The sequence below is a fragment of the Streptomyces netropsis genome (assembly GCF_014203545.1).
Lineage (GTDB): Bacteria > Actinomycetota > Actinomycetes > Streptomycetales > Streptomycetaceae > Streptomyces > Streptomyces netropsis.
This window is the reverse complement of the sequence record NZ_JACHJG010000015.1, coordinates 1-57,015: the sequence shown is the minus strand read 5'-3', so window position 1 is coordinate 57,015 and position 57,015 is coordinate 1. Positions and strand designations below refer to the sequence as shown.

54 protein-coding genes and 1 pseudogene (1 of these 55 only partly in view) are annotated in these 57,015 nt (G+C 69.9%); 44 read left to right on the top strand and 11 right to left on the bottom strand.

Annotated elements, in window-relative coordinates; all coding sequences use genetic code 11:
• From FHS38_RS28920 to FHS38_RS28905, 4 genes are all read left to right on the top strand, one after another.
• Positions 1-2,535: the 3' portion of an ATP-binding protein gene (locus FHS38_RS28920; protein ID WP_184738517.1), read on the top strand. It extends 18 nt beyond the left edge of the window; 2,535 of the gene's 2,553 nt are visible here — the last part of the coding sequence; its start codon lies beyond the left edge, outside the window; it ends in the stop codon at positions 2,533-2,535.
• A gap of 151 nt (positions 2,536-2,686) precedes the next feature.
• Positions 2,687-3,376, top strand: a complete 690-nt coding sequence (locus FHS38_RS28915; RefSeq protein ID WP_130881757.1) for a response regulator — start codon at positions 2,687-2,689, stop codon at positions 3,374-3,376.
• Positions 3,377-3,482: 106 nt separating this feature from the next.
• Positions 3,483-3,881, top strand: a complete 399-nt coding sequence (locus FHS38_RS28910) for an OB-fold nucleic acid binding domain-containing protein (RefSeq protein WP_165451691.1) — start codon at positions 3,483-3,485, stop codon at positions 3,879-3,881.
• Positions 3,882-3,884: 3 nt separating this feature from the next.
• Positions 3,885-4,688 (top strand): DUF3159 domain-containing protein, encoded by an 804-nt coding sequence (locus tag FHS38_RS28905; protein WP_184738515.1) that lies wholly within the window; start codon positions 3,885-3,887, stop codon positions 4,686-4,688.
• Positions 4,689-4,787: 99 nt separating this feature from the next.
• Here the strand turns inward: FHS38_RS28905 and FHS38_RS28900 are convergent, their stop codons facing one another.
• Both FHS38_RS28900 and FHS38_RS28895 read right to left on the bottom strand, forming a co-directional pair.
• On the bottom strand, positions 4,788-5,465 hold the full coding sequence (locus FHS38_RS28900; RefSeq protein WP_184738513.1) for a potassium channel family protein: 678 nt from the start codon (positions 5,463-5,465) through the stop codon (positions 4,788-4,790).
• Positions 5,465-6,133, bottom strand: a complete 669-nt coding sequence (locus tag FHS38_RS28895; protein WP_184738511.1) for a potassium channel family protein — start codon at positions 6,131-6,133, stop codon at positions 5,465-5,467. The genes FHS38_RS28900 and FHS38_RS28895 overlap by 1 nt, the downstream gene beginning before the upstream one ends.
• A gap of 550 nt (positions 6,134-6,683) precedes the next feature.
• Between FHS38_RS28895 and FHS38_RS28890 the strand changes: the two genes are divergently transcribed.
• The 11 genes and pseudogenes from FHS38_RS28890 to FHS38_RS28840 all read left to right on the top strand — a co-directional run bounded on the left by FHS38_RS28890 (position 6,684) and on the right by FHS38_RS28840 (position 20,772).
• Complete coding sequence (locus tag FHS38_RS28890; protein ID WP_184738509.1) at positions 6,684-8,672, top strand: FAD/NAD(P)-binding protein; 1,989 nt, start codon at positions 6,684-6,686, stop codon at positions 8,670-8,672.
• A 304-nt stretch (positions 8,673-8,976) separates the two neighbouring features.
• Positions 8,977-10,404: an ATP-binding protein gene (locus FHS38_RS28885; protein WP_184738507.1), complete on the top strand. Its 1,428-nt coding sequence runs from the start codon at positions 8,977-8,979 to the stop codon at positions 10,402-10,404.
• 8 nt (positions 10,405-10,412) lie between these two features.
• The gene (locus FHS38_RS28880) at positions 10,413-10,835 is read left to right on the top strand and encodes a roadblock/LC7 domain-containing protein (protein ID WP_184738712.1); all 423 of its coding nucleotides are present in this window, start codon (positions 10,413-10,415) and stop codon (positions 10,833-10,835) included.
• Positions 10,832-11,194, top strand: a complete 363-nt coding sequence (locus tag FHS38_RS28875) for a DUF742 domain-containing protein (protein WP_130881749.1) — start codon at positions 10,832-10,834, stop codon at positions 11,192-11,194. The genes FHS38_RS28880 and FHS38_RS28875 overlap by 4 nt, the downstream gene beginning before the upstream one ends.
• Positions 11,172-11,804 carry a GTP-binding protein gene (locus FHS38_RS28870; RefSeq protein WP_184738505.1) on the top strand — a complete coding sequence of 211 codons (633 nt, stop codon included), beginning with the start codon at positions 11,172-11,174 and terminating at the stop codon, positions 11,802-11,804. Before FHS38_RS28875 ends, FHS38_RS28870 begins: the two co-directional genes overlap by 23 nt.
• Positions 11,801-13,267: a cytochrome P450 gene (locus FHS38_RS28865; RefSeq protein WP_229822793.1), complete on the top strand. Its 1,467-nt coding sequence runs from the start codon at positions 11,801-11,803 to the stop codon at positions 13,265-13,267. The genes FHS38_RS28870 and FHS38_RS28865 overlap by 4 nt, the downstream gene beginning before the upstream one ends.
• Entirely contained in the window at positions 13,249-14,379 is a 1,131-nt protein-coding gene (locus FHS38_RS28860; protein WP_373301856.1) for a cytochrome P450 family protein, read from the top strand. The genes FHS38_RS28865 and FHS38_RS28860 overlap by 19 nt, the downstream gene beginning before the upstream one ends.
• Positions 14,380-14,505: 126 nt before the next feature.
• A complete protein-coding gene (locus tag FHS38_RS28855; RefSeq protein WP_184738502.1) occupies positions 14,506-16,557 on the top strand; it encodes an APC family permease in 2,052 nt (683 codons plus the stop codon).
• A 102-nt stretch (positions 16,558-16,659) separates the two neighbouring features.
• On the top strand, positions 16,660-17,988 hold the full coding sequence (locus tag FHS38_RS28850) for a class I SAM-dependent RNA methyltransferase (protein WP_184738500.1): 1,329 nt from the start codon (positions 16,660-16,662) through the stop codon (positions 17,986-17,988).
• Positions 17,989-18,706: 718 nt separating this feature from the next.
• Positions 18,707-18,946, top strand: a pseudogene (locus FHS38_RS36565) (transposase); the annotation flags it as partial.
• A gap of 1,079 nt (positions 18,947-20,025) precedes the next feature.
• Positions 20,026-20,772 carry a PDDEXK family nuclease gene (locus FHS38_RS28840; RefSeq protein ID WP_184738498.1) on the top strand — a complete coding sequence of 249 codons (747 nt, stop codon included), beginning with the start codon at positions 20,026-20,028 and terminating at the stop codon, positions 20,770-20,772.
• On the opposite strand, the gene FHS38_RS28835 is transcribed toward FHS38_RS28840, so the two are convergent.
• Positions 20,730-21,968, bottom strand: a complete 1,239-nt coding sequence (locus FHS38_RS28835; RefSeq protein ID WP_229822792.1) for a DNA cytosine methyltransferase — start codon at positions 21,966-21,968, stop codon at positions 20,730-20,732. The two genes, FHS38_RS28840 and FHS38_RS28835, sit on opposite strands and share 43 nt — an antisense overlap.
• 1,544 nt (positions 21,969-23,512) lie before the next feature.
• On the opposite strand from FHS38_RS28835, the gene FHS38_RS28830 reads away from it, so the two are divergent.
• The 4 genes from FHS38_RS28830 to FHS38_RS28815 all read left to right on the top strand — a co-directional run bounded on the left by FHS38_RS28830 (position 23,513) and on the right by FHS38_RS28815 (position 26,138).
• On the top strand, positions 23,513-23,920 hold the full coding sequence (locus FHS38_RS28830; RefSeq protein ID WP_130881744.1) for a cell division protein SepF: 408 nt from the start codon (positions 23,513-23,515) through the stop codon (positions 23,918-23,920).
• Positions 23,921-23,944: 24 nt separating this feature from the next.
• Entirely contained in the window at positions 23,945-25,192 is a 1,248-nt protein-coding gene (locus FHS38_RS28825; RefSeq protein WP_184738497.1) for an AAA family ATPase, read from the top strand.
• Positions 25,189-25,560 carry a nucleotide pyrophosphohydrolase gene (locus tag FHS38_RS28820; protein ID WP_184738495.1) on the top strand — a complete coding sequence of 124 codons (372 nt, stop codon included), beginning with the start codon at positions 25,189-25,191 and terminating at the stop codon, positions 25,558-25,560. Before FHS38_RS28825 ends, FHS38_RS28820 begins: the two co-directional genes overlap by 4 nt.
• 119 nt (positions 25,561-25,679) lie before the next feature.
• Positions 25,680-26,138, top strand: coding sequence for a DUF6099 family protein (locus tag FHS38_RS28815; protein WP_184738493.1), 459 nt, complete (start codon positions 25,680-25,682; stop codon positions 26,136-26,138).
• A gap of 116 nt (positions 26,139-26,254) precedes the next feature.
• Here the strand turns inward: FHS38_RS28815 and FHS38_RS28810 are convergent, their stop codons facing one another.
• Positions 26,255-26,560 (bottom strand): hypothetical protein, encoded by a 306-nt coding sequence (locus FHS38_RS28810; RefSeq protein WP_184738725.1) that lies wholly within the window; start codon positions 26,558-26,560, stop codon positions 26,255-26,257.
• 247 nt (positions 26,561-26,807) lie between these two features.
• On the opposite strand from FHS38_RS28810, the gene FHS38_RS28805 reads away from it, so the two are divergent.
• From FHS38_RS28805 to FHS38_RS28770, 8 genes are all read left to right on the top strand, one after another.
• The gene (locus FHS38_RS28805) at positions 26,808-27,731 is read left to right on the top strand and encodes an LLM class F420-dependent oxidoreductase (RefSeq protein ID WP_184738491.1); all 924 of its coding nucleotides are present in this window, start codon (positions 26,808-26,810) and stop codon (positions 27,729-27,731) included.
• 81 nt (positions 27,732-27,812) lie between these two features.
• A complete protein-coding gene (gene mmuM, locus FHS38_RS28800) occupies positions 27,813-28,805 on the top strand; it encodes a homocysteine S-methyltransferase (protein WP_184738489.1) in 993 nt (330 codons plus the stop codon).
• A 34-nt stretch (positions 28,806-28,839) separates the two neighbouring features.
• The gene (locus FHS38_RS28795) at positions 28,840-30,315 is read left to right on the top strand and encodes a 3' terminal RNA ribose 2'-O-methyltransferase Hen1 (protein ID WP_184738487.1); all 1,476 of its coding nucleotides are present in this window, start codon (positions 28,840-28,842) and stop codon (positions 30,313-30,315) included.
• Positions 30,312-33,053, top strand: coding sequence for a polynucleotide kinase-phosphatase (locus FHS38_RS28790; RefSeq protein ID WP_373301853.1), 2,742 nt, complete (start codon positions 30,312-30,314; stop codon positions 33,051-33,053). The genes FHS38_RS28795 and FHS38_RS28790 overlap by 4 nt, the downstream gene beginning before the upstream one ends.
• A 137-nt stretch (positions 33,054-33,190) precedes the next feature.
• Positions 33,191-34,420: an arginine deiminase gene (locus tag FHS38_RS28785; protein WP_184738485.1), complete on the top strand. Its 1,230-nt coding sequence runs from the start codon at positions 33,191-33,193 to the stop codon at positions 34,418-34,420.
• A 115-nt stretch (positions 34,421-34,535) separates the two neighbouring features.
• A complete protein-coding gene (gene argF / locus FHS38_RS28780; RefSeq protein WP_184738483.1) occupies positions 34,536-35,537 on the top strand; it encodes an ornithine carbamoyltransferase in 1,002 nt (333 codons plus the stop codon).
• A 168-nt stretch (positions 35,538-35,705) separates the two neighbouring features.
• Positions 35,706-36,533, top strand: a complete 828-nt coding sequence (locus tag FHS38_RS28775; protein WP_184738481.1) for an enoyl-CoA hydratase family protein — start codon at positions 35,706-35,708, stop codon at positions 36,531-36,533.
• A gap of 1 nt (position 36,534) precedes the next feature.
• Positions 36,535-38,775: a bifunctional salicylyl-CoA 5-hydroxylase/oxidoreductase gene (locus FHS38_RS28770; protein WP_184738479.1), complete on the top strand. Its 2,241-nt coding sequence runs from the start codon at positions 36,535-36,537 to the stop codon at positions 38,773-38,775.
• Between the two features lie 21 nt (positions 38,776-38,796).
• On the opposite strand, the gene FHS38_RS28765 is transcribed toward FHS38_RS28770, so the two are convergent.
• Together FHS38_RS28765 and FHS38_RS28760 are read right to left on the bottom strand one after the other, a co-directional pair.
• Positions 38,797-39,657, bottom strand: a complete 861-nt coding sequence (locus FHS38_RS28765) for a PaaX family transcriptional regulator (protein WP_184738477.1) — start codon at positions 39,655-39,657, stop codon at positions 38,797-38,799.
• Positions 39,650-41,290 carry an AMP-binding protein gene (locus FHS38_RS28760; RefSeq protein WP_184738475.1) on the bottom strand — a complete coding sequence of 547 codons (1,641 nt, stop codon included), beginning with the start codon at positions 41,288-41,290 and terminating at the stop codon, positions 39,650-39,652. Before FHS38_RS28760 ends, FHS38_RS28765 begins: the two co-directional genes overlap by 8 nt.
• 137 nt (positions 41,291-41,427) lie before the next feature.
• On the opposite strand from FHS38_RS28760, the gene FHS38_RS28755 reads away from it, so the two are divergent.
• Positions 41,428-42,603: an acyl-CoA dehydrogenase family protein gene (locus FHS38_RS28755; RefSeq protein ID WP_229822791.1), complete on the top strand. Its 1,176-nt coding sequence runs from the start codon at positions 41,428-41,430 to the stop codon at positions 42,601-42,603.
• The gene (locus tag FHS38_RS28750; protein WP_184738473.1) at positions 42,600-43,001 is read left to right on the top strand and encodes a RidA family protein; all 402 of its coding nucleotides are present in this window, start codon (positions 42,600-42,602) and stop codon (positions 42,999-43,001) included. Before FHS38_RS28755 ends, FHS38_RS28750 begins: the two co-directional genes overlap by 4 nt.
• Before the next feature lie 18 nt (positions 43,002-43,019).
• On the opposite strand, the gene FHS38_RS28745 is transcribed toward FHS38_RS28750, so the two are convergent.
• Together FHS38_RS28745 and FHS38_RS28740 are read right to left on the bottom strand one after the other, a co-directional pair.
• Complete coding sequence (locus FHS38_RS28745) at positions 43,020-43,196, bottom strand: Rmf/CrpP fold protein (protein WP_184738471.1); 177 nt, start codon at positions 43,194-43,196, stop codon at positions 43,020-43,022.
• An 810-nt stretch (positions 43,197-44,006) separates the two neighbouring features.
• Positions 44,007-45,308, bottom strand: a complete 1,302-nt coding sequence (locus tag FHS38_RS28740) for a restriction endonuclease (protein WP_229822790.1) — start codon at positions 45,306-45,308, stop codon at positions 44,007-44,009.
• A gap of 439 nt (positions 45,309-45,747) precedes the next feature.
• Between FHS38_RS28740 and FHS38_RS28735 the strand changes: the two genes are divergently transcribed.
• The 5 genes from FHS38_RS28735 to FHS38_RS28720 all read left to right on the top strand — a co-directional run bounded on the left by FHS38_RS28735 (position 45,748) and on the right by FHS38_RS28720 (position 49,735).
• Positions 45,748-47,208, top strand: a complete 1,461-nt coding sequence (locus FHS38_RS28735) for a DUF8370 family protein (RefSeq protein ID WP_184738469.1) — start codon at positions 45,748-45,750, stop codon at positions 47,206-47,208.
• Positions 47,209-47,676: 468 nt separating this feature from the next.
• Positions 47,677-47,901 carry a GntR family transcriptional regulator gene (locus FHS38_RS36205; RefSeq protein WP_308433587.1) on the top strand — a complete coding sequence of 75 codons (225 nt, stop codon included), beginning with the start codon at positions 47,677-47,679 and terminating at the stop codon, positions 47,899-47,901.
• A 22-nt stretch (positions 47,902-47,923) separates the two neighbouring features.
• Complete coding sequence (locus tag FHS38_RS36200; protein ID WP_308433586.1) at positions 47,924-48,124, top strand: GntR family transcriptional regulator; 201 nt, start codon at positions 47,924-47,926, stop codon at positions 48,122-48,124.
• On the top strand, positions 48,105-48,731 hold the full coding sequence (locus FHS38_RS28725; RefSeq protein WP_184738701.1) for an HD domain-containing protein: 627 nt from the start codon (positions 48,105-48,107) through the stop codon (positions 48,729-48,731). The genes FHS38_RS36200 and FHS38_RS28725 overlap by 20 nt, the downstream gene beginning before the upstream one ends.
• Positions 48,732-48,931: 200 nt before the next feature.
• Positions 48,932-49,735 (top strand): NUDIX domain-containing protein, encoded by an 804-nt coding sequence (locus FHS38_RS28720; protein WP_184738467.1) that lies wholly within the window; start codon positions 48,932-48,934, stop codon positions 49,733-49,735.
• A gap of 143 nt (positions 49,736-49,878) precedes the next feature.
• Here the strand turns inward: FHS38_RS28720 and FHS38_RS28715 are convergent, their stop codons facing one another.
• From FHS38_RS28715 to FHS38_RS28705, 3 genes are all read right to left on the bottom strand, one after another.
• Positions 49,879-50,589, bottom strand: coding sequence for a creatininase family protein (locus FHS38_RS28715; RefSeq protein WP_229822789.1), 711 nt, complete (start codon positions 50,587-50,589; stop codon positions 49,879-49,881).
• 19 nt (positions 50,590-50,608) lie between these two features.
• Entirely contained in the window at positions 50,609-51,742 is a 1,134-nt protein-coding gene (locus FHS38_RS28710) for an NsdA family TPR-like regulatory protein (RefSeq protein ID WP_184738465.1), read from the bottom strand.
• Between the two features lie 186 nt (positions 51,743-51,928).
• The gene (locus FHS38_RS28705; protein ID WP_184738463.1) at positions 51,929-52,297 is read right to left on the bottom strand and encodes a GntR family transcriptional regulator; all 369 of its coding nucleotides are present in this window, start codon (positions 52,295-52,297) and stop codon (positions 51,929-51,931) included.
• Positions 52,298-52,868: 571 nt separating this feature from the next.
• Between FHS38_RS28705 and FHS38_RS28700 the strand changes: the two genes are divergently transcribed.
• The 10 genes from FHS38_RS28700 to FHS38_RS34925 form a co-directional block, all read left to right on the top strand.
• On the top strand, positions 52,869-53,165 hold the full coding sequence (locus FHS38_RS28700; protein WP_184738461.1) for a hypothetical protein: 297 nt from the start codon (positions 52,869-52,871) through the stop codon (positions 53,163-53,165).
• Complete coding sequence (locus FHS38_RS28695) at positions 53,165-53,815, top strand: GGDEF domain-containing protein (protein ID WP_184738459.1); 651 nt, start codon at positions 53,165-53,167, stop codon at positions 53,813-53,815. Before FHS38_RS28700 ends, FHS38_RS28695 begins: the two co-directional genes overlap by 1 nt.
• Positions 53,812-54,018 (top strand): hypothetical protein, encoded by a 207-nt coding sequence (locus FHS38_RS28690; protein ID WP_184738457.1) that lies wholly within the window; start codon positions 53,812-53,814, stop codon positions 54,016-54,018. Before FHS38_RS28695 ends, FHS38_RS28690 begins: the two co-directional genes overlap by 4 nt.
• The gene (locus FHS38_RS28685; RefSeq protein WP_184738455.1) at positions 54,015-54,353 is read left to right on the top strand and encodes a hypothetical protein; all 339 of its coding nucleotides are present in this window, start codon (positions 54,015-54,017) and stop codon (positions 54,351-54,353) included. The genes FHS38_RS28690 and FHS38_RS28685 overlap by 4 nt, the downstream gene beginning before the upstream one ends.
• On the top strand, positions 54,350-55,360 hold the full coding sequence (locus FHS38_RS28680; protein WP_184738453.1) for a DUF2637 domain-containing protein: 1,011 nt from the start codon (positions 54,350-54,352) through the stop codon (positions 55,358-55,360). The genes FHS38_RS28685 and FHS38_RS28680 overlap by 4 nt, the downstream gene beginning before the upstream one ends.
• Positions 55,357-55,596, top strand: a complete 240-nt coding sequence (locus tag FHS38_RS28675; protein WP_184738451.1) for a hypothetical protein — start codon at positions 55,357-55,359, stop codon at positions 55,594-55,596. The genes FHS38_RS28680 and FHS38_RS28675 overlap by 4 nt, the downstream gene beginning before the upstream one ends.
• Entirely contained in the window at positions 55,596-55,979 is a 384-nt protein-coding gene (locus tag FHS38_RS28670; protein WP_184738449.1) for an RRQRL motif-containing zinc-binding protein, read from the top strand. Before FHS38_RS28675 ends, FHS38_RS28670 begins: the two co-directional genes overlap by 1 nt.
• A gap of 24 nt (positions 55,980-56,003) precedes the next feature.
• On the top strand, positions 56,004-56,246 hold the full coding sequence (locus tag FHS38_RS28665; protein WP_221495477.1) for a hypothetical protein: 243 nt from the start codon (positions 56,004-56,006) through the stop codon (positions 56,244-56,246).
• A gap of 11 nt (positions 56,247-56,257) precedes the next feature.
• Complete coding sequence (locus FHS38_RS28660) at positions 56,258-56,575, top strand: hypothetical protein (RefSeq protein ID WP_184738447.1); 318 nt, start codon at positions 56,258-56,260, stop codon at positions 56,573-56,575.
• Between the two features lie 220 nt (positions 56,576-56,795).
• A partial coding sequence (locus tag FHS38_RS34925; protein WP_221495476.1) for a hypothetical protein occupies positions 56,796-57,015 on the top strand: 220 nt, incomplete at its 3' end.

Here is a 57,015-nt window from a genome sequence, read left to right as displayed (position 1 = left end):
CGTATCTACCTCGGCGCGGCACCGGGCGTCGGCAAGACGTACGCGATGCTCTCCGAGGCCCACCGCCGGGTCGAGCGCGGTACCGACGCCGTCGTGGGCTTCGTGGAGCACCACGGACGCCCCCGGACCGAGGTCATGCTGCACGGCCTGGAGGAGGTGCCCCGCCGTGAGCTCACCTATCGAGACTCCGTCTTCACCGAAATGGACGTGGACGCGCTCCTCGCCCGCCGCCCGGCCGTCGCCCTCGTGGACGAGCTGGCCCACACCAATGTTCCCGGCTCCCGCAACACCAAGCGCTGGCAGGACGTCGAGGAGCTGCTGCAAGCCGGCATCGACGTCGTGTCCACCGTCAACATCCAGCACCTCGAATCGCTGGGTGACGTCGTGGAGTCGATAACGGGCGTCCGGCAGCGCGAGACCGTGCCCGACGAGGTCGTGCGGCGCGCCGACCAGATAGAGCTGGTCGACATGTCGCCGCAGGCGCTGCGGCGCCGCATGGCGCACGGCAACATCTACAAGCCGGACAAGGTCGACGCCGCCCTCTCCAACTACTTCCGGCCTGGCAACCTGACCGCGCTGCGCGAGCTCGCCCTGCTGTGGACCGCCGACCGCGTCGACGAGTACCTGCGGCAGTACCGCACCGACCACAGCGTCTCGACCATCTGGTCGGCCCGCGAGCGGATCGTCGTCGGCCTCACCGGCGGCCCCGAGGGCCGCACCCTCATCCGCCGTGCCTCACGGATGGCCGCCAAGGGCTCCGGCAGCGAGATCCTCGCGGTCTACATCGCCCGCAGCGACGGCCTGACCTCGGCCTCGCCCAAGGAGCTGGCCGTCCAGCGGACGCTGGTCGAGGACCTCGGCGGCACCTTCCACCATGTGATCGGGGACGACGTGCCCGCTTCGCTGCTGGAGTTCGCGCGCGGTGTCAACGCCACCCAGATCGTGCTCGGCTCCAGCCGTCGCAAGAACTGGCAGTACATCTTCGGCCCCGGCGTCGGCCAGACCGTCGCCCGGGACTCCGGACCCGACCTCGACGTCCACATCGTCACCCACGAGGAGGTCGCCAAGGGCCGGGGCCTGCCCGTCGCCCGCGGCGCCCGCCTCGGCCGGGGCCGCATCCTGGCCGGCTGGCTCGTCGGTCTGGCCGGGCCCGTCCTGCTCAGCCTGGTCCTCACGAACTTCGGCCCGGACCTGGGCCTCGCCAACGACATGCTGCTGTTCCTGTGCATGACGGTGGCGGCCGCGCTGCTCGGCGGACTCCTGCCGTCCCTCGCCTCGGCGGCCTTCGGATCCCTGCTGCTGAACTACTTCTTCGTCCAGCCGGTCCACCGGCTCACGATCACCGACCCGAAGAACATCGTCGCCATAGCGATCTTCGTCTTCGTCGCGGTCTCCGTGGCCTCCGTCGTGGACGTGGCCGCCCGCCGCACCCACCAGGCCTCCCGGCTGCGCGCCGAGTCCGAGATCCTCTCCTTCCTCGCCGGCAGCGTCCTGCGTGGCGACACCAGCCTGGAGGCGCTCCTGGAGCGGGTCCGGGAGACCTTCGCCATGGAGTCCGTCGCGCTGCTGGAGCGGGCCAGCGAAGTGGACCCCTGGACCTGCGCGAGCAGCGTCGTGACCAGCACGGGCAAGCCGCTGCTGCGCCCCGAGGACGCGGACGTGGACATGCCCGTCGGCGACAATATGGCGCTCGCGCTCGCCGGCCGGGTGCTGCCCGCCGAGGACCGCCGCGTGCTGGCCGCCTTCGCCGCCCAGGCCGCGGTCTTCCTCGACCGCCAGCGGCTCGTCGGCGAGGCCGAGCGGGCCCAGCAACTGGCCGAGGGCAACCGCATCCGCACCGCCCTGCTGGCCGCCGTCAGCCACGACCTGCGCACCCCCCTCGCCGGGATCAAGGCGGCCGTCACCTCACTGCGCTCCGACGACGTCGCCTGGTCCGAGGAGGACGAGGCCGAGCTGCTGGCCGGCATCGAGGACGGCGCCGACCGCCTGGACCACCTGGTCGGCAACCTCCTCGACATGTCCCGCCTCCAGACCGGTACCGTCACCCCGCTGATCAGGGAGATCGACCTCGACGAGGTGGTCCCGATGGCGCTCGGCGGCGTCCCCGAGGGCAGCGTCACCCTGGACATCCCCGAAACGCTCCCGATGGTCGCCGTCGACCCCGGGCTGCTGGAGCGCAGCGTCGCCAACATCGTCGAGAACGCCGTGAAGTACAGCCCCGACGGCACGCACGTCCTCGTCGCCGCCAGCGCCCTCGGCGACCGCGTGGAGGTACGCGTCGCCGACCGCGGCCCCGGTGTGCCCGACAGCGCCAAGGACCGGATCTTCGAGCCCTTCCAGCGGTACGGGGACGCGCCGCGCGGCGCGGGCGTCGGTCTCGGCCTCGCGGTCGCCCGGGGCTTCGCCGAGGCCATGGGCGGCACGCTCGCCGCGGAGGACACCCCCGGCGGCGGCATGACCATGGTCCTCACCCTGCGGGCCGCCGCCGGCCGCCCGCCCGTACGCCCGGACCTCCCGGCCCAGGCCACCTCATGAACCCGGCCGCCGGCCCACGCCGGCACCGCCGTGACCACTGCGCGGAGCCGGCCGCAGGCCGCCGCCCCGCACCGGGGGACCACCCCCGGACGCCCAGCCGATACCCCGGGCCCCGTGGCGGGGCCCGCACGAACAGCAGAGGTGGTTCCGCATGAACCGGGTGCTCGTGGTGGATGACGAGCCGCAGATCGTCCGCGCGCTCGTGATCAACCTCAAGGCGCGGAAGTACGAGGTCGACGCCGCGCCCGACGGTGCCACCGCCCTTCAGCTCGCCGCCGCCCGCCACCCCGACGTGGTCATCCTCGACCTCGGCCTGCCCGACATGGACGGGGTCGAGGTGATCAAGGGGCTGCGCGGCTGGACCCGGGTGCCGATCCTGGTGCTGTCCGCCCGCCAGACCTCGGACGAGAAGGTGGAGGCGCTCGACGCGGGCGCCGACGACTACGTCACCAAGCCCTTCGGCATGGACGAGCTGCTCGCCCGGCTGCGGGCCGCCGTGCGGCGCGCGGAGCCCACCGGCGCGGCGGCCGCGGGGGACGACGCGATCGTCGAGACCGAGGTCTTCACCGTCGACCTCGCCGCGAAGAAGGTCAACCGCGGCGGGCGGGACGTACGCCTCACCCCGACCGAGTGGCATCTCCTCGAAGTGCTCGTACGCAATACGGGCCGTCTTGTCAGCCAGAAGCAGCTGCTCCAGGAGGTATGGGGGCCGTCGTACGGCACCGAGACCAATTACCTGCGGGTCTACATGGCCCAGCTGCGGCGCAAGCTGGAGCTGGACCCGTCGCATCCGAAGCACTTCATCACGGAGCCGGGGATGGGATACCGCTTCGAGGTGTGAACGAGTCCTCAATCGCCGGACGGGCTGGATTTTCCAGCCCGTCCGGCGATTGAGGACCGCCCGCTGAGTGTGCTCCCGCCAGGATGGCCCCCGGTACGCTGGTTTCATGAGCGCCGTACCCCGTTCCGAGAAGCCGACCGGCCGTTTCCGCCGGATGCTGGACCGGCTGTCCACCTCCCAGGAGGAGCTGCACTCCGCAGAGCTGCAACAGGACGCGGAAGCCGTGGGCTGCACGAAGATATGCGACTGCGGCGACCGACAGATAGTGAAGGTCACCGGCACGCTGCGCACGGTCACGCTCCGGCCGCGCGCCGGTGTGCCCGCGCTGGAGGCCGAGCTGTTCGACGGCTCGGCCGCGCTCGACGTGGTGTGGCTGGGACGCCGCTCCATAGTCGGCATAGAGCCCGGCCGTAAGCTGATCGCCTCCGGCCGGATCTCCATGAGCCGCGGCCGGCGCGTGCTGTTCAATCCCAAATATGAACTCCGACCGCTCGGACAGGAGTAGCGGGTGACGTCTCTCGACAAGCCGAACGACCAGCAGGGAGAGGGCGCCGACGCACGGTCGGCGACCGAAGCCGCCCTTTTCGAGGCGTTCGGCGGTGTGCGGGGCATGGTGGAGACCACCCTGCCCGGCCTGGTCTTCGTCGCGCTCTACACGGTCAAGCGGGACATCCATCTCGCGGCGATCGCCGCACTGAGCCTGTCCGTGCTGCTCGTGGCCGTCCGGCTGCTGCGCAAGGACACCCTCAAGCACGCCTTCAGCGGTGTGTTCGGGGTCGCCGTCGGCGCGGTCTTCGCGATGATGTCCGGCGACGCCAAGAACTTCCATCTGCCCGGCATGATCTACACCTTCGGGCTGTCCCTGGGCTACATCGTCTCGGCGATCGCCGGATATCCGCTGATCGGCCTGATCCTCGGCCCGGTCTTCAAGGAGAACCTCTCCTGGCGCACCCGCAACCCCGGCCGCAAGGTCGCCTACATCAAGGCCAGCTGGGCCTGGGGTCTGATCCTGCTCGCCAAGTCGGCGGTGCTCTTCCCGCTGTACTGGTGGGGTGACGCCACCCAGCTGGGCTGGGTCAGGATGGCCCTCGGCATTCCCCCGATGCTGCTCTCGGTGTATCTGACCTGGATCTTCCTCTCCAAGGCTCCGCCGCCGATCGACGTGTTCGCGGAGATGGAGGCGGAGGAGGCCGCCGAGCGGGCGGCGAAGGCCCAGGGCTCCGGGGGCGCCGTCGTCGGCGCGCACACGGACGGTCCCCTCGGGGGGATCGTGACCGGCGAGCGGTCCCACGACTCCACGCCGCCGCGCTGAGCCGCACCGCCCACCCGCTCCACCACCGCTCCATGCCGAAGGGCCCCGGGAATCGCTCCCGGGGCCCTTCGGTCATGTACGGACAACCGTGTCCACCGCTCAGCCGGTGGCGTCCTCGCGGCGCACCGACAGCAGGTCCTCCAGCTGCTCCTCACGCGCGGGGGCCGCGACGAAGAGGAGCTCGTCGCCCGCCTCCAGCGCGTCCTCCTTGTTCGGGGTGAGCACGCGGGTGCCGCGGATGATGGTGACCAGCGCGGTGTCCTCCGGCCAGTCCACGTCCCCGACCCGGGTGCCGGCCAGCGCCGCCTCCGGCGGCAGCGTCAGCTCCACCAGGTTGGCGTCGCCCTGGCTGAAGCGCATCAGCCGCACCAGGTCGCCGACGCTCACGGCCTCCTCGACCAGCGCCGACATCAGACGCGGGGTGGAGACGGCGACGTCCACGCCCCAGGACTCGTTGAAGAGCCACTCGTTCTTCGGGTTGTTCACCCGGGCCACGACCCGGGGGACCCCGTACTCGGTCTTGGCGAGCAGCGAGACGACGAGGTTGACCTTGTCGTCACCGGTCGCCGCGATCACGACGTTGCAGCGCTGGAGCGCCGCCTCGTCGAGCGAGGTGATCTCGCAGGCGTCGGCCAGCAGCCACTCCGCCAGCGGCACCCGCTCCACCGAGATGGCCGAGGGGGCCTTGTCGATGAGCAGCACCTCGTGCCCGTTCTCCAGCAGCTCGCCCGCGATGGACCGGCCGACCGCCCCGGCTCCGGCAATAGCAACCCTCATCAGTGCGCCGCCTCCTCGGGACCGGCGGAGAACGCCGCTTCGACCTTCTCGACCTCGTCGGTGCGCATCATCACGTGCACCAGGTCGCCTTCCTGCAGGACCGTCGAGGACGTCGGCAGCACGGCCTCGCCCAGCCGGGTGAGGAACGCCACCCGTACGCCCGTCTCATCCTGGAGCTTGCTGATCCGGTGGCCGACCCAGGCCTCCGAGGCAGGGACCTCGGCGAGCTGGACGCCGCCGGTGGGGTCGCGCCACAGCGGCTCCGCCCCGGACGGCAGCAGCCGGCGGAGCATCTGGTCCGCCGTCCACCGCACGGTGGCCACGGTCGGGATGCCGAGCCGCTGGTAGACCTCGGCGCGGCGCGGGTCGTAGATCCGGGCCGCCACGTTCTCGACGCCGAACATCTCGCGGGCCACCCGGGCCGCGATGATGTTGGAGTTGTCGCCGCTGCTCACCGCGGCGAAGGCGCCGGCCTCCTCGATGCCCGCCTCCCGCAGGGTGTCCTGGTCGAAGCCGACGCCGGTCACCCGCCGACCGCTGAACCCGGAGCCCAGACGCCGGAACGCCGTCGGGTCCTGGTCGATCACGGCGACCGTGTGTCCCTGCTGCTCAAGGGTCTGGGCGAGGGCCGAACCCACTCGCCCGCAACCCATGATCACGATGTGCACGACGACGCCCCCGTGCTCCGGACTACCGCGTTGACCTGCACCAACACCCTGCTCACATCTTCCCTTTTTGTTCACGTTCAGCTCACGGGCCCACGAGACCACAGCTCGCGGTCTCCACGTGCCGCGCCGACCGGCACTTTCGGCCATGCCGACGCATGACACCACCGTATCCGCAAGACCCCGCGCGTCGAGCGCCGCTGTGCCGACTCGCTCCGCGAGCAGCCCCCGTCCGGTGCGCTCGCACAGGAGCGGCAGACACGAACGGTAGGCGGGATTCCACCTCGGGTCGCGCCCGGGTCGTGTCACGCCGCGGGCATAGTCGGCTGGAAATTGACAGATCCGCTCATCCGTCGTTAATCCGCCAATCAGAACCGATCAGATTGTGCCGCGAACGGAAGCTGCCCCTCTTCCGCCCGGCAGCCGCGCCAGGCTCTCGCCCAGTCACGGCCCATCGCCGCGCCGTGCGCCGGAACATGCCCCTTTCTCAGAACGCGCCCCAGAGAACTCCCAGAACGCTTCCCAGAACGCTTCCCAGAACAGGAGTGCCCGCATGAGGAGCAGTCGTGTCGAGATCTGCGTGGTCGGTGCCGGGCCGCGAGGGCTCTCCGTGCTGGAGCGGCTCTGCGCGAACGAGCGCGCCGCGCCGTCGCACTCCGCCGTCACCGTGCACGTCGTCGACCCCGCAGGCCCCGGCGCCGGCGCCGTCTGGCGCACCGACCAGCCCCGTCACCTGCTGATGAACACCGTCGCCTCGCAGATCACCGTCTACACGGACGACAGCACGCGGATAGCGGGCCCCATCGAGCACGGCCCGAGCCTGTACACGTGGGCGCGCCGCCTCGTGGCCGTCGGCCGGGCCGACGACCACGACGACGAGACCCTCGCCGAAGCCCGTGACCTCGGCCCGGACTCCTACCCCACCCGCGCGTTCTACGGCCGCTACCTCCGCGACAGTTTCCGGTACGTCGTGGCCCGCGCCCCCGGGCACGTCACCGTCGTGGTCCACCGCTCGCGCGCGGTCGCCCTGGCCGACACCGAGGGCGTCCCGGACGGCCCGCAGGGCGTCCGCCTGGCGGACGGCACCCGGCTGAGCCGGCTGGACGCGGTCGTCATGGCGCTCGGCCACGTCCCCGCGCACCTCGCGCCCCGCGAGGCGGAGACGGCGGCCCTGGCCCGGCGCCACCGGCTGCGGTACGTCACCCCCGCCAACCCCGCCGACCTCGACCTGAGCGGGGTCGGGGCCGGTGAGCCCGTCCTGCTGCGCGGACTCGGGCTGAACTTCTTCGACCACATGGCGTTGTTCACCGCCGGGCGCGGCGGCACCTTCGCCCGCGAGGGCCGTCGCCTGGTCTACCGGCCTTCGGGCGACGAGCCGCGCCTGTACGCCTTCTCCCGACGCGGCGTTCCCTACCACGCACGCGGGCGGAACGAGAAGGGAGCCGCCGGCCGCCACTTACCCCGGCTGCTCACCGCCGAGCACATCGCCGGTCTGCGGGAGCGCGCCCGGCGCGGGAGCCCGGTGCGCTTCGGCAGGGACCTGTGGCCGCTGATCGCCCGCGAGGTCGAGAGCGTCTACTACGGCACGCTGCTGGGCGCCCGGGGCCGCGAGAGGGAACGGGAGACGTTCGTCGACCGCTATCTGGCCCTGCCGCCCGGCGCGGACCCGGCCGCGCTGCTGACGTCCTTCGGCATCGCCGACGGCGACCGCTGGGACTGGGAACGGCTGTCCAGGCCGTACGGCGACCGCGCGTTCGCCTGCCGCGCCGAGTTCCGCCGCTGGCTGCTCGGGCATCTGGCCGAGGACGTGAGGGCGGCCGGTGCCGGCAACGTCAGCGGCCCGCTCAAGGCGGCCCTGGACGTCCTGCGCGACCTGCGCAACGAGATCAGGCTCGCCGTCGACCACGGCGGCCTGGACGGCGACTCGCACCGCGACGACCTGGACGGCTGGTACACCCCGCTCAACGCCTTCCTCTCCATCGGCCCGCCCGCCTCCCGCATTGAGGAGATGACCGCCCTCATCGAGGCGGGGATCCTGGAGGTCACCGGGCCGGGCACGCGGGTACGGATCGACGCCGCAGGCCCCGGCGGCCCCGCCTTCGTCGCCGAGTCCGCCGTCGTCCCCGGTGACGCGATCCGCTCCGGCGTGCTCATCGAGGCCCGGCTGCCCGAGCCCGATCTGCGCCGCACCGCCGACCCCTTGCTGCGGCACCTGATCGACACCGGTCAGATCACCACCTTCCGCGTCGACGCGGCCACCGGCGCCGGCCACGAGACCGGCGGAATGGCCGTCACCGAGCGCCCGTACCGCGTGATCGACGCCCGGGGACACGCTCACCCGCGCCGGTTCGCCTACGGCGTCCCGACCGAGTCGGTGCACTGGGTCACCGCCGCCGGCATCCGGCCCGGCGTGGACTCGGTGACCCTCGGCGACTCCGACGCCATCGCCCGCGCGGTCCTCGGCCTGCCGCCCGTCGCCCACGCGCCCTCCGCGCCGCGACAGGCCCCCGCCGGCACCGATCTCACGGGCGCGACGGTCTGAGGGTGCCGCACGCGGCCGGACGCCTGGAAGGCCTCATTCCGTTCCCGCGGCGTGGCTCGATTCCTGCCTCTTGCCCGTCTTGCCGCTGCCGTCACCGCGCCCATAACCGCACGTCCGCCCCTTGAGCGCGTGAGGAAGAGTGGACAAGGGGCGGACGCCTGTTCGTATTTCGTGATGAAGTTCGGACACACGGTCACCGTCGTGGTTAGGATGATCGGCGTATTCCGCTTCCGGACGGGACGTCAGGACGCCGACCTGTCCGGCCGACCACATGCCCCTTACGTCCATCGCCCACGAGGAATTGATGTCACATCACATACCGGAGGCGGTGATCTGGTGCCTGGCCGTCGCGTTGACCGCCGTCCTGATCCTGCTGGTCCGCCAGCGCGGGATCACCGCCGGAGTGCGCAGGCGCGTCGCCCAGCTGGAAGAGAGCCTGCAGGCGCGTGACGAGGAGGTACGGCACCTGGTCGGGGTCCGGCTGCCCGCCGTGGCGGAGACCATGAACCAGCCCGTACCGCTGCCCGGCCCGCTCGACGAACGGCTCGCCGGCACCGTGTTCGCGCAGAGCCTGCAGTCGGCCCTGGAGCTGTTCACCCAGGCCGTCGACAAGGCGCAGGCCCGCGCGGACCAGTCCGCCAAGGCCGCCCTCAAGGCCTCCATGCGCGCCCTCCAGGGACTCGCGCACGAACAGCAGCTGGCCATCTCCGACATGCAGGACCGGCACGACAATCCCGACGTGCTGCGCGACCTGCTGGAGATCGACCACGCCAACTCCCAGTTCGGGCGCCGCGCCCAGGCCATCGCCGTCCTGTGCGGCTCCTGGCCCGGCCGCCAGCGCGTCGCCTCCCAGCTGACCGACGTCGTCCGGGGCGCCACCTCCCGCATCCGCGACTACCGCCGCGTCCGGGTGCACAGCCAGGCCGACATCGCCGTCGTCAGCCGGGTCGTGGAGCCCGTGGTGCTCGCCGTCGCCGAACTCCTCGACAACGCCGCCCGCCACTCGCAGCCCAACACCACCGTCGAGGTCAGCCTCCAGCCCGTGCACAACGGCGCCGTCGTCATCATCGACGACGCGGGCGTGGGCATGGACGGCCAGGAGGTGCAGCACGCGGTCGCACTGCTCTCCGGGCAGCGGGTCGTGGACGTCTCCCGGCTCGGCGACCCCCCGCAGTTCGGCTTCCCGGTCATCGGCGTGCTCGCCGCGCGCTACGGCTTCAGCGTCTCCGTCGACACCCGCTCGCCGTACGGCGGCGTACGGGCCGTGCTGTTCCTGCCCAGCGCCCTGCTGACCCACCTCGAGATCGACGGCCCCGGCACCACCCCGCTCCGGCACCCGGCGGCGACCGGCACCGGTCGCGGCACAACCGGGGCGCCCAGGTCGCAGCAGCCGCCCGTACGCTCCCCGGAACGGCCCCCCGCCCCCGAGGAGTTCCCCGCCGGACACCCGGACCGGCTCGCCGACGACGCCCCCGCGGTGACCGGCTCGACGGCCGGCGGGCTGCCCAAGCGCCGCCGCCGGCAGCCCCCGGCCCCCCGGCCGGCCGCGCCGCCGCCCGCCGAGAGCCCCAGCGAGCGCACCGCGGAACAGACCGCCCGGATCATGGGCGCGTTCGCCCGCGGCACCCGCTCCGGCCGGGACGCCTGCGATCCCCCCGTGACCGGCGGCCCCACGGGCCCCGCCGACCACGGCGCCCCCACCCCCGACGACGAAGGGAAACCCCCCGCGTGAACGACCACATGAACAACGAGCTCGGCTGGATGCTCGACGAGGTCGTCAAGATGCCGGAGACCCGGCACGCGATCCTGCTCTCCGCCGACGGCATGCTGCGCGCCCACTCCCAGGGCATCGGCCGCGACGAGGCGGAGCGACAGGCCGCCGCCCTCTCCGGGCTGCAGTCGATCAGCCGCTCCACCGGCGAGTTCTGTACCCACCAGGCCCACCAGGAGACCCCCTGGCGGCAGACACTCGTCGAGTTCGCCCACGGCTACGTCTTCCTCATAGCCGCCGGCCCCGGCGCCTACCTCGCCGTCTCGGCCTCCGAGCACGTCGACATGGAAGCCGTCACCTACCGCATGCAGAAGCTCGTGGACCGGCTCGGCAAGGAACTGACCAGCCCGCCCCGGCAGGGTGTCTGGCAGGGCCCGGGCAACCCGGCATGACCCCGCCGGCGCCGAGGCGCGACAAAGGGTTAGTACGTCCGTACGTCGTCACCGACGGGCGTGCCCACCCGACCCGCAACACCTTCGACCTGGTCACGCTGGTCATGGCGCACGGCGACCTGCCGATCGGCGGCCTCAGCCCCGAAAAGCGCGCGCTCATGGAACTCTGCCTCGGCGGCGCCCTGTCGGTCGCCGAGATCGCCGGTCACCTGATGCTGCCCGTCAGCGTCACCAAGGTGCTGCTCGGCGATCTCGTGGACAGCGGCCACCTCAGTACCCGGGCCCCCATCCCCTCGGCCCAACTGCCCGAGGCCCAGATCTTGCAGGAGGTACTCGATGGACTCCGCGCTCGCCTCTGACACCGCTCATGAGGGGGCCGTCTATCTTCGTCAGTCGGTGCGGACCGCCGCGAAGCTGCTCGTCGTGGGGCACTTCGCGGTGGGCAAGACCACCTTCGTCGGCTCGCTGTCGGAGATCCGGCCGCTGCGCACCGAGGAGACCATGACGCAGGCCGGCGCCCTCGTCGACGACCTGGCCGGCATCCGGGGCAAGACCACCACCACGGTGGCCATGGACTTCGGCCGGCTCACCCTCAGCGACAGCCTCGTTCTCTATCTCTTCGGCGCCCCCGGCCAGCAGCGCTTCACCCGGCTCTGGCAGGACATGACCCGCGGCGCGCTCGGCGCCCTGGTCCTCGCCGACACCCGGCGCCTGGAGCAGTCCTTCGACGTCATGGGACTGCTGGAGGAGCACGGCCTGCCGTACGCCGTCGCCGTCAACCACTTCGACGGCGCCCCCGCCCACCCCGAGGAGGAGATCCGCGAAGCCCTCGATCTGCTCCCCGAGACCCCGCTGATCACCTGCGACGCACGCGACCGGATCTCCTCCACCCGGGCCCTGATCACCCTCGTGGAATACCTCCAGACCCGGCAGACCCGCCTGTCCAGCACCGCCCAGGAGCATGTGTGACCCACCGCCCCGACGCCGGCCCCCCGCCGCCGGGCTGCCCCGCGCACCGCGCCCCGGCGCCGCCACCGCGCCCCCAGCCGCTGTACGGGCCCGACTTCGCCGCCGACCCGCACGCCGTCTACGCGCGGCTGCGCACCCTGGGCCCGGCCGCGCCCGTCGAGCTCGCGCCCGGCGCCACCGCCACCCTCGTCACGGACTACCGGGCCGCCCTCGAAGTGCTCCGCACCCCCGAGACCTTCGCGAAGGACGCCCGCCGCTGGCGGGCCCTCGCCGACGGCCGGGTGGCCCCGGACAACCCCGTCGTGCCGATGATGGCCTACCGGCCCAACTGCCTGTTCTCCGACGGCGACGCCCACCGCAGGCTGCGCCAGGCGGTCACCGACAGCCTCGGCCGGATCGACCCCAACGCCCTGCGCGGTTACGTCGAGCGCAGCGCCGACACCCTCATCGACCGGTTCGCGCCGCTCGGCGAGACCGATCTGCTCGGCGGCTACGCCAAGGTGCTGCCCCTGCTGGTCTTCCAGCAGCTCTTCGGCTGCCCGCCCGAGCTCGGCGACCGCCTCGTCGAAGGCTTCTCCGGGATCTTCGACGGCGTGGACGCCGAGCGCGCCAACGACCTCATCACCGAGACCCTGGTGCGGCTCGTCTCCCTCAAGCGGGCCCGGCCCGGCGCGGACGTCATCTCCTGGCTGCTCGCCCACCCGGTCGCCCTCACCGACGAGGAGATGATCCACCAGCTCGTGGTCCTCATCGGCGCCGGCACCGAACCCCAGCAGAACCTGATCGCCAACGCGCTGCGCCTGCTGCTCTCCGACGACCGGTTCGCCGGCGACCTCGCCGGCGGCAGCATGCCCGTCGAGGACGCCCTCGACGAGGTCCTCTGGCTGGACCCGCCGATGGCCAACTACGCCGTCCACTACCCCGTCCACGACGTGGACTTCGGCGGCGTACCGCTGAACCAGGGCGAACCGGTCGTGGTGAGCTTCGCCGCCGCCAACACCGATCCCGCGCTGCTGTCCGACCAGCGCACCGGCAACCGCGCCCACCTCGCCTGGAGCGCCGGCCCGCACACCTGCCCCGCCAAGGACTCCGCCCGGCTCATCGCGGCCGTCGCCGTCGAGAAGCTCCTCGACCGGCTGCCCGACCTGGAGCTGGCCGTCCCCGTCGACCGCCTCGTCTGGCGACCCGGCCCCTTCCACCGGGCCCTCACCGCCCTGCCCGTGCGCTTCCCCCCGGTTCCCGTGCCCACGGCGGCGCCAGCGCCGCTGCTGGTGCCCGACCCCGACCGGGCGCACGTCCACCCGTCCGCCGAACCCCCAGGAGACCGACGATGGACCAGCAGACCTGCCCCGTCCGCATCGACCCCGCCGGCCACGACATCCACGGCGAGGCCGCCCGCCTCCGCGCCCTCGGCCCGGCGACCGCCGTGGAGCTCCCTGGTGGCGTGGTGGCGTGGGCAGTGACCACCCGGCCGCTGCTCAAGGAACTCCTCACCGACCCACGCGTCTCGAAGGACCCGCGCCGGCACTGGCCGACCTGGATCGACGGCAAGGTCTCCCCGGACTGGCCGCTGTACACCTGGGTCGCGGTGCAGAACATGTTCACCGCCTACGGCAGCGACCACAAACGGCTGCGCGTCCTCGTCTCCAAGGCGTTCACCGCCCGCCGCACCGCCGCCCTGCGCCCCCGCATCGAGGAGATGACCGCCGACCTCCTCGACGGTCTCGCGGCCCACGGGCCGGACGAGATCGTCGACCTGCGTGAGGGCTACGCCTACCCGATCCCGATCCAGGTGATCTGCGAGCTTTTCGGCGTGGACGATGACGAGACCCGCGAGGGGCTGCGCCGCTGCGTCGACTCGATCTTCCACACCTCCGCCGACCCGGCCGAGGTCACGGCCACCTACACCGAGCTGTACGCACTGCTCGGCGGGATCGTCGCAGCCAAGCGCGAGAAGCCCGGCGACGACATGACCAGCGTCCTCATCTCCGCCCGCGAGGAGGACGGCCCCGGCGGCAGCCGGCTGAGCGAGCAAGAGCTGGTCGACACCCTGCTGCTGATGATCGGCGCCGGGCACGAGACCACCGTGAACCTCCTCGACAACGCCATCCACGCGCTGCTCACCCACCCCGAGCAGCTGGAGCTGGTCCGCACCGGCAAGGCCGGCTGGGACGATGTGATCGAAGAGACACTGCGCCTCCAGGCCCCGGTCGCCAACCTGCCGCTGCGCTACGCCGTCGAGGACATCGAGCTCGACGGCGGGGTCACCCTGCGCAAGGGCGACGCGATCATCGCCGCCTACGCCGCGGCCGGCCGCGACCCGCAGCTGTACGGGGCGTCGGCCGACGACTTCGACCTCACCCGCGCCGACAAGGACCACCTGGCCTTCGGCCACGGCGTCCACCACTGCCTGGGCGCCCCACTGGCCCGGCTGGAGGCCGCCGTCGCGCTGCCCGCCCTCTTCGCCCGCTTCCCCGAGCTGACCCTCGCCGCCGCCCCCGACGAGCTGAGCCCCGTGGAGTCCTTCATCTCCAACGGCCACCGCGCCCTGCCCGCCCGGCTGGGCCGCCACTAGGGCGTGTGCCCCGGGGCCCACCCGTCCCCTCCACCCGCCGGGACCGGAAGCGACACACGCCACATTCCCCTTCCCCGGCGGGTGGCGGGTGGGCGCACCCCGGAGCGAGCGCATACGATCCTCTGCGTGTCCAAACTGACCGACCTGCCCAAACGGATCCTTATCGGCCGGGCGCTGCACAGCAACAAGCTGGGGGAAACACTCCTCCCCAAGCGCATCGCCCTCCCCGTCTTCGCCTCCGACCCGCTGTCCTCGGTGGCGTACGCGCCGGGCGAAGTGCTGCTCGTCCTCTCCGTGGCAGGCGTGTCGGCCTACCACTTCAGTCCATGGATCGCCGTCGCGGTCGTGGTGCTCATGTTCACGGTGGTCGCCTCGTACCGCCAGAACGTGCACGCCTACCCCAGCGGCGGCGGCGACTACGAGGTCGCCAACACCAACCTGGGCCCCAAGGCCGGACTGACCGTCGCCAGCGCCCTGCTCGTCGACTACGTCCTGACCGTCGCGGTCTCGATCTCCTCCGGAATCGAGAACCTCGGCTCCGCCATCCCCTTCGTCATCGAGCACAAGACGGCCTGCGCCGTCGGCGTCATCGTGCTGCTCACGCTGATGAACCTGCGTGGCGTCAAGGAGTCCGGCAAGCTCTTCGCCATCCCGACGTACGTCTTCGTCGGCGGCGTCTTCCTGATGATCGCCTGGGGCGCCGTCCGCGGCCTGTTCATGGGCGACACCATGAAGGCCCCCACCGCCGACTACACCATCCACGCCGAACACCAGGGACTCGCGGGCTTCGCGCTCGTCTTCCTGCTGCTGCGCGCCTTCTCCTCCGGCTGCGCCGCCCTCACCGGCGTCGAGGCCATCAGCAACGGCGTGCCGGCCTTCCGCAAGCCCAAGAGCAAGAACGCCGCGACGACGCTCGCGCTCATGGGCGGCCTCGCCGTCACCATGTTCTGCGGCATCATCGCGCTGGCCATGGTCACCAAGGTGCGGATGGCCGAGCACCCGGCCACCGACCTGCTCAGGGACGGCAAGCCGGTCGGCGAGGACTACACCCAGAACCCGGTGATCTCGCAGGTCGCCGAGGCGGTCTTCGGCAACGGCTCGTTCCTCTTCATCGTGCTCGCCGCCGCCACCGCCCTCGTGCTGTTCCTGGCCGCGAACACCGCCTACAACGGCTTCCCGCTGCTCGGCTCGATCCTCGCCCAGGACCGCTACCTGCCGCGCCAGCTGCACACCCGCGGCGACCGCCTCGCGTTCTCCAACGGCATCGTGCTGCTCTCCGGGGCCGCCGCCATACTCGTCGTCATCTACGGGGCCGACTCCACCCGCCTCATCCAGCTCTACATCGTCGGCGTCTTCGTCTCCTTCACCCTCAGCCAGATCGGCATGGTCCGGCACTGGAACCGCCACCTGGCCACCGAGACCGACCCGGCCGAGCGCCGCCGCATGGTCCGCTCCCGCGCGATCAACACCTTCGGCGCCTTCTTCACCGGCCTGGTCCTCGTCGTGGTGCTGCTGACGAAGTTCACCCACGGCGCGTGGGTCGCCCTGCTCGGCATGGTGATCTTCTACGCCACCATGACCGCGATCCGGAAGCACTACGACCGGGTCGCCGAGGAGATCGCCGTCGAGGACGAGCCCGGCGAAGAGGCCGTACGCCCCTCCCGGGTGCACTCCATCGTCCTGGTATCCAAGATCCACAAGCCGACCCTGCGGGCCCTGGCCTACGCCAAGCTCATGCGCTCCGACACCCTCGAGGCCCTGACCATCAGCGTCGACGCGGCCGAGACCCGGGCGCTGCACGAGGAATGGTCGCGCCGCGGCCTCGACGTACCGCTGAAGGTCCTCGACTCGCCCTACCGCGAGATCACCCGGCCGATCATCGACTACGTCAAGCGGCTGCGGAAGGAGAGCCCACGCGACGTGGTCAGCGTCTACATCCCCGAATACGTGGTCGGCCACTGGTACGAGCACCTGCTGCACAACCAGAGCGCGCTGCGCCTGAAGGGCCGGCTGCTCTTCACCCCCGGCGTGATGGTCACCTCGGTGCCCTGGCAGCTCGACTCCTCCGAGGCCGCCAAGAAGCGGGCCCGCAAGCGCGCCGAATGGAACGCCCCGGGTTCGGTGCGCCGCGGCCCGGTCACGCAGCCGAAGCGGGAAAAGGCGGCCACGAAGAAGTAGCGCGCCGCGACGGAGCAGCGCGGTCGTCGGTGGGGTGAGGTGGGACGTAGACTCGAAGGCTGTCCCCCTCACCCCTTTTGAGTTCTCTGGAGTCGACCCGCCATGCAGCACGAGACCGAAGCATCGCTGGTCGGCCACGAGTACGAGGTCGAGGTCGGCCCCGTCGCCCACGGCGGCCACTGCGTCGCCCGCACGGAGGCGGGCCGGGTCCTGTTCGTCCGGCACGCACTCCCCGGCGAGCGGGTCGTCGCCCGGGTCACCGAGGGCGAGTCGACGTCCCGCTTCCTGCGCGCGGACGCGGTCCGCGTCCTGGACGCCTCGAAGGACCGCGTCGAGGCCCCCTGCCCCTTCTCCGGCCCCGGCAAGTGCGGCGGCTGCGACTGGCAGCACGCCAAGCCCGGCGCCCAGCGTCGCCTCAAGAGCGAGGTCATCACCGAGCAGCTGATGCGCCTCGCGGGCCTCACCCCCGAGGAGGCGGGCTGGGACGGCACGGTCGTACCGGCCGACGGCGACAAGCTCCCGGCCGGCGAGGTCCCCGCCTGGCGCACCCGCGTGCAGTACGCGGTGGACGCCGAGGGCCACGCCGGACTCCGCAAGCACCGCTCGCACGACGTCGAGGTCATCGACCGCTGCCTGATCGCCGCCCCGGGCGTCACGGAGCTCGGCATCGAGAAGCGCGAGTGGCCGCAGATGGCCTCCGTCGAGGCCATCGCCGCCTCCGGCTCCGGCGACCGCCAGGTCATCCTCACCCCGAAGCCGGGCGGCCGCCTCCCGATCGTCGAGCTCGACAAGCCGGTCTCCGTCCTGCGCATCGGGGAGAAGGACAAGCAGGTCCACCCCGTCCACGGCCGCGCCTTCGTCCGCGAGCGCGCCGACGGCCGCACCTACCGCGTCGGCGAGGGCGGCTTCTGGCAGGTCCACCCGCAGGCCGCGGACATGCTGGTGAAGGCCGTCATGCAGGGCCTGATGCCGCGCAAGGGCGACATGGCCCTCGACCTCTACTGCGGCGTCGGCCTCTTCGCGGGCGCGCTCGCCGAGCGCATCGGCGACAAGGGCGCGGTGCTCGGCATCGAGTCCGGCAAGCGCGCGGTGGAGGACGCCCGCCACAACCTCAAGGACCTGGAGCGGGTCCGCATCGAGCAGGGCAAGGTCGAGCAGGTCCTGCCGCGCACGCGCATCGAGGAAGCCGACATCATCGTCCTCGACCCGCCCCGCGCGGGCGCCGGCAAGCAGACGGTCCGCCACCTGGCGTCGCTGGGGGCGCGCCGGATCGCGTACGTGGCCTGCGACCCGGCAGCCCTGGCCCGCGACCTCAAGTACTTCGCGGAGGAGGGCTACAAGCCGGTGAAGCTCCGGGCGTTCGACTTCTTCCCGATGACGCACCACGTGGAGTGCGTGGCGATCCTGAAGCCGGTGGCCAAGGAGGCGTGAGCCGGGGCTCCCAGCGGGCATGACGTGCGCTACGGGCGTTGTGGACGATATCTCGATGCTGAGCTGGCGCTCGTTCTGATTGGTAGCCAATTAGCCTCGCGTGCAGGTTAGAAGCCACTTGGCGGTCTGATGATGCTGGCGTCCTGCTAGCGGACCGGGCGCCAGGGCCCCTTGGCACCTGATGTTCTTCCTCGACCTGGACGGCAGCCGCCTCCTCGGCAGTCTCCAGGCAGTTTTCCTGAACGGCGCACCCGCTCCTCGGCTGGAGGTGCGCCGTTCGGTGACACCCAGTTCCAGCCTCAGCTTGCTAACGGGTGCCTTAAGGGGATCGTGCTCCGGGCGCAAGGACGTTAGTGCTCGGTTCACTGGATGACTTCCGCGTGGTGAGTGATCCGCTCGGCTGCTCCGGCTGTTCGAGCGAGTGGGGCTCGGCGTCCTGGTCGTCGATCCCTTTGTTAGCGGCGGCGAGCATGTCGCGTAGAAGATCCGCCTCCTGCTGAAGCAGACGACTCTGCCGATCGGCCTCGGCGAGTTTGCCTTGGAGGTCTCCAGCGGCCGGGCTCGTGGCGCAGCGCTTCACGGTGCAGCCGACGGACCAGGGCGCTGGCCTTGGGAGAGCCGAGAGGCTGGTTACCGTCACTGGTGAGCTGTTCGGCGAAGTCGGCAGGCGGGACTAGGACTCTGCTGAGGTACCGGGAGAGGGCGGATCGGCCCCAGGGAACCCAGCATGCGTAACTGGATCTCGAACCTGCCTGCGGGTATCCCGCCCGCGACCGTGGTGCGGCTGGCGAAACTGCGCTGGCTGATCGAGCACGACTACCGCGAGCTGGAGACCGCCATGGGTCTGGACCTCGCCGAAGGCCGCTCCTTCGACGGCTGGCACCGCCACGTTATTCTGGTCACCGCTGCCCATCTCTCCCTGGCCGAGCAGCGGACGAGCTTAAAAGTGCAGACGGGTGTGCGGCAAGATGCTCGAAGCGTGAGACAGCGTTGCCTGGGCCACAGAACGGTTGGAAGTGAGAACCGAGGGCCAAGTCGGCGAACTCCCCAGACTCTCGGGCCACTTCGCAGACACGCGGCTCTGACCCGAGCTCGTCCATCCCGAGGTTGGCGGGTCATGCCTGACGGCTCTCATTGGGCGGTTCAGGTGGTTGCTTCCGCCCTGAGCCTAGGCTTCATCCGATAGCGCTCAGCAGTAACCTGGACCTCAGCCTCGGCAGCTTCCGTGGACTTTCTTCGGTTGCGCTCAAGTTGCCTACAGCGCAGTCCCATTCGGAGTGGTCTGCCGTGCAGAAGGTTCGCGGCTCCTGGGGGAGAGGGTTTGCGTCCCTGTCTGCACGCTGGCGGCATTCAGGGATTGCACCGCCGGGTGGATGTCGCTCGCTCGCGGTGGATACCGACAGTGACGGTTGTCCAGTGCCTCGTGGGCGTGGATGACCAGGAGGCCTTGCCGGATGGCGCCATAGGTTTCCTTGCCATCGTTGGAGGCCTCCCGGATTTCTCCCGGGGCAGCCAGTCCATGGCGAAGTTGGCTTAGGCCCATTGGTTGATGATGATGACGTCGCGCAGGTGGGGCAGGCGCCACCGTGGTCCGGACGAGAGGTGGTCCTGACACTGAACGCCTCGAAGCTATCCCCGCATGACTGGGGGACGGTGTGCGGTCTTCACCTAGGCGGGCATTCGGGACCCCGGCTTCGATGGTGCGAAGAGACCCGGGCCGTGCCTGCAGAAGCGGTGTAGGTGCTAGAAGAACAGCTCCAACTCCTGCTTGGACAGAGGCCCGCCCTGTCTCTCATCCTGCATGGCACCACAATGGGGGGCTGCCTGGCTCCGGAGGCTTAACGCCCCTTGACTGACCTTTCTGGTCAGGGCTGTAGGGAGCTCCCGTGCAGCAATTCAGGCCACGGTTAGACGACAACTCGGCGCGCATGGCGGGGCTGCAGGACTCTCTTCGGTGACCCAACCCCGCTGCTGGCTCCAAGGGTGCAAAAAACGCTCTGGATGACATTAGTCGCTAAATCGACCAAAATCGTCCATATGTTGAAGGTGGTCGCATTGATCCATCTGGGCTGCCATCATGCGATCATGAGCGTTCAGGACGACAGGCGTGAAATTCAGATGGTTGATCGATTCAACCTTGAGGTTCCGGAAGATCGAAAGAGGTCGGATATTGATGCCTACCTGACGATCGGTGATCAGACCGTCGCCTTCGAGCTTAAATCGGCCACCAGCAAGGGGGTCTCGACTGTTCGGGATCTGGGTCCCAATCACTTTGCGAAATGGAAAAACATTCATTGGGTTTTTGGTGTCTATGACTCTACGGGTGCGCGCCTTCTTCATAGTTATTATGCATCTCCGGATGACATGGTGCCCTGGATTTCAGCCAAGGAAAAATATGTCCGCCCTGACGTCGAGCTTGCCGAGCATGCGACGAGAGGCGTATCGGTGGACTCGGTGATTGAGCTCCTCGGTGAGAAGGATTTCTACACCAAGGAGGAGGCCAGATGGATCATGAAGAACCAGTGGTCTGCAGCGCGGTACATAGAGGCGGCAGATCTCTCGGTGGGTCGAGAAATTCGTTACTCGCTGGATCGCATGGTGGAGCTAATGCGAGAGCGCTGCCATTATGTGATGTCCCGTGGTGCCACCCTTAACAATCCTCACATCCCGATCTCTTACGTCGAGAGGCTGCCGAAAATCACCACTGAGCCCGCAATTAACCTACGCCGACTGGTGCGTGCCTACTTGGAGAGTGCGTCGAGCACGGACGATGCTACGGCGTAGGCGAGCGGCGGGGGGACTGCGTTTCCGATCTGCCCTAGAGCCATATAGGTAGCTCCCACGAAAGGCCAGTCTTCGGGGAACCCCTGAATCAGTGCGACATCAGGCACCGAGAGACGGAAGTGGCCGTTCTTGGCCACAAAGGCGCGTGCAGAGGCGCGGTCGGCGGCCACTCCGTTAGGCCAGATTTCAAGGCTTTCGAACTTCCGCTGTGCGGCCACACTATTGAGGATGGAGGTAGTGTGGCGTGGGCCAGTCAGGCTGCTGCGGATGGTGGGGGAAAGGTCATCGATACCGGTGTCGGGAAGTCCCAGTGCTTCCCGAAGGCCCATGCAGCGGGCTCCGCCTGTGATCGAGGCGTCTCCCCAGTAGTGGGTGGGATCTGGAGCGCTCCAAGCCTTAGCCATTTTCTTCGTCCGAAAACCGACAAAGAAGACTCGGCGCCTGACCTGAGGTACTCCAAAGTCGCTCGCCTGCAGAGTTACCGTCTGAATTTGGTAATTGCCCGACAGTGGAGCCAGAATGTTTTCTGAGACGTACTGCGAGAACTTCGGACTTGCCAGCGCTGGTACGTTTTCGCCAATGAACGCTGCGGGGCGGATGTCCTTCACTGCCCTGACGAACTGGGGCCACATGTCGCGCTCGTCCAGGTGGCCCTGTTGGCGGCCAGCGTTGGAGAATGGCTGGCAAGGTGGCCCTCCGTGAAGAAGGTCGACTTTGCCTCGCCATTGCTTGAAATTGGCCCGCCTTACATCGCCGTCTTCCTCCCCGCTGAATACGGCCCAGTCGTTTCGAGCCTTCCTTAGGGTGTCGCCCGCTTCCTGCATGATTTCGAACGATGCTGTGTGGGTGAAGCCTGCGCGCTCAACCCCCAGGTCAAGTCCTCCGCCACCACTGAACAGAGACAACGCACTGACCCCTTGGCCATCGCGCTGCGGCATGAGATCCAAAGGGCGGAATTTAGGAATGTTGATCTCATGGAGCGGGGCAGGCCCCTCGCCGGCAAGTGCTGACCGTCGCGCTTCCCGTGAATCTCGCGACATTTTGCGGAACTTCTCCCTTTGGGCCTCCGTTAGGTCACGGGGTTGATGGAAGGGGGAAGTCGTTCGGATCTTGCTGGGTACGAATGGCCCCTCGCTCCCCTCAGGCTGGGCAGGGGCGTCAAAGAGGCTGTGTTGCTGGGTGGGGCGCTCGGGCATGCGATGCATCTTACGAGACATGGGGGCCTTTGTCAGCTGTGTGCTCAAGAGGCCTCCTGACCAGCGACTATGTGGCGTGATCAGGGTCACGCTTTGTGGTGGAGGTCTGGGTGCTCGTCCGCCAGCAGGAGCTTGGGGTGGTGGTGTCATCGGCCGAGAAGGCTGCATTGGCGGCATGGCGTGGGGATGCTGCTGCTCGGGACGTCGGCAGGGCTTGGATTCCCAGCATGGCGCGGATACTCCGGGGCTTGGCTAGGGCGTGAGGGGTGCAGGTCTTATTCGGCGGCAAGTAGAACCGAAGTGTGCATCCCCAGGGGAAGGGCTACTTCGTGACCCTCCCGAAGGCGGACACGACAAAGATATTCCTATGGTGAGTTCTCAAGGGTGTGCAGATGGTTAACGAGAGGGTTTTACGTTTGGCGCCGTCGGTCGGGGCTCTGGGGCTGTTGAGGTGAGACAGGCGAGGAGGTTGGCGGGTGTGCGGAATCTGGCCATCGGCGGGGTGATCGTGCTCCTGTTCATGCCGAAGAGCTCGGCCAAGAGGTCCTGGGCGCGGAGCTTCCGCGGAGTTAAGCTGGTGGGACAGGTATTGGTGTCGAGTCTGGCGTTGACGGTCCCTCCGGTTGGAGTCGCGGTCACGTCGTAGCTTCCGTACGGGTCCGTTGCTGGCCCTGGGCAGTGCAAGGCAGCTTGCGCATTGCCTCTGACTGGCTCGCTGGCTGTCTGCCACTCCCAGCCCAGCCCTTGGTCTTGTCGTCGCCCGCTAGCTCCTTCTTGTTGGTGTCGACGCTGATTGCTGGCTGTCCGGGGCGATGAGCCGCCTGGCCTGCTCGCTGAGGTAACGGAACTGAGCATCTTGGTCCGGGTGCTTCCTGGTCGTGGCCTCCCCCTTCCCGGCCATCCGAGCGGTAGCCCGGATCCCGCCATAGCTCAGCGACGGGGCCTTCGCCCTCATCAGCAGACGCTGCTACCGCGAGAGGCGTCTGCTCTGTTCCGCTGGTCTCGGGCGTCCAAGGCGAGCGCGCTGATTCGCGGACGACAGACACATTGGGTCTGTGACAGACTGGAAGGGAGCGGGTGAGGCAAGCCAACCTGGAGCGGTCCTAGGGAAGTGTAGTGACGCGCTGCTGTGCCGAATAGTCAAACCGACGATTCCGCAGAGTCTCCGGCGGGAAGCCAGCCTTGCCCGTCTCGATCAGCTGGCCTCCCGTCGAGATGAAGCCTTGGCGACGCCTCTCGGTGAACTCGCGCGACCCGAACTGCCTCAGGTCCGAGCAGAGGGCGGCGCTCCCGATCAGGGCCCTGGTAGCCACGGCTCGGTCGCTCCTCTGTTCGGCATTCGCTGAGTGTGTCGATGGCAGCGCGGGGCCAGTCTCCATCGCCCCGGTCCCACACCCGCCCCTTCTGTCATCACGTGATCCCCGCCATGTCCCGATTCGTCGCCGAAGGCGACACCCGTGCGTGTCATTCGGCGTAGCGGCCCGCGATTGTCCCTAGGATTGTGGGATGTACATAGCCAGCACGTTCCCCGGAGGGGTGGTCCGGTGAACAGGTCCGAGGCCACAGACGAGCAGTGGGAGGGCCTGGCCGAGGTCGTCCCACTGCGCGGTCATCACGCATGGCCGTCCTGGCCCAATCATCGGGCGCTGCCCGAGGAGGAGCCGGAGCCGAATCGGCGTCAGCTCGTCGTTCTGCGTGTCCAGATCTTCGCGGACGCGCGCGAGGTCGCCGAGTATCTGATCGCCCGCGTCCCGGTGCTGCTGGACCTCACCAGCGCCGACTCGGACGTCGCCAAGCGGATTCTCGACTTCTCCAGCGGTGTGGTCTTCGGTCTGGGCAGCGGTATGCACCGTGTCGACACCAATGTCTTCCTGTTGGCCCCCGAGGGGACCGAGGTGGCATCGGGATACCCCGATCGTAGGAAAAGTGATCAGATGAAACGGTTTGGCTGACCGGTAGCCGCATACGGTCCGGGCATGGACGCAAGCTGTGCCCGACCGGCCGCCGGCCCCCCTTCTCAGCTTCCTCAGGCTTCTCAGCTCCCACAGCAGGTTTCACAGCCCCCTCAGGTTCCTCAGCAGCCTTCTCGGCTTCCTCAGAGGCCCGCGGTGACCGAACTGCGGCTGTCCGCTTTCAAGTCGCATCGCAACGCCGTCTTCCCGCTCGGACCGCTGACCCTCTTCAGAGGAGGGAGCGGCAGCGGTAAATCCAGTGCCCTCCAGGCCTACGAAGTCCTCGCGCGGCTCGCAGGCGGTGACACCCTCGAAGAGGCCCTCGCCCCGGTGGCCGGCGGCCCTTCCGCGTGCGTGCCGCAGCAGGCCCGGCCCGACGCGCAAGGGCGGCGCGGCTTCCGGATCGGCTGCACCGTCACGGGCCCGGCGGGTCCGGTGCGGCTGGATGTGGCCGTACAGGCCGAGCCCGTGCTGCGGGTCGTCGGTGAGCGGCTGACCGGTTCCGGGGAGACTCTGCTGTCCACCGCGCTGCGCGATCCGGGACTGCGGACGGTCGAGGCCGTCTGGCACACCGCGGGCGCGGTGCCGGTCACCCGGGCGCCGCTGCCCGACGACCGGCTCGGTACCTCGTTGCTGCCTCTTCGGGTGGCGGGCAAGACCGCGGGCCAGCGAATGGTCCTCGACGCGGCCGAGCAGGTGGTGGTCGCGCTGCGCTCCGTCTTCCCCTGCGACCCCCGGCCGGAGCTGATGCGCATGCCGGCTGCTGCCCGCGACGGGATGCTGCGGGGTGCCTGCGACAACGTCGCGGCGGTTCTGGGGCGCACCCGTCACGAGTGCGTCATCCGGCACGGGCTGCTGGTCGCGGCGGCGGGCGCCGGTTGCCGAGGGTCGGTCGAAGGGTTGACGGTCCAGGAACTGGACGGTGGCTTCGTGCGGGCCGTGCTGGCGCGGAAGGCGGGTGCGGCGACGCCTCTGGAGCGGCTGGCGGACGGGGAGCTGCGCTATCTGGCCTTGTGTCTCGTCCTGTTGACCGGGCCCGGGGTGCTGGCCGTGGACCAGGCGGCCGAGGTGTTACCGGCTCTGCAGACGCTGACCGTGCTGGCGGACGGGCTCGACCGGTGTCTGGACGAGCGGCAGGCACGGGAACTGGTGGGGCTGGCGGCGCGCATGTGCGAGCGGGGGCACATCCGGCTGGTGGGCACGGTGCGTGGGGCGGCGGGGGAGGAGGCGGCGCGGGCGGCGGGAGCGTCGGTGGTAGACCTGGGGCCGTGACCGAAGATCTCAAGACCTTGCAGCAGAGGCTGTCCGCGTTCGCCGCGGCGCGCGACTGGCAGCCCTTCCACACACCCAAGAATCTCGCCGCCGCGCTCAGCGTCGAGGCGTCCGAACTGGTCGAGATCTTCCAGTGGCTGACGCCGGAGCAGTCGGCGCGGGTGATGGACGCCCCTGAGACGGCGGGGCGGGTGGAGGACGAGGTCGCCGACGTCCTGGCCTACCTGTTGCAGTTCTGCGAGGTCCTCGGGATCGACCTGCTGGCGGCGCTCGCGGCGAAGATCGACCGCAATGAGAGCCGTTTCCCGGTGGAGGGTACGACGCCGGGATCGCGGGCGGACGAGGGCCCTCGTCACTCTCCGGAGTGATTGAGATATCCACAGCGCATCTGGTATCCACAGATTTCTGAATTCCCCTGGCTTTTCCGGCGGTTAGTCATCACTCTGGGTAGTGAGGAGCGGGCAGTCGGGAAAGTGGGGGACCGGGCATGGAGGCAATGCGGCTCGTCAGAGCCACCCGGCTCGCCTTGGCGCAGGCCAGGGCGGTGCAGGACATCGTCATCGAGGCATGGCAGACACAGGCACTGGCGGAAGCGATCGGTGGTCATCTCGCGGTGCACGGGCCCTTCGAGGCCCGCGCGGCGGCCGGTGGCCTGAGCGAGGCGGGAGGCCGGGCCTCCGGTGCGCTGCGCCAGGGTGCGCCGCGCGAGGGAGGCTTACGGGCGGCGCAGCTGACGGAAGTGCGCGACCCCTGGGCGGCGTTGACGGCGCTGGGCGGACTCCTCGGCGAGGTGGGCATAGCGCTGGTCGGCGTCGCCTGCGCCTCCGAGGAGGACGGCCTGTACTGGCAGTGCATCGAGGCGATAGACGCCGCCGACGAGACGAGTGACCGGGTGCGCGGCCTGCAAAGGCGGCTCGCGCTGAGGGAGCGAGGAGGGGCGGCATGACGCGGAACGCCATCACTTACGGAAGCCGTGACGGCGTCGCCGGCTACGGCGCTCGGCGGTCCGCGTACGGTCCGCTCGCGTACGGCGCTCGGCGGTCCGCTTACCGCGCGGCGCGGTCAGAGTGCGTGACGGGTGCGATGGCCGTCGGCCGGACGGCTGATCGTGTCCGCGGCCGGAGTGCCGGCCGGGTCGGCCGGGACATGCCACTCACGCGGCGATGCCGGCGACCGCGGCGCATCGGCCGAGGGGCCCTCGCCGGAGGACTGGAGTTCGGCGTCGAGTTGCGACAGATCGGCGGTCAGCGCCGCCATCAGCTCCTCCATCTGCTGCAGCAGACCCTTGGGTGGGCCTTGTGGCTGTGGAGCGGGCTGTGGAGCGGCCTGTGGTGGTGGCGCCTCGTCGGGCACGGTTTCCTGGGTCATCGCGGCCTCCTCGGCCCCGGCCCGCCCGGTGCGGGCGGGCGGTGTCGCGGTCGTCGCCTCCGGCGGCGGACACCGGTGCGCGGGCCGGGCGGTCCGGCTCCGCCCGAGCCAACGATCACCGGGCGCGCCGGACACTGTCGGGGGTTGCGCCGCCCGGTGGGCGTGACGGAATTTCACCCGACCGGGGAGGGTGGGGCGAAGGAGGTGGTGGGCGGTTGACGCGGGCCCGGGAGTGCAGGATGGAAGCATGGATCTGCGCATCTTCACCGAGCCCCAGCAAGGGGCGAGCTATGAGACCTTGCTCACCGTCGCCAAGGCCACCGAGGACCTCGGCTTCGACGCCTTCTTCCGGTCCGACCACTATCTGGCCATGGGCTCCGCCGACGGGCTGCCCGGGCCGACCGACGCCTGGATCACGCTCGCGGGCCTCGCCCGTGAGACCCGCCGGATCCGGCTGGGCACGCTGATGACCGCCGGCACCTTCCGACTGCCCGGGGTGCTCGCCATCCAGGTGGCGCAGGTCGACCAGATGTCCGGCGGCCGGGTCGAGTTGGGGCTGGGCGCGGGCTGGTTCGAGGAGGAGCACCGGGCGTACGGCATCCCGTTCCCGAAGGAGAAGTTCGGACGGCTGGAGGAGCAGCTGGAGATCATCACGGGGCTCTGGGAGACGGAGCAGGGCAAGACGTTCACGTTCGACGGCACCTATTACCAGCTCGCCGACTCCCCGGCGCTGCCCAAGCCCGCCCAGGCCAAGGTGCCGGTGCTGATCGGTGGTCACGGCGCGATCCGTACGCCGCGGCTCGCCGCGAAGTACGCCGACGAGTTCAACATCCCCTTCGCCTCCATCGAGGACAGCGAGCGGCAGTTCGGCCGGGTGCGGGCGGCCGCCGAGGCGATCGGCCGCAAGGGTGAGGACCTGGTCTACTCCAACGCCCTGGTGGCCTGCGTCGGCAAGGACGACGCCGAGGTGGCGCGGCGGGCGGCGGTCATCGGCCGGGACGTGGCCGAGCTCAAGGCGAACGGGCTGGCGGGCTCGCCGGCCGAGGTGGTTGACAAGATCGGCCGGTACGCGGCGATCGGCTCGTCCCGGATCTACTTCCAGATCCTGGACCTCGACGACCTCGATCAGCTGGAGCTGATTTCCTCACAGGTCCAGCCCCAGTTGGGCTGACCCCCGCCCCGTCCGCCCGGCGCCCGCTGGCTTCCCCATCTGCCTCGCCGGCCGCCGTCCACCGCCCCCGAGGAGCAGCCGATGACAGCCACCCCCGCCCCCAGCATGCCGCTCGCCACCGCGCTCGCGCGCGGACCGCTCGTCCTGGACGGCGGCCTGTCCAACCAACTGGCGGCGCAGGGCTGTGACCTGTCCGACGAGCTGTGGTCGGCCCGGCTGCTCGCCGACGATCCGGGGCAGATCGAGCAGGCGCACGCGGCGTACGTACGGGCCGGCGCGCGGGTGCTCATCACTTCCAGCTACCAGGCCACGTTCGAAGGGTTCGCCCGGCGTGGCCTGGGGCCGGAGGAGGCCGCGGGCCTGCTGCGGCGGAGCGTGGAGCTCGCGCGGCAGGCCGCGGGGGCCGGGGAGGCCGCGGGGGGCGGGCGGGAGGTGTGGGTCGCCGCGTCCGTGGGGCCGTACGGGGCGATGCTCGCGGACGGCAGCGAGTACCGCGGCCGGTACGGGCTGAGCGTGACGGAGCTGGAGCGCTTCCACCGGCCCCGGATCGAGGCCCTGGTGGCGGCCGGGCCGGACGTGCTCGCGCTGGAGACCGTGCCGGACATGGACGAGGCACGGGCGCTGCTCGCGGCGGTGCGGGGTTGCGGGGTGCCCGTATGGCTGTCGTACAGCGTCGTGGGGGAGCAGACCCGGGCGGGACAGCCGCTCGCCGAGGCGTTCGCGCTCGCCGCGGACGACGACCAGGTCATCGCCGTGGGGGTCAATTGCTGTGAGCCGCGTGATGTCGACCGGGCCGTGGAGATCGCGGCGCGGACGACCGGGAAGCCGGTGGTGGTCTATCCGAACAGTGGGGAGGAGTGGGATGCGTGGGCACGGGACTGGCGGGGGAGCCCCACGTTCGACCCCGAGCGGGTGGGGGCGTGGCAGCAGGCGGGGGCGCGGCTCATCGGTGGCTGCTGCCGGGTCGGCCCGGAGCGGATCGCGGAGTTGGCCCGCCTTCTCGAAAACCCCCTCCTCGAAAACCCCCTCCTCCAGAACCGCCCCGCCGAAGCCGGCCACCCCGAAAAGGGTTAGCAGTCGTGGAACGCGTCCGACCATACTCAGTCGCGTGTTCCTGACGATAAGTACCACCGGCACGGCCGGGGCTCCCGCGACCGATCTCGGGTTCCTGCTGCACAAACACCCCGACCGGGCGCAGCAGTTCTCGACCTCCCATGGCACCGCGCACGTCCTCTACCCCGAGGCGACGGCGGAGCGCTGCACGGCGGCGCTGCTGTTGGAGATCGACCCCGTGGCGCTGGTGCGCAGGAGCAAGAGCCAAGGCCGCGGCGGTGCCCCCGACTCGGCTTTGGCGCAGTACGTCAACGACCGGCCGTACGCGGCGTCCTCGCTGCTGGCGGTGGCGCTCGCCGCCGTCTTCTCCAGCGCCCTCAAGGGCCAGTGCGCCGCCCGGCCGGAGCTGCCCGGCACCTCGATGCCCCTGCGCATCGAGGTGCCCGTGCTGCCCGCCCGGGGCGGCGCGGGGCTGGTGCATCGGCTCTTCGCCCCCCTGGGCTGGGCGGTGACGGCTCAGCCGGTGGAGCTGGACGAGCGGTTCCCGGAGTGGGGTCACTCGCGCTACGTACAGCTGGTGCTAGAGGGCGAGCTGCCGCTCGCTGACGCGCTGCGGCATCTGTACGTGCTGCTGCCCGTGCTGGACGACGCCAAGCACTACTGGGTGTCGCCCGACGAGGTGGAGAAGCTGCTGCGCGCCGGTGCGGGCTGGCTGGAGAGCCACCCCGAGCAGCGGCTCATCACCAGCCGCTATCTCGCCCGCCGCTGGTCGCTCACCCGCGATGCCCTCGCCCGGCTGGCCGAGGCGGACGACGCCGAGGCCGAGGAGCTCGACAACGCCGTGGACGAGGAGGCGGACACCGAGGAGAAGCCGGTGCCGCTCGCCGTGCGGCGACGGGAGGCGATCCTCGGCGCCCTGCGCGCGGCCGGCGCGGAGCGCGTGCTCGACCTGGGGTGCGGGCAGGGCCAGCTGGTGGGGGAGCTGCTCAAGGACACGCGGTTCACCGAGATCGTCGGCGTGGACGTCTCGATGCGCGCACTCAAGGAGGCATCGCGGCGGCTGCGGCTGGAGCGCATGACCGAGCGCCAGTCGGCGCGGGTGCGGCTGCTGCAGGGTTCGCTCGCCTACACCGACCGCCGGCTCGCCGGGTACGACGCGGCCGTGCTCAGCGAGGTCATCGAGCACCTCGACCTGCCCCGGCTGCCCGCCCTGGAGTACGCGGTGTTCGGCGCTGCCCGGCCCGCGACGGTCGTGGTGACCACTCCCAACGTGGAGTACAACGTCCGCTGGGAGTCCCTCCCCGCCGGGCACGTCCGGCACGCCGACCACCGCTTCGAGTGGAACCGGGACGAGTTCCGCACCTGGGCGGACGCGGTCGCCGAACGGCACGGATACGGCGTGGAGTTCGCCCCCGTGGGCCCCGACGACCCCGAGGTGGGGCCGCCCACCCAGATGGCGGTCTTCCACAAGCTGAAGAGCGACAAGCCCACCCCGCACAACGAGACCGCGAAGGAGGCGAAGGCGGTATGAACGCGATGAACGGCCCGACCCCGACCCCGGCCCCGGCCCCCGACCACCGCACGCTCGCCGTGCCCGACCTGTCCCTCGTGGTCCTCGTCGGCGCCACCGGCTCCGGCAAGTCCACCTTCGCCGCCCGGCACTTCAAGCCCACCGAGGTCGTCTCCTCCGACTTCTGCCGCGCCCTGGTCAGCGACGACGAGAACGACCAGAGCGCCAGCGGTGACGCCTTCGACGTCCTGCACTACATCGCGGGCAAGCGGCTCGCGGCCGGGCGGCTCACCGTCGTCGACGCGACCAACGTCCAGCCCGAGGCCCGCAAGCAGCTCGTGGCCCTGGCCCGTCAGTACGACGTGCTGCCCGTCGCGATCGTCCTCGACGTCCCCGAGCAGATCTGCGCCGAGCGCAACGCCGCCCGCCCCGACCGGGCCGGGCTGCCGCGCCGTGTCATCCAGCGCCACCAGCGCGAACTGCGCCGCTCCCTGCGCCACCTGGAGCGCGAGGGATTCCGCAAGGTGCATGTCCTGCGGGGCGCCGCCGAGACCGACGCGGCCGAGATCGTCTTGGAGCGCCGCTTCAACGACCTGCGGCACGTCACCGGCCCGTTCGACATCGTCGGCGACATCCACGGCTGCCGGTCCGAGCTGGAGACCCTGCTCACCGCGCTCGGCTACGCCCTGACCCGCGACGACGCCGGCCGCCCGGTGGACGCCGCGCACCCCGACGGGCGCACCGCCGTCTTCGTCGGCGACCTGGTCGACCGCGGCCCCGACAGCCCCGGTGTGCTGCGCCTCGTCATGGGCATGGTCGCCGCCGGGCACGCCCTGTGCGTCCCCGGCAACCACGAGAACAAGCTCGGCCGTTACCTGAGCGGCCGCAAGGTCCAGCACTCCCACGGCCTCGCCGAGACGATCGAGCAGCTGGAGCGCGAGGACGCCGCCGACCCGGACTTCCGCGCCCGGGTGCGGGAGTTCATCGAGTCCCTGGTCAGCCACTACGTCCTCGACGGCGGCGCGCTCGTCGTCTGCCACGCCGGGCTGCCCGAGAAGTACCACGGCCGCACCTCCGGCCGGGTCCGCTCGCACGCCCTATACGGCGACACGACCGGCGAGACCGACGAGTTCGGCCTGCCCGTGCGCTACCCCTGGGCCGAGGACTACCGCGGCCGTGCCGCCGTGGTCTACGGCCACACCCCGACCCCCTCGGCCACCTGGCTCAACAACACCATCTGCCTCGACACGGGCGCCGTCTTCGGCGGCCGGATGACCGCCCTGCGCTGGCCCGAGCGCGAGCTCGTGGGCGTGCCCGCCGAGCGTGTCTGGTACGAGCCGACGAAGCCCCTCGCGAGCGAGGCCCCGGGCGGTGCCGACGGGCGCCCGCTCGACCTCGCCGACGTCACGGGCCGCCGGTCCGTGGAGACCCGGCACATGGGCCGCGTCGCCGTGAAGGAGGAGAACGCCGCGGCGGCTCTGGAGGTCATGAGCCGCTTCGCGGTCGACCCCCGACTGCTCACCTACCTCCCGCCGACCATGGCGCCCTGCGCGACGTCCAAGGAGGAGGGCTATCTGGAGCACCCCGCGGAGGCCTTCGCCGCCTACCGCGCCGACGGTGTGCGCCAGGTGGTCTGCGAGGAGAAGCACATGGGCTCGCGCGCCGTGGTCCTCGTCTGCCGTGACGCGGACGTGGCCCGCGAACGGTTCGGTGCCCCCGAAGGCGCCTCCGGGGCGCTGTACACCCGTACCGGACGGCCGTTCTTCGACGACCCGGAGATGACCGAGCGCGTCCTCGGCCGACTGGGCCGCTGCGTCGGCGCGGCGGGCCTGTGGGCGGAGCTCGACACGGACTGGCTGCTGCTGGACGCCGAGCTGATGCCCTGGTCCCTCAAGGCCGCGGGCCTGCTGCGCAACCAGTACGCGGCCGTCGGCGCCGCCGCCCGTACGGTCTTCCCCGGTGTGCTCACCGCCCTGGAGTCCGCCGCGGCCCGCGGCGTGGACGTCGCGGACCTGCTCGGCCGCCAGCGCGAGCGCGCCGAGGACGCCGAGGCGTTCACGGAGGCCTACGGGCGTTACTGCTGGCCGGTCGGCGACACCACGCGGGGCTGGCCGGGCGAGAGCGAGGAGCCGGCGCCCGGACGTCCGGGCCGGGCCGATGCCGGCGCCGGGGGCACGGACGGCCTGGACGGCATCCGCCTGGCCCCGTTCCAGATCCTGGCCGCCCAGGGCCGCAGTCTCGCCGCGCTCCCGCACGACGAGCAGCTCGCGCTGATCGACCGCCTGATCGACGCCGAGGCCGCCCTCGCGTCCTCGCCCGCCGACGGCGACGGCACGTATCTGAACCGCCTCCTGGCCCCCACCGGTCGGCTGGTCGTCGACACCGAGGACGAGACGTCCGTCGCCGCGGGTGTGCGCTGGTGGCTGGAGCTGACCGCCGCCGGTGGCGAGGGAATGGTCGTCAAGCCTCTCGCCGCGCTGCTGCGGGGTGCCGACGGCCGGCTCGTACAGCCGGGCGTCAAGTGCCGTGGCCGGGAGTACCTGCGGATCATCTACGGCCCGGAGTACACCCGCCCGGACAACCTCGCCCGGCTGCGCGTGCGCCACCTCGGCCACAAGCGTTCGCTCGCGCTGCGCGAGTACGCCCTCGGCCTGGAGGCGCTGGACCGGCTGGCGGCCGGGGAGCCGCTGTGGCGCGTCCACGAGGCGGTCTTCGGCATCCTCGCACTGGAGTCCGAGCCGGTGGACCCCCGGCTGTAAGGCACCTCGAGCGGCCCTGAGCGGGCATCGAGCGGGTCCGCGGCGCAGTCCGCCGCGGACCCGCGCAGCCGTCGCCACGGCGGTTTCCGCGCGCCGGGTACCGAGTGATCACGGTGTGATGGGGCCAGGATGGAGAGATGGGATTCCATGTCGATTCCGAGGCCGGGCGGCTGCGCCGCGTCATCGTGCACCGCCCCGACCTGGAGCTGAAGCGGCTCACCCCGTCCAATAAGGACGCCCTCCTCTTCGACGACGTGCTCTGGGTGCGTCGCGCCCGAGCCGAGCACGACGGCTTCGCCGACGTGCTGCGCGACCGCGGCGTGGAGGTGCACCTCTTCCAGGACCTGTTGCAGGAGAGCCTCGTGGTGCCGGCGGCGCGTTCGCTCGTGCTGGACCGGGTCTTCGACGAGAAGGAGTACGGTCCGCTCGCCACCGACCATCTGAGAGCCGCGTTCGACGCGATGACCGCTGCCGAGCTGACCACCTCACTCGTCGGCGGGATGACCAAGCGCGAGTTCCTGGAGCGGCACGCGGAGCCGGTCTCCGTCCGCTTCCACGCCATGGACCTCGACGACTTCCTGATCAACCCCCTGCCCAACCACCTCTTCACCCGCGACACCTCGGCCTGGGTGTACGACGGGGTGTGCATCAACGCGATGCGCTGGCCCGCCCGTTGGCACGAGACCGTGCATTACGAGGCCGTCTACCGCCACCACCCGCTCTTCGCCCCGGGCGGCTTCCACCTCTGGTCCGAGGGCCAGGCGGCCTACCCGTCGACGATAGAAGGAGGCGACGTCCTCGTCATCGGGGAGGGCGCGGTGCTGATCGGCATGAGCGAGCGGACCACCCCGCAGGCCGTGGAGATGCTGGCCCGCGGTCTCTTCGCGGCCGGGTCCGCCCGCACGATCGTGGCGCTGGACATGCCCAAGGCGCGGGCGTTCATGCATCTGGACACCGTGATGACGATGGTTGACGGCGACACCTTCACGCAGTACGCGGGGCTGGGCATGCTCCGCTCGTACACGATCGAACCCGGGACGAGCGAGAACGAGCTGAAGGTCACCGACCACGCCCCGGAGCACATGCACCGCGCGATCGCCGCTGCCCTCGGGCTCGACGACATCCGGGTGCTCACCGCGACCCAGGACGTGCACGCGGCGGAGCGCGAGCAGTGGGACGACGGCTGCAACGTGCTGGCGATCGAGCCGGGGGTGGTGGTCGCGTACGAGCGCAACGCGACGACCAACACGTTTCTGCGCAAACATGGAGTGGAGGTCATCACGATCCCGGGCAGCGAGCTGGGCCGGGGCAGGGGCGGCCCGCGCTGCATGAGCTGCCCGGTCGAGCGGGACGCGGTGTCCCCGTGACCCCCGAGATGAGGTGGGCGTGGCCCATCGCACAGTGAGACGCACTGCATAGTGATGCGATGGATCGTATAGAGTTCCGATTTTCCCCTGTAGTCGTGACCTAGGAGCCCACCCCATGGCGACAGACCTCAAGGGCCGCCACTTCCTCAAGGAGACGGACTTCACCGCGGAGGAGTTCCACAGCCTGATCGAGTTGGCCGCGGAACTCAAGGCGGCCAAGCGCGCGGGCACCGAGGAGCCGCGGCTGCGGGGCCGGAACATCGCGCTCGTCTTCGAGAAGACCTCGACCCGCACCCGCTGTGCCTTCGAGGTGGCCGCCGCCGATCAGGGCGCCCGTACGACCTATCTGGACCCCGCGGGCTCCCAGGTCGGGCACAAGGAGTCCGTCAGGGACACCGCACGGGTGCTCGGCCGGATGTTCGACGGCATCGAGTACCGCGGCCACGGCCAGGAGGTCGTCGAGGAGCTGGCCGTGCACGCCGGGGTGCCGGTCTTCAACGGCCTCACCGACGAGTGGCACCCCACGCAGATGCTCGCCGACGTGCTCACCATGAGCGAGCACACCGCCAAGTCGCTGGAGCACGTCACTTACGCCTACCTCGGCGACGCCCGGTACAACATGGGCAACTCCTACCTGATCACCGGCGCCCTCCTCGGCATGGACGTACGGATCGTGGCCCCCGAGGAACTCTGGCCGGCCCCGGAGATCATCGCCGAGGCACGGCGCCTCGCCGAGGAGAGCGGCGCACGCATCACGCTGACGGCGGACGTCACCGAAGGGGTGCGGGGCGCCGACTTCGTCGCCACCGACGTGTGGGTGTCGATGGGGGAGCCCAAGGAGGTGTGGGACGCCCGGATCGCGCTGCTCGCCCCGTACGCGGTCACCATGGACGTGCTGCGCGCGACCGGCAATCCGGCCGTGAAGTTCCTGCACTGCCTGCCCGCCTTCCATGACCTCGGCACCTCGGTCGCCCGTGAGATCCACGAGCGCCACGGGCTGACCTCGCTGGAGGTCACCGACGAGGTCTTCGAGTCCGTGCACTCCGTCGTCTTCGACGAGGCCGAGAACCGGATGCACACGATCAAGGCGGTGCTGGTGGCGACCCTGGGCGAATGAGCCCGGCCGACGGCGGACGACAAGGGCCCGGCACCCCTGGAACGGGGTGCCGGGCCCTTGTCGTCTCCCGGTGAATCCTTATCGCGCACTCGTGACGACAGTCACGCATCGGTGATAACTTCGCGGAGCAGGCACGCACCAGCCACCGGCTGAAGGAGGCCGTGCTCCATGAGTCCGTTCACCGGCTCCGCGCACCGCACCGAGGAATGGCGGCACCTGCGTCTGACCCTCGACGCGGGCGTCGCGACCGTCACCCTCGCCCGGCCCGACAAGCTCAACGCCCTGACCTTCGGCGCCTACGCAGACCTCCGCGACCTCCTGCCCGAGCTGGCCCGCGACGGCTCCGTACGGGCCCTCGTGCTCGGCGGCGAGGGCCGCGGCTTCTGCTCCGGCGGCGACGTCGACGAGATCATCGGCGCCACCCTGGCCATGGACACCGGCCAATTACTCGACTTCAACCGCATGACCGGCCAGGTCGTACGGGCCCTGCGCGAGTGCCCCTTCCCGGTGATCGCCGCCGTCCACGGGGTCGCGGCGGGCGCCGGCGCCGTCTTCGCGCTCGCCGCCGACTTCCGCGTCGCCGACCCGACCACCCGCTTCGCCTTCCTCTTCACCAAGGTCGGCCTCTCCGGCGGCGACATGGGCGCCGCCTATCTGCTGCCCCGCGTCGTCGGCCTCGGCCACGCCACCCGGCTGCTGATGCTCGGCGAGAGCGTGCGCGCCCCCGAGGCCGAACGCATCGGCCTCATCAGCCAGTTGGCCGACGAGGGCGAGGCGGCCGCCACGGCACAGGCGCTCGCCCGCCGTCTCGCCGACGGCCCCGCCCTCGCGCACGCCCAGACCAAGGCCCTGCTCACCGCGGAACTCGACATGCCGCTCGCCGCCGCCATCGAGCTGGACGCCGCCACCCAGGCACTGCTGATGAACGGCGCCGACTACGCCGAATTCCACGCCGCGTTCACCGAGAAGCGGCCCCCCAAGTGGCAGGGGCGGTGACATGAAGGTCGCGGTCATCGGCGGCGGACCCGGCGGTCTCTACACCGCCGCGCTGCTGAAACGCCAGAGCCCCGAGCACGAGGTCACCCTCTGGGAGCGCAACGCCCCCGACGACACCTTCGGCTTCGGCGTCGTCCTCTCCGACGAGACCCTCGGCGGCATCGAGAGCGCCGACCCGGCCGTCCACCGCGCCCTGAGCGAGGAGTTCGTCCGCTGGGACGACATCGACGTCGTCCACCGCGGCCGCGTCCTGACCTCGGGCGGTCACGGCTTCGCCGCCCTCGGCCGCCGACGGCTCCTGGAGATCCTCCACGAGCGCTGTCGCGCCCTCGGTGTCACCCTGCGCTTCTCCTCCGAGGCGCCGCCCGCCGCCGAGCTGGCCCGCTCCCACGACCTCGTCGTCGCCGCCGACGGTGTCCACAGCCGCACCCGGGACGCCCACCGCGACGCCTTCCGTCCCACTCTCACCACGCACCGCTGCCGCTACATCTGGCTCGCCGCCGACTTCGCCCTCGACGCCTTCCGTTTCGAGCTGGCCGAGACCGAACACGGCCTGATGCAACTGCACGGCTATCCCTTCTCGCCCCACGCGAGCACCGTCATCGTCGAGATGCGCGAAGAGGTGTGGCGCCGCGCCGGCCTCGACCGCTGCGATGAGGACACCTCCATCGAACAGTGCGGCAAGTACTTCGCCGACTTCCTCGGCGGGCGCCCCCTGCGCTCGAACCACTCCACCTGGACCGCCTTCCGCACCGTCGTCAACGAGCACTGGTCCCACCGGAACACCGTGCTGCTCGGCGACGCCGCCCACACCGCACACTTCTCCATCGGCTCCGGCACCAAGCTCGCCGTCGAGGACGCCCTCGCCCTCATCGCCCACCTCACGGACCGGCCCACGGTCACCGAGGCCCTGGCCGCCTACGAGGCCGAACGACGCCCGGTGGTGGCGTCCACCCAGCGGGCGGCCCGGGCCAGCCTGGAGTGGTTCGAGAACCTCGCCGTCCACGTCGACCAGCCGCCCCGCCGGTTCGCCTTCAACCTCCTCACCCGCAGCCGCCGCGTCACCCACGACAACCTCCGCCTGCGGGACGCGGACTTCGTCGCCGCCGTCGAGCGCGAGGCGGGCATACCCCCCGCGACACCGCCGATGTTCACCCCCTTCCGGCTGCGCGAACTGACCCTGCGCAACCGCGTCGTCGTCTCCCCGATGGACATGTACTCCGCCGTCGACGGCACCCCGGACGACTTCCACCTCGTCCACCTCGGCGCCCGGGCCCTCGGCGGCGCCGGCCTCGTCATGACCGAGATGGTCTGCGTCAGCCCACAAGGCCGGATCACCCCGGGCTGCACGGGCCTGTACGAGCCGGAACACGAGGACGCCTGGCGTCGCATCACGGACTTCGTCCACACCCGGGCCCCCGGCACCGCCATCGGCGTCCAGCTCGGCCACTCCGGCCGCAAGGGCTCCACCCGGCTCATGTGGGAAGGCATCGACCAGCCGCTCCCCGACGGCAACTGGCCCCTCGTCGCCGCGTCCCCGCTGCCCTACCGGCCCGGCGTCAACCAGATGCCCAAGGCCCTCACCGGCCCGGAACTCGCCGGGATCCGCGAGCAGTTCGTACGCTCCGCCGAGTCCGCCGCCCGGGCGGGCTTCGACCTCCTCGAACTGCACTGCGCGCACGGCTATCTGCTGTCCGGCTTCCTCTCCCCCCTCACCAACCGGCGCGACGACGCCTACGGCGGCGACCTCGAAGGCCGGTTGCGCTACCCGCTGGAGGTCTTCGACGCCGTACGAGCCGTCTGGCCCGCCGAGCGGCCCATGACCGTCCGCATCTCCGCCACCGACTGGGCCGCCGGCGGCACCACCGCCGACGACGCGGTCACCGTCGCCCGCGCCTTCGCCGACCACGGCGCCGACGCCATCGACGTCTCCACCGGCCAGGTCGTCCCCGACGAGAAGCCCGACTACGGCCGCTCGTACCAGACTCCCTTCGCCGACCGGATCCGCCACGAGGTGGGCGTCCCGGTCGTCGCGGTCGGCGCCATCTCCTCCTGGGACGACGTCAATTCACTGATCCTGGCGGGCCGTGCGGACCTCTGCGCCCTCGCCCGACCGCACCTCTACGACCCGAACTGGACCCTGCACGCCGCGGCCGACCAGGGCTACACCGGCCCCGGCGCGCCCTGGCCGCAGCCGTACCGGGCGGGCAGCCGCAAGCCGCCGACGGGGCGCACCCTCTGACCGGAGGGGCACCCGGCCCGTCTACGCCAGGACGGGCGCGACGAACTGCCCGCCCGCGTCCCGTAGTCGCGCGTGCAGCGCCCCGAACACCCGGGCCGCCCGCCCGCCCGGCCACCGGTCCGGCAGCAGCGACGCCGGCAGCCCGGGGTCGGCGTACGGCAGCCGCCGCCAGGAGTCCAGCGCGAGCAGGTAGTCGCGGTAGGCCTCCTCCGGCGGCAGCGTCCGCCGGCGCGCCCAGCGCCGCAGCACGGGCTCGTGGGCGTCCAGGAACGCGCGGTGCTGCGTCGCCAGCGCCTCCAGGTCCCACCACCGGGCCACCGCCTCGGGGGTCGGTTCGAAGCCGAGGTGGCCGCCCTTGAACAGGTCGACGTAGGCGGCCAGTCCGAGCCGCTCCAGGGTGTGCCGCGTCTCCTCGTAGACGTGCGCCGGGGCGATCCACACCCCGGGTGCCGCCGTGCCGAACCCCAGCCTGGCCAGCCGGGAGCGCAACAGGTGCCGCTTGTGGCGCTCCTCCTCGGGAACCGAGAAGACGGCCAGCAGCCACCCCTCCCCGGCCCGCGCCGGGGAGCGGCCGTAGATCCGCCGGTCGCCGTCGCGCAGCAGCTCCCGGGCGTCGTCCGACAGCCCGTATCCCGCCGCTCCGTCCGCCGTGCGGCCCGCGACGAGCAGCCCGCGGCGCTTGAGCCGGGAGACGGCGGACCGCACCGACGGGGAGTCCACGCCCACGGCGCCGAGCAGCCGGATGAGGGCCGCGATCGGTACCGGACCGCCCGGGTCGTCGGCGCTGCCGCGCCCGTACGCGCCGTAGAAGGTGACGATGAGGGACCGGGGGGTGTGGGACGGCTGCGGGTCCGTCGGCGGGTCAGTCGGCTGGTCAGTCACGGGGAAACTGTAAAGCGCCCGCGCGCAGTCTGAAGCGCTGCAGTTTGCCGGTGGGCGTGCGGGGGAGGGCGTCCAGGAACTCGATCTCGCGAGGGCACTTGTAGGGAACGATCTCCTTTTTGGTGAACTCCCGCAGCTCCGCGACGGTCTCCTCGGTGCGCGGCACCCCCGCCCGCAGCACCACGTGCGCGACGACCACCTCGCCGCGCCGGCTGTCCGGCCGTCCGACGACGGCTGCTTCGAGGACGTCGGGGTGGCGTAGCAGGGCTTCCTCGACCTCGGGGCCCGCGATGTTGTACCCCGCCGAAATGATCATGTCGTCGGCGCGGGCCACATAGTGGAAGTAGCCGTCCTCGTCCCGGACATAGGTGTCCCCGGTGAGGTTCCAGCCGTCGCGCACGTAGTCGCGCTGACGCTCGTCCGTCAGATAGCGGCAGCCGGTCGGGCCGCGCACGGCCAGCAGCCCCGGTTCGCCGTCCGGCAGCGGACGGCCGTCGGCGCCGATCACCCGCGCCTCGTAACCGGGCACCGGCAGCCCGGTCGTACCGGGCCGGGCCGCCTCGTCGGCCGCGGAGATGAAGATGTGCAGCATCTCGGTGGCGCCTATGCCGTTGATGACGTGCAGTCCGGTCGCGCGCTGCCAGTCGTGCCAGAGCGCGGCGGGCAGGTGCTCGCCCGCGGAGACGCACCGGCGCAGCGAGGAGACGTCGTACGCGTCGAGCTCGCCCAGCATCGCACGGTAGGCGGTCGGCGCGGTGAACAGCACCGAGACGCGGTGCCGTTGGATGTCGGCGAGCAGCCGCCGGGGGCCGCCCCAGTCGGCGAGCAGGGTCTGGGCGCCCGAGCGCAGCGGGAAGACGAGCAGCCCGCCGAGACCGAAGGTGAAGCCGAGGGGCGGGCTGCCCGCGAAGACGTCGTCGGGGCGCGGTCGCAGGACGTGGGCGGAGAAGGTGTCGGCGACGGCGAGCACGTCACGGTGGAAATGGATACAGCCCTTGGGGCGCCCGGTCGTGCCGGAGGTGAAGGCGATGAGCGCGACGTCGTCCGCGGAGGTCTCGACGGGTGCGTACGCTATGGATTTTTTGGCCGCGAGCCGCAGCAGGTCGCCCCCGTCGCCCCCGCCGAACGGTGTGATCGTCAGGGCCGGGACCCCGGCCGCGACCAGGTCGTCGATCGACCGGGTGTCGCACAGCGCGTGCCGCACCCGCGCGAGTGCGCAGATCGTCGCGAGTTCGTGCGGGCGCTGCGCGGCCAGCACCGTCACCGCCACCGCGCCCGCCTTCATCACCGCGAGCCAGCAGGCCGCCAGCCAGGGCGTGGTGGGGCCCCGTAAAAGGATCCGGTTGCCGGGGACCACCCCGAGGTCCTCGGTGAGCGCGTGGGCGATCCGGTTCACCCGGGCGTTCAGCTCGCCGTACGACCAGACGCCGCCCTCGCCGTCCCGCACGGCGGGCCGGTCCGCCCCCAGCCGCGCCACCGTCGCGTCCAGCAGCTCGACGCCGCAGTTGAGGCGGTCGGGGTAGCGCGGTCCGGTCGCCCCCGCCAGGTCGAAGCGGAGGTCCGGCCACTGTCCGCCGGGTGGCAGATGGTCACGCGGGAAGGTGTCGACGTGGGCCGACGGCATGAGCTCCATCGCGGGTTGCGCCCCCTAGCGCCGAGAAAAAATGGAGGTGAACGGGGGTCTTGCCAGCCATGCGGATCCGCTGCCAGCGTAGCGACTTGGTGACGGCAGTCAACAGAGCGCGATACGACAACAGAGGAGGGTGCCCGGTGTCGACACCGTTCGCACTGGACCAGCGGCAGCGTGACTGGTGCGCCGAGCTGCGCGCCCTCGCCGCGGGGCGACTGCGCCCCCTGGCGGACAAGGGCGAGCCCGGGCGCGTCAACCGCCCGCTCGTCGCGGCCCTCGGTGAACTGGGCCTGCTGGCCCGGCTGTTCCCCGCCGACGGCTCCGTACGGGCCATGGACCTGTGCCTGCTGCGCGAGTCCCTCGCGCTGGAGTCCACGGAGGCCGAGACGGCCCTCGCCCTCCAGGGCCTCGGCACGTACCCGGTCGTGGACGCGGGGACCCCCGCGCAGCGGGCGCGCTGGTTGCCGGAGGTGGTCGCGGGCCGCGCGGTCGCCGCGTTCGCGCTCAGCGAGCCCGGCGCGGGCTCCGACGCGGCGGCGCTCGAACTGCGCGCGGAGCGCGAGGGGCCCACCTGGCGGCTCACGGGGGAGAAGTGCTGGATCTCCAACGCCCCCGAGGCCGATCTCTACACCGTCTTCGCCCGCACCGGCCCGGCCCCCGGCGCCCGTGGCGTCACCGCCTTCCTCGTTCCCGCCGACCGCCCCGGCCTCGGCGGCCGCCCGCTCGCCATGGTCAGCCCGCATCCCATCGGCACCCTCACCTTCGACGCCGTCCCCGTCGGCCCCGACGACGTCATCGGTGAGGTCGGCGGCGGCTTCCGCGTCGCCATGCGCACCCTGGACCTCTTCCGCCCGAGCGTCGGCGCCTTCGCCGTCGGCATGGCGCGGTCCGCGCTCCGCGCCTCCCTGGCCCACGCGGCCGAACGCCGCGCGTTCGGCGGGACGTTGAAGGACCTCCAGGCCGTCTCCCACCAGCTCGCCGAGATGGCGACCCGCACCGAGGCCGCCGCCCTGCTCGTCCACGCGGCCGCGGCGGCGTACGACGCGGGCGAACCCGGGACGGCGGGCCGCTCGGCGATGGCCAAGCTGTTCGCCACCGAGACCGCGCAGTACGTCGTGGACGCCGCCGTGCAGATCCACGGCGCCCGCGCCCTGGAACGCGGCCACCTCCTCGAACACCTCTACCGCGAGGTCCGGGCGCCGCGCATCTACGAGGGCGCGACGGAGGTACAGCGCACGATCATCGCGAAGGAGCTGTACCGGGCGGCCGCGGAGGGCACCACCGCACCCACGAGCCCTGAGGAGCCGAGCCGATGAGCGGCCTCGAACGCGTCAACCCCGCCGAACTCTCCCCGCCCTCGGGCTTCTCCCACGCCGTCACCGCCACCGGCGGCCGACTGGTCTTCCTCGCCGGACAGACCGCACTCGACGGTGCCGGCAAGGTCGTCGGGGACGGCCTGCCGGAACAGTTCGAGCGGGCCCTGGCCAACCTCCTCGCCGCCCTGCGCGCCGCCGGAGGCGAGCCGCACCACCTGGCGCGCGTCACCGTCTACGCCACGGACGTCGGCGACTACCGCGCGCACGCCCGTGACCTGGGGGCGATCTGGCGCCGGCTTGCGGGTCGCGACTACCCGGCCATGGCCGTGATCGGCACGACCCGCCTCTGGGACGAGGAGGCCCTGGTCGAACTGGACGGGGTGGCGGTCCTGCCGTGACCCCGCCGACTGCTCCGCTCAGCCCTCGCCCGCGCCGCCCTCCCGCTCGTCGCGGGCGGCGGCCCAGCCCCGCAGCCACGCCGCCCGCAGCGGATCACCCGGGGGATACGGACAGTCGGCCACCTGCTCGCCCAACTCGTACGCCAGCCGCCCCTCCTTGAGCGCCACCACCAGCTCGGCCTTGTTCACCGCCACGAGGGCCACCTCCCTGTCGCATCAGCATGATCCGTGAGGCCAGTGTGACCTGTGGGATCAGATGTCGCGGATCTTATGTGCCAGGTTGCTGACCTTGGCGGTCTCCCTGGGATGACGCTCTGAGCTGCGGCGGGGCGGTCGTTGGCTGTCGTCGATGGTCGTCGTTGGGTAACCTCGCACGGCCCAGCGGCGGCCCGGGCCTCCCTTGCCCCATCTGGTCCCATCCACGGCTCAGCGATGACTCGGGCAGTCCCGCGGCCTGAGTGGGCGAGTGCTTAGAAGAGGCTCGATCCGTCGCGCATCGAGGGGCGCCTGACTTGGAGTTTCCTGTGTCGGGAGCGCCATCGGGCGACGATTTCGCCGCGTATTCACCGGGGCGCGACAGCGGCTGCGGTCGGTGTGTCACTTCTTGCGCGACTTACGTTGCTTCTCCTTGGCTTCCTTCGCTTTGCGGTCAGCCGATCCGATCTTCGACCAAGGGCCTTGATGTACACGGCACCGCGATGTCCCGAGCATGGCGAGGTTGGCGCACCGCCCGCCGGCTTGGGTTCGTGCGCCACACTTCGACTGAGTCCGAGCCACGATGAACCCCCTACCTGATTTCACCGTCCACGCCTGGCGACGTGGTCGGCTCCACGGTCCCCGCGCTGGCGGCCGACGGGTAGGGCGCGCGTTCGGTAGAACGGAGGCACGGCCGCGCACACGGCTCCGGAGGGCGCGTGCGTCCTATGCATTACTGCTGGTCAGCGAGCCATGAGCGCACCGGTGCCCCTCCGCCGTCCACGAATAGGCCGCGTGTCGCACGGGTGGCTACTCCAACAGGATCTCTTCGGGGCGCCGGTTCGTGACCGCGGTCTCTCGTACGGTCAGTATGTGCTCGATGCAGGCTTCGAGGTCTCCGCCGTGGTCATCCCGGGCCATGCTTCTGAGCTCTCGGGCCAAATCTTTCCCGTTGATGAGGACGATTGGGTACTGATCCTCCACCATCTCAGTTTGCGCGGGCACGGAGTAGGAGCCTGTGGTGACGTAGACGCCGATCCAGCCCCGCCGGAGCCTGGCTACAACGCGGGCGATCTGCTCAGCGGTCACGAGGTTGTCGAGCTTGACGCATTTTGCCTGCCCGAGGACGACGAGACTGGTGCCGGCCAAGCCGTTGCCGATGTCGAGCCGTCCCACGAAGTCGGCCCCTCCATCGCCGGATCGTCGGGTAAGCCACCCTTCGACGTAGCTGTTGCCGGCGCCGCGCAGAACCCGCGATGCGACCGCGGAGGCGACGGCCTCGAAGTCGTGCTTGCGTCCATCGAAGTACTTGTAGATCAGTTCCAGATCCTTGGCCTCGGGGCTACTGGGAGCGGGACGCTGCTCAGGCACCTTGGTCACCTTGGCCCGAGCGACGCGTCGTCGGAGCCGGGGCAGTGCCGAGTTGCCGTGCTTGACCCACTCGCGCCAAGCCCGCGGGGCGAGGTCGAGTGATGCCGCGTCGGTCACGGACTTGTCCCGACGGGCATCGATCCAGGTCCAGGAGACCTTATCGTCTTCGTCGGTGAGGTCGATGAGAGCGATGTCGTACACGTAGTTCGTGAACGTCGTGTGCTCGTTACCACCCCACTGCACCAGTCGCTCTGCTCGCTCGATGACACCCAACCCGCAGAACTCGACGTGTCCTTTCACCTTTCCGTTGCGCGAGACTGCGCGGAATAGCAGCAATGGGACGGCTCCGGCTCGCTCCTCCGGGGTGTGCCCTTGGTGTCCGGTGAACGCGTCGAGCAGAGCCGCGTTGCCGTTAGTGCTTCCCGGCGCGACCGTGGTCGTGGCCTTGTGGTCGCCGAAGTAGCGGACGTGCCCGTTGTCCATATCGAACACGTCATGCCAAGGCGTCTGCTCGGTGCCCGCTTTCCAGGGGCTCGATCGAATCAAGATCACCGGCCGCCGATCACCGTCTGCTGTGCGGACCTTCGCCATGCCGTTGATCCCGGCTTCCAGCAATGCCCGCGCACGCTCCGGCGAGTGAGTCGCATGGTGAAAGTTGGGGTACCCCTCCAGCATCGCCGGCCCCGGATCCTTGCCGGTCGCGTAGCGAAAGACCTGACCGACACGCAACTGACTACCCACACATGCCCCCAGCAGTACTGACCCGACGATCGGGGTCGACAGTACCGGTCAGCACTGTCAGGACGGCGAGTCTCGAAGTTGATCAGGCACTGGCTGTCTGAAGTCGTCTGATAGCGCGACGGATGTCAGTACCGGGCTCTAAGGTCTCAAGTACGTGGTGCCAGCTGCTGGGGGGCGAGCTTTGAGACCTGTGGTTGCATCCCACGCCTCCCTGGGCAGCTCGTGGGTGCTCGCCCAGGACCGATGGTCACCCATGACCAAGCCAACGCCAACTGCGCTATACAGACTCCCGACAGGTTCGTATACCCCCATCGGCCAGCTGGTACGAACCATGGCTGTGGCCCGGAGCCCGGATGTTGGAGAGCTCCCTCCATGGGCCGATTAACGCTCGCTCAGAGTCACGCAAGTTAGGTTTAGCTCCAGGGAAGGCTACGAACCGATGATTGAGCCCAGAATTTACTTTTCGGAACACTTCGGCGTGTCCGCTGAAACTCTCGCCGCATACGGGGCGTTCGACATCTGCATCGTTTCAGATCTCCCGATGTTCATCGACCCGTTTCTCTTGTTCACCAGCGAGAAGCCCGAATATCAGGCGCTGCACCAGCAGATTGTCATTTATCTGCAGTTCCTGCAAAAAAAATCGGGCAGCGAGTTGTCTACTGGCGACATCAAGAACTGGTATCACTTCAAGGAGGTTAAGCAGAACTGGTTGGGATTCACGGTTTTCGGTAACGGCGGCCACGCCTTGGGGGAGACTTTCGCGAAATCTCTTAACAGCTCGCTTGGTGACATTCTGCGCAACGTTGGGAAAGAGGAGGTAGTCGGCACGCACTTGGAGAAATTGGCAATCATTGGCCCGAGAGTGGGTCGGGATTGTGTCAGCGACTTCACGACAAACCTGATTAAGCACTACCTTCTCCGTTATACCGAAAAGTTTGCGCGCGATCATATGCGCGAAGAGGACTGCAGCTCCTTCTCGGTTCCTAGGGCAGCCTTCAACTACGAGACTGAGACCTGGGAGACTCGCACGTACTTCCTTCCCGAGTTGCGAGACGACTTCGTCATACTAACGCCAGTTGACATGCTGACCCGCGACGATACCTGGATTAGTCGCGAAGATCTGCTCAGGCGCTTCAAGGGCCTGCCAGCGGCGGTCGAGGACGATCAGACTCGGGCGCAGCTCAATAACTACTTCTCCCGCGTTTTCTACAAAAAGCAGACGATTAGGGATCGGAATGCGGCGATCGACCGCGTGATCAAGGAGTTCCCGGAGCTCGTTGACCTCTATATTGGCCTGAAGGAAGAAGAAGGAGAGGAGGCGAAAGCTTCCAGTAGGGAGAAGACGGATGACACTCATGAAGTCCTCGTGCGGCAAGTGAAGCTAGCCGTTCCCGACCTTCAGGGGAAAACTGACTTCTACGGAAGACCCTGGACGAGCTACGACGAGGCGCTGGAAAGAGTTCTCTGTTTCAAGGACTACATCGAGAACAAGGACGGTTACCGCGTCATCAATCGCGCAGGGCGTCCATTCTCTCAAGAGGTCGAGGTTCAGCTCTTCTTTGGTTTGATTTGGTGTTATACGGATTTCGATGTGAATCGAGAGCCGAACAACGGGAGGGGTCCTGTAGATTTCAAGGTGTCGTACGGGTCGGGGGATAAATCTCTAATTGAGTTCAAGCTGGCCTCGAATTCCTCGCTTAAGAGGAATTTGGAAAAGCAGGTTTCCATCTATGAGGCGGCTAACGGGACGCGTCAGTCGGTGAAGGTGATCCTCTGCTATACCGCTGAGGACCAGGAGAAGACGGCACGAGTTCTGACGGAGCTCGATATTCGGAACGAGCCTTCAATCGTTGTTATCGACGCTCGCAGCGATAACAAGCCGTCCGCCTCCAAGGCATAGATCAACCCACCATTCACCCCCAGCTCCCATCCCGTCTGCCTGGGGCGACGGCAGACGGGATGGGAGCCCCCACCGCAACACCCACCGGCCAGCACTCGCGCACGGGCCCCTCCATCCCGGAGCCTGAGTGCCCCCGCCGGAGGCATCGTCCTGAGCCGCACTCGCGTACCGACTCGGCCACATCGCGGGTTCGCCACCCATCAACCCGAGCTGTCAGGCGTGCGGACGGCGGCCGGGCTGGAGCGGGGCGCAGACAGGAGCGCAGGCCCGGACGCCGGGCCGCGCGCGCCGCGCCGTGCGCGGCGGGTGCCTTGATGGAGTAGGGAATTTCTGACCGCAGGGCCTGATCATGGGTGTGTGCGGCCCGCCGTGCGCACGGCCGTCACCGTCCCGGGGCGACGTGCGAAGCTGGTGCGAGGAGGGCGCCGCCGGGCGGACGCCGGGACGGGCGAAGTAATGGGAGGCCACGTGCCGCAGGCCAGTCCGCGAGGCACCTACTTGCAGATCTCGGAGACTCTGCGCCAGAAGATCGAGAAGGGGCAGATCAGCGAGGCACTCCCGCCCGAGGCGGAGCTGATGGGTACCTTCGGTGTGGGGCGCAGCACGATCGGGCGGGCGCTCAAGGCGTTGAAGGCCGACGGGAGTCATCGAGTCCGTGCAGGGCGCGGGATGGTTCGTAGCGGGCACGGGTGACCGGCGCCCGCTGGTCGACCAGATGACGGACCTCCTGGGGACCAAGGGCGTAGAGGTGGGCGACACCTTCCCCTCCGAGAGTGAGCTGTGCGCTCACTTCGGCGTATCGCGTACGGCGGTTCGTTCTGCCATCGCACAGATGGAAGGACGGGGGTTCATCGAAATGAGCCCGAACCGTCGACGGAAGATTCGCGCCCTCCCGACTGAGAGGGGGGCCTCGTAGCCTTGGGTGCCATGGATCTCACCACCGGTTCTACAGCCTTGCCGAATCGTTGCTTGCCGAGCCATTGCCGCGACGTTGGTCGCATTCCTTGGGGGTGGCCGGGCGGGCCCGCTCACTCCGGGGGATCCTGGGAGACGACGCTTCCTTGATGGAGGCTGCAGCCGTACTCCACGATGTCGGCTACTCGCCGCGGATTGCCTCCACGGGCTTCCACCCCCTTGACGGCGCTCGGTTTCTTCGGGACCAGGAGGGCATGGATGAGCGGGTGGTCCGTCTGGTCGCGCACCACTCCTGCGCCCTGCTGGAGGCTGAGGAGCGGGGACTCCGCGAGGAGCTGGAAGGCGAGTTCGAGTTGGAGCGCCCGGACCTGGTGGATGCACTGATCTTCTGCGACATGACGACCACGCCGGACGGGGCATGCACGACGCCGGCGGAGCGGCTGGACGAGATCGTGCAGCGATACGGGCCGGACACGCTGGTAGGTCGATTCATTCAGCGTGCCGCCCCTGAGATTCACAGCGCTACGGCCCGGGTTGAACAGCGCCTCTCCCGCGTCAGCGCGGCTCAGCCGATGTGGGGCTCAGTACGCGAGTCGTCCAGGCCATGAGTGAAGCGGAGGAGCATCGAGGGGTGGACGCCAGGATCGCCGCTGAGCACCGCAGCAGCGGGTATGTAGTGGAGGGTCATATTCGCCTAGCCGAAGGACTTCACCTTGGTCAGCGCTCCGAAGCCACCATCGGTACGAGCACAGAACCGGGTAGATACGCTGGTAGGCGCCAGACGACGACTCGGGAGTGTGCTCAGGGGATGGGGCCGAAGACCGCGCGGGTCGACAAGACGCTTCGGGAATGGATCGCGTCTGGAGAGCTGTCCCCCGGGGACAAGCTCCCGTCGGAGCGCACGCTAGTGGAGCAACTCGACATTGGCCGGACCGCCCTTCGGCAAGTGCTGGCCCGACTCGTCGCCGAAGGCGTGCTGCAAGTTCGAGGCCGCAGCTCGTACACCGTGCCCGCCGCGCTGGCGGACGAAAGCGTAAGCGTCACCTCTCCCGGAGTGCTGGAGCAGTGGCAGATCCACGGCGAGCGCACCGTCTACGACAACCGGTGGGTGAAGCTCGACCTGGTCGACGTCGAGCCGCCGGGCGTCAAGCGGTTCGAACACCATGTGGTGCGGCTACAGCACGTGTCCATCGCCGCAGTGCTCGACGACCAGGACCGCGTCCTGATGCTCTGGCGGTACCGCTTCGTGCCGGACAAGTGGGGCTGGGAGCTCCCTGGGGGCATCGTGGATGCCGGGGAAGACGCCCTTGCCGCCGCTCTACGGGAAGTGGAGGAGGAAACCGGCTGGCGACCGGACGCCCTGGAGCGCGTAGTCATCTATCAGCCCATGGTCGGCATGGTGGACTCTCCTCATGAGATCTTCGTCGGGCGCGGGGCTCAGCATGTCGGCGACCCAACGGACGTTGAGGAAGCCGGCCACGTCGAATGGGTGTCTCTGGCCGACATTCCCGGGCTCATGGCTCGCGACGAACTGATGGGGTCAGGCACGCTGGTTGCCCTCTTGCACCTGCTCGCCACTCGTGGCGACGGGGCTCCTAGAGCCGCCCGGTAATCTGCTCGATCCGTCGGCGGTGCCGCACCGCCCGGTGCGGCACGCCAGCAACCTGGCCTCCCGCAGGTGCTCCTGCGGCTGATCGAATTCCGCACGGCGGCGGGGCTGCGATGTGACCTGGCAGGGACACCCGTGGGCTCCGGTTACTTCTCGCCGAGAACCGCGAGGTGATCGCCGAAGCTGGCCACAAGGCTGGTCAGCACTGCTTCGCCCTTCTCCGCTGAGGCATACGAGGGGAAGCCGATAACCCCACTGTCGGTGTACTCCCTCATCCCCAGTGTGAGCAGAAACGGCCTGTCGCCACCGTCGTGGTCCGCGGCCTCGTAGCCAGGGCGCACGAGCGAGGGTTCCGCGTGGAGCAGGATCGAGGTCTCGATCTCACCTGCGTGCATGTCATCATGCGCGTTGGAGACCAGGCCCGCGTGCTCCCTTGCCCGAGCCCACTCGCGTCCGTGAGGGAACAGCGTCATCCGCGGTTCGACGAGGTTGGCTTCCTGGACGATGTTGGAGAGCACGTAATTGCCACCGTGCGCGTTGACGAGCACGAGCTTCCGGACGCCGGAGGCTTCCAGCGAATCTGCAATATCGGTTACCACTGCGTGCAGGGTGCGAGCACTGATGCTGACGGTGCCTGGCCACGTCCCGTGCTCGTGGCTGCACGCGATGCTGATCGGCGGGAGGGCAAGCACCCTGTACGCGGCGGATAGCTCGCGCGTGATGATGCAGGCGATTGCTGTATCCGTGACCAGGGGGAGGTGGGCCCCGTGTTGCTCGTACGAACCGATCGGGAGTACGGCCACGCGCGGAGACTGCTCCTGAACATCGGCGGTGGTGATCGTGGGCAGCAGGTTCACGGTGCTCCTTCGGTCCGGCTCAGGTCTCCTTCATACTGCCCAGCAGCCGGTTCAGTTCAGCAATCTCCACCAGTTTCCGCCACGGCGTGAGGTACGTCTGTAGTCGGCTCAGCTCCGCGAGGATGCGAGCCGATCCTGTCGTCTGGGCGATGTCCACGGCTTGTGATGCCGCGCTGTACGCGCCCATGACGTCTTCAAGCTGGGCGTATGCCGTAGCGAGCCGGGCTAGGCAGAGGCCGCGGTCCCGCTGCTGTTCAGCAGGCCACCGGGTCAGGCTCTCTTCCAGTGTCCTCACGGCATCCTGAGGGCGTCTGAGCTGGAGAGCGCAATTAGCCGCCTCCATGTCGATGTACGAGACCGAGCAATACGGCGCGAGATTGCCGTCTTCATCGCTTGCCCCGTCGGCAAGGCTCCGGGCTTCATCGAGGGCACGGGCGCATTCATCCGCCATCGACTGTCCCAGGAGCGCGTAGGAGTTGGCGCGTGCTCGGAGGGCCACAGCTCGAACCTGGCCGGGGAGTCGGCCGGCGTGCCTCAGCGCTGCGTTGGCAAGCCCAGAGGCGTAGCCCGCCTGACCCGCTTCGGCGGCGATGTTACTGCGGCGCTGGAAGACGTACGCGTTTAGGGCGGGATCATCTAATTCGGACGAGTAGTGGAGAGCGCGGTTCGTCCAAAGCATCGCCGACTGGGAGTCTCCGGTGTCCTGGTGCAGCCAGCCCAGGAACTCGGCATAGCGGGCCCCTACGCGTACTACGTCGCCCCGGAGGGGCCCTGACGCCTCCTTGCAGAGTTCCTCGATGAGCGGCATCTGGCTCTGTACGGCGGGCACGAGGAAGCGCGGCCCGACAAGAGGCTCAGCCTGTGCGTGCTGGATGAACACCGACCGCAGGTAGTCGAGAACCTCGGGGCTGGCCTTTGGCGAGAGGATGCGCGGGCTCGGTAGCGTGGGAAGGGAATCGAGCTGGGATGGAGCGGTCTCCACCACGAATCCGAGTTCGACCCGGGTGGCCTGGTAGACCTCACAGAAGATCGCTTGATATTCATCTCCCGGGGTCCGCCGGCCGTTCTCGAACATGGAGACCTGCGTCTTCAGGCTTGATGGCGCCGGTAACTCGATTCCCAGTCGTTCGGCAGCGACCGCCATCTCGCTCATCAGCTCAGCCTGCGGCCAGCCCCGATCCGCACGGGCTGCTTGCAGCTTCGTCTTCATCGCGCCCCCAGCGTCAGGCGATGCGGCGGACCCACATCATCGCCCAATATGCGCCCGGAGGTGCGGAGTTAACAGGTAACAGGTGCCGGGTGTTAACCCTGTCCACTGTGGATCGGCGCCACATGAGGCCTACTGGTTCTCGACAGCGCGACCGGAAAGCTCGGCTTCGAGTCGTTCGATCCGGCCGTGAAGATCGGAGAGCTGGGAGGTGACATGCTTCAGTTCGACCTGAAGCTCACGGAGGCCCATAGCGGTCTGCTGGGCGGTGGGCTCACCCTTCACTGGGTCAAGCACGAAGGTGCCGCTCCCCGGGCGACCTTCGACCAAGCCCTCTTCGGCGAGTTGCCCATACGCGCTTTGCACGGTCATGAGGGCTACGCCCAGCTTCTTGGCGTAGCCCTTGGCGCCGGGCAACCGCGTTCCGGGGCCGTACGTCCCGTCGGCGATCTCGCTGCGGAGCTGGGCGGCAATCTCCCGGGCGTTGGGCTTCGAGTCCATCAGTAGAGCGTACCCAACCTAGGTCGTTTGGACTTTCTCGCCCGGAGTCCTTGACGGCAACGAAGCGACCTAGGTAGCTTCTTCTCAGGCAACTGACCTAGGTTACCTAGCGATTGGTTCGGGATGGCACGTGGCAGCTCGGCTCCAGCCGAGTGAAGCGGACCCCAGACCACCGCAACTGCATTCACCACAAGCACCTGCACGACCCGACGGGCCCGGGAGATCAGGCTCAGGAGCCCCGCACTGGACGGGGGGAGGTTCCCCGGCACCTTTGCAGCCGGAGGGCTTAGACCGAAAGGTCACGTCTCCATACGCCTTCGCCGGGCATGGCGGCTCTACCTGGTACGGGAGCCGCAGTCCCGAAGGAGACACGCACAGCACTTGCTCAACCCTCCGCAGCGCCGCCGTGCGCTGCGGCCGGTTGCCTCCTTCGCCCGTCCGGCCGTCGTGGTCGTACGGGCGGGGTTGAGGGGAGCCGGGATACGGCTTCGCCCCGGGGTGGCTTCCTCTCGCCAAAGACGTACGGCTGCCCCGGGTCCTACCCCTTCCCGAAGGTCAGGAGATCCCTGCCATGAAGACCTATGTCGGCGGTCAGCGGGCCGCCAGTGCCGACGAGTTCATCGAGTTAGCGCTCGGTACGCCGCTTGAGCTGTGGCTCGGCGAGCCGGATGAGAGCGCGGAGGAGCGGGCGGCGCGGTTGGACGCGGCGCGGGACATCCTCGCGGACGACCCGGCTCTGGTCGACTCGGTCACCCAGCTCGCCGTGGAGGTCCTCGGTGCCCACGCTCCCGCGCTGCTCAACGTCACGGTGCTCGACCGGCCGCGCACGGGCCGGGGGCGGGCGTCGGGTAGGGCGGTGGCGGCGTGATGAACGCCTTGGTCACCGCATCGGTGGCCGCCGGTCCGCTCGCGGCCGGCTGGTCGCTCCATACCCTGTTTCTCCGCCGCAAGGTCGCCCTTGCCCGGCGCGACCCGCTGACCGGCCTGCCCGGCCGTGACTCCTTCACGACGACCGCCCGCCGTCGGCTGCTTGCTCCCGCTGGGGTGGTCGTGCTGGTGGATCTGGACGGGTTCAAGCAGGTGAACGACACCTACGGCCACGCCGCCGGTGACGAGGTCCTGGCCACCGTCGCCGCGCGGCTGAAGTCCTGGGCGCAGGTGCGTGGCGGGTGCGCGGGGCGGTTGGGCGGGGATGAGTTCGCCGCCACGATCACCTGCCCGACGCTGCGTGACCTGCCGTGCGAGCTGCACACCCTGGCCGACCTGCTGTGCGTCCCGGTCACCTTCCGGGACACGGCACTGCCCGTGGGGGCGTCCATCGGCGCGTTTCCCGTGGCTGGCCTCCCCGACCCCGTCTTGCACCGTGCGCTGCGGCGGGCGGATGAGGCGATGTACGCCGCGAAGCGCGATGGCGGCGGCTGGCGCATCGCCGACGGGCCGGTCCCCGCGATGACGACGACCAACGGCCGGCGTACCGGCCGCTCCGGCACCACCGCCCGAAGTGGAGGTTCCCGATGACCGCGCTGCGCCACCGTCTCTACCGCCGTCTGCACCCGCGCCAGTACCGGGCCGGGCAACTCGCGGAACAGCGACACCAGGTCCTCGACACCGACTCCCGGCCGGTGCCCACCGACTACCCCCCGGCCCACCCCCCGGCCACGGCCGGCCGCCAGGAACTGACGGACCAGGCCGGGGCAAGCCTCCCCGGAGATGCGGCATGAGCGCCCCGGCCCTGTCGGCGCTGAACGCTCCGCTGCTCGCTCTGCGGCAGTTCAGCGCGGAATTCGCGCACCTTCCCGCCCCCACCCTGGGGGTGTCCACGATCTTCCCGGACAGGCTGGAGCTGTCCTTCCACGACGACCTTGCCGGTTTCGAGGCATGGCGCAGCGCCCTCGGAATCCTTCCTTCTTCGGTGAACTACCGCGAGCAGAGCGGTGGCCGTACCCGTGTCCTGACGGCAGAGACCGGCTGCGCCGACGCCCGGGTACGCCTGATCGGCTACGCCGATGTGCCCGCTCGCGACGAGGCGCGTTCACGGCAGGGGGCGGTCCGGTGAACGATGTTCAGATCCGTTCAGCCGAGCGTGCTCTGTCGGTGGGCATGTGGCTGATCGTCTTCGGGGCCATGCTCTACTCGGTCCTCACCGTCACCCCGCTCATGGCCGCCCACACCCCGAATGCGTGGGACTGGACGGCGCCGATCCTGCCGCTGGTCGTGGATGCCGCTGTGGTGATCGTGGTCCGCCTCGACTCCGCCCTGGCCCGTCTCGGCGGGCGTGGCGGCCGGTGGCCCATCGTCCTGAGGTGGATGACCGGCGGCATGACGCTGGCCCTGAACGTGGGCGACTCCGCGCTGCTCAAGGACATGGTGGGCGTGGCCGTGCACGGGGTGGCGCCGTTGCTGCTGATCGTCACTGCTGAGACCGGGCTGGCCTACCGGCGGGCCATCGCCGCCGCCGTAACGGCCCTGGAAGCCCGGCAGCGGGACGAACGCGAAGCGGCACGGAAGGCCGCTGCCGAACGCGTGGAAGCAGCCGACCGGCGGGCCCGTGAACAGCGCGACCACGAAGCCCAGGTCGCCCGTGAACAGCGTGAACACGAGGCCCGTCTCGCCCGCGAACAGGCCGAGCGGGAAGAGCGCGCACGCCGGGAGGAACGGGAGCACGCGGAGGCCCGGGAGCGTCAGGAACGGGCCGAGCGTGAACGCCGCGAACAGGAGCGTGAACAGCAGCAGCGCGAGCATGAACGCCGTGAACGCGAAGCTGCCGAACGCCGTGAACACGAACGCCGGCAGCGCATCGAACGTGAACGCCGTGAACGGCAGGAGCGCACCGAGCGGGCCGAGCGTGACCGCGCCGCACTGCTGGCCGCCGGACCGGCCACGGAGAAGCAGCCGGAGGAACGGGCCCGCGCCACTGCCCGCGCCGCCTTCGAAGCGGGCCTCCCCGTGCGCACGGCGGCCGAGCTAACCGGCTGGTCTACCGGCTGGGTCTCCTCCCGCTACCAGGAACTGCGCGACAACCCCACCCCGGCACCCAGGGCTCTCGAAGGAGTCGCCCCGTGAAGCTCTCGCCGAACACCAGCCCGCTGGAACCAGCGGACTTGCTCATCCGGATGCACAACCTCGTCGGTGCCGCGGTCGACGTCACCGGCCGCAGCTACGGCAAGAACTCCCGCTGGACGTGCCACGGCTGCGGTGCCACATCGGACTACCCCGTGAGCGACTTCCTGCCCTTCACCAGTGGCAGGGCCAACGCGCACGCCGCACAGTGCCGGGCCGCCTACCACCGCCTCGGCTGATGTCGCCGACGTTCGGTAAGTGCTACGACCCCACCGGGGCCCGGTACGGGATACCGACGTACCCGTGGCGTCTGGCCCCGGACGGCCTGGCCACGCGCCGCCAGCTCCGCGCCCGCGGCTTACGCCCCGGCGGTCAGCCGATCGCGGCGCAGATCATGCGCCAAAACCGCCGCCGGGGCGGGGTGCAGGTCGCCTACCTCTACCCGCTCACCGGAGCGAAGCCCGTCCGGCCGATGACACCCGGCCGGCGGGCCTCCCTCGACCGGGCCATGACGGCCCGCCGCACCTGCCCCAACTGCCGTGTTGACGCCGGTTACTGCATCCCGACCTCGCTCGGAATGTGCGTGACCTGCGCCTACCCCGAGGAACAGCGCACCGCCTGACCACCTCAACCAAGGAGTTCTGCTGTGACCACCCAGACCGAGCAGAGCAGCATCCCGGCCGCCCAGACGCAGGGATCCCACCACTGGATCATCACCCTGGAGCTGCCGGGCCGTCTGACCTCCAGCCTCTACGGCACGTGGACCCCGCCGGCCGGAGCGACCCGCCACGACGTCTTCACGGCCATCAAGAACCACATCACCTCAGCTAACCCGGACCTGACCGGAGCCAACACCATGTTCTTCGCCCTGGAGCCCAACCAGCTCTGAGGGCGACGACGTTGAAGCGCCGACTCGGCCGTCTCCTCTTTCCCGCTGCCGCCACCGTCGGTGCGGGTGTCGCCGTCTCCTACGCGGTCCGGCTCTCCGCCTGCAAGGTCCCCGCCCTGGACATCGCCGCCTGTGTCCTGGCGCTCTTCGCCACGGTCACAACGGCAGTGCACCAGGCCTTCGAGGCCGCGACCGCGACCACCCACCGCTGCAAGGTGTCCGGGTGCTCGTTCCGGGTGCGGATACAGAGCACCGACCCGGGCGAGAGCCGCCGGTGGCAGGAAGCCGCCGCCTCACACCCCGCCCACACCCTCACACAACGCCCTTGACCTGGAAGGACACGTCATGGACTGGAAATGCCAGCACTGCACCACCCAGAACCCCCCGGACGCCGAGAACTGCCGCTCCTGCGGCCAGCCCTGGGCCTCTCGCCCCACCCCGCTGGTCGAACCGCGCGACTGACATCCCTGCCGTGTGCCGCGCCTCCGGCCAGGCCCTGAGAAAGCAGGCCGGAGGCGCCCTGCGCACCCCAGATGAGGAGCACCCACAGTGTCTGACAACAGCACCACGACGACTACAGCACCTTCGGCCGATCCCGCCTCCGATCCCGGCGGCGGCCAGGCCATTCCGCTCGATATCACCGTGACGACCACTGATGCCGGAGCCTCGGCAATGGGCGGTACGGGGCGGGTACAGCGCGGTGCCGTACGAGCGTTGCCCGCCACCGTGTTCGGTGCGGAGGCGGCCACCGTGGCCACGTCCGGCCTGT

Excerpts from the sequence above, each read along its gene's own strand:
- FHS38_RS28915 (WP_130881757.1), top strand. The coding sequence starts at position 2,687 with ATGAACCGGGTGCTCGTGGTGGATGACGAGCCGCAGATCGTCCGCGCG.
- FHS38_RS28910 (WP_165451691.1), top strand. The coding sequence starts at position 3,483 with ATGAGCGCCGTACCCCGTTCCGAGAAGCCGACCGGCCGTTTCCGCCGG.
- FHS38_RS28900 (WP_184738513.1), bottom strand. The coding sequence starts at position 5,465 with ATGAGGGTTGCTATTGCCGGAGCCGGGGCGGTCGGCCGGTCCATCGCG.
- FHS38_RS28890 (WP_184738509.1), top strand. The coding sequence starts at position 6,684 with ATGAGGAGCAGTCGTGTCGAGATCTGCGTGGTCGGTGCCGGGCCGCGA.
- FHS38_RS28885 (WP_184738507.1), top strand. The coding sequence starts at position 8,977 with ATGTCACATCACATACCGGAGGCGGTGATCTGGTGCCTGGCCGTCGCG.
- FHS38_RS28880 (WP_184738712.1), top strand. The coding sequence starts at position 10,413 with ATGAACAACGAGCTCGGCTGGATGCTCGACGAGGTCGTCAAGATGCCG.
- FHS38_RS28875 (WP_130881749.1), top strand. The coding sequence starts at position 10,832 with ATGACCCCGCCGGCGCCGAGGCGCGACAAAGGGTTAGTACGTCCGTAC.
- FHS38_RS28870 (WP_184738505.1), top strand. The coding sequence starts at position 11,172 with ATGGACTCCGCGCTCGCCTCTGACACCGCTCATGAGGGGGCCGTCTAT.
- FHS38_RS28850 (WP_184738500.1), top strand. The coding sequence starts at position 16,660 with ATGCAGCACGAGACCGAAGCATCGCTGGTCGGCCACGAGTACGAGGTC.
- FHS38_RS28840 (WP_184738498.1), top strand. The coding sequence starts at position 20,026 with ATGTTGAAGGTGGTCGCATTGATCCATCTGGGCTGCCATCATGCGATC.
- FHS38_RS28835 (WP_229822792.1), bottom strand. The coding sequence starts at position 21,968 with ATGCCCGAGCGCCCCACCCAGCAACACAGCCTCTTTGACGCCCCTGCC.
- FHS38_RS28825 (WP_184738497.1), top strand. The coding sequence starts at position 23,945 with ATGGACGCAAGCTGTGCCCGACCGGCCGCCGGCCCCCCTTCTCAGCTT.
- FHS38_RS28815 (WP_184738493.1), top strand. The coding sequence starts at position 25,680 with ATGGAGGCAATGCGGCTCGTCAGAGCCACCCGGCTCGCCTTGGCGCAG.
- FHS38_RS28810 (WP_184738725.1), bottom strand. The coding sequence starts at position 26,560 with ATGACCCAGGAAACCGTGCCCGACGAGGCGCCACCACCACAGGCCGCT.
- FHS38_RS28805 (WP_184738491.1), top strand. The coding sequence starts at position 26,808 with ATGGATCTGCGCATCTTCACCGAGCCCCAGCAAGGGGCGAGCTATGAG.
- mmuM (WP_184738489.1), top strand. The coding sequence starts at position 27,813 with ATGACAGCCACCCCCGCCCCCAGCATGCCGCTCGCCACCGCGCTCGCG.
- FHS38_RS28790 (WP_373301853.1), top strand. The coding sequence starts at position 30,312 with ATGAACGCGATGAACGGCCCGACCCCGACCCCGGCCCCGGCCCCCGAC.
- FHS38_RS28785 (WP_184738485.1), top strand. The coding sequence starts at position 33,191 with ATGGGATTCCATGTCGATTCCGAGGCCGGGCGGCTGCGCCGCGTCATC.
- argF (WP_184738483.1), top strand. The coding sequence starts at position 34,536 with ATGGCGACAGACCTCAAGGGCCGCCACTTCCTCAAGGAGACGGACTTC.
- FHS38_RS28775 (WP_184738481.1), top strand. The coding sequence starts at position 35,706 with ATGAGTCCGTTCACCGGCTCCGCGCACCGCACCGAGGAATGGCGGCAC.
- FHS38_RS28770 (WP_184738479.1), top strand. The coding sequence starts at position 36,535 with ATGAAGGTCGCGGTCATCGGCGGCGGACCCGGCGGTCTCTACACCGCC.
- FHS38_RS28760 (WP_184738475.1), bottom strand. The coding sequence starts at position 41,290 with ATGGAGCTCATGCCGTCGGCCCACGTCGACACCTTCCCGCGTGACCAT.
- FHS38_RS28750 (WP_184738473.1), top strand. The coding sequence starts at position 42,600 with ATGAGCGGCCTCGAACGCGTCAACCCCGCCGAACTCTCCCCGCCCTCG.
- FHS38_RS28735 (WP_184738469.1), top strand. The coding sequence starts at position 45,748 with ATGATTGAGCCCAGAATTTACTTTTCGGAACACTTCGGCGTGTCCGCT.
- FHS38_RS36200 (WP_308433586.1), top strand. The coding sequence starts at position 47,924 with ATGACGGACCTCCTGGGGACCAAGGGCGTAGAGGTGGGCGACACCTTC.
- FHS38_RS28720 (WP_184738467.1), top strand. The coding sequence starts at position 48,932 with ATGGGGCCGAAGACCGCGCGGGTCGACAAGACGCTTCGGGAATGGATC.
- FHS38_RS28710 (WP_184738465.1), bottom strand. The coding sequence starts at position 51,742 with ATGAGCGAGATGGCGGTCGCTGCCGAACGACTGGGAATCGAGTTACCG.
- FHS38_RS28705 (WP_184738463.1), bottom strand. The coding sequence starts at position 52,297 with ATGGACTCGAAGCCCAACGCCCGGGAGATTGCCGCCCAGCTCCGCAGC.
- FHS38_RS28700 (WP_184738461.1), top strand. The coding sequence starts at position 52,869 with ATGAAGACCTATGTCGGCGGTCAGCGGGCCGCCAGTGCCGACGAGTTC.
- FHS38_RS28695 (WP_184738459.1), top strand. The coding sequence starts at position 53,165 with ATGAACGCCTTGGTCACCGCATCGGTGGCCGCCGGTCCGCTCGCGGCC.
- FHS38_RS28690 (WP_184738457.1), top strand. The coding sequence starts at position 53,812 with ATGACCGCGCTGCGCCACCGTCTCTACCGCCGTCTGCACCCGCGCCAG.
- FHS38_RS28685 (WP_184738455.1), top strand. The coding sequence starts at position 54,015 with ATGAGCGCCCCGGCCCTGTCGGCGCTGAACGCTCCGCTGCTCGCTCTG.
- FHS38_RS28670 (WP_184738449.1), top strand. The coding sequence starts at position 55,596 with ATGTCGCCGACGTTCGGTAAGTGCTACGACCCCACCGGGGCCCGGTAC.